The 57,671-nt window shown below is 37.9% G+C and carries 47 protein-coding genes and 1 pseudogene (2 of these 48 cut by a window edge); 30 read left to right on the forward strand and 18 right to left on the reverse strand.

Going from position 1 to position 57,671, the window contains the following annotated elements; translation table 11 throughout:
• The 5 genes from ilvC to rnhA form a co-directional block, all read left to right on the forward strand.
• On the forward strand, positions 1 to 683 hold the 3' portion of the coding sequence (ilvC, locus tag HEQ36_RS09410) for a ketol-acid reductoisomerase (RefSeq protein ID WP_053537531.1). 313 nt of this gene lie to the left of the window's left edge; only the last 683 of its 996 coding nucleotides appear in the window; its start codon lies beyond the left edge, outside the window; it ends in the stop codon at positions 681 to 683.
• 152 nt (positions 684 to 835) lie between these two features.
• Entirely contained in the window at positions 836 to 1,999 is a 1,164-nt protein-coding gene (locus HEQ36_RS09415) for an AAA family ATPase (protein WP_168635236.1), read from the forward strand.
• Positions 1,999 to 2,601 (forward strand): DUF4276 family protein, encoded by a 603-nt coding sequence (locus HEQ36_RS09420; protein WP_168635237.1) that lies wholly within the window; start codon positions 1,999 to 2,001, stop codon positions 2,599 to 2,601. Before HEQ36_RS09415 ends, HEQ36_RS09420 begins: the two co-directional genes overlap by 1 nt.
• A gap of 339 nt (positions 2,602 to 2,940) precedes the next feature.
• Positions 2,941 to 3,375 carry a GNAT family N-acetyltransferase gene (locus HEQ36_RS09425; RefSeq protein WP_168635238.1) on the forward strand — a complete coding sequence of 145 codons (435 nt, stop codon included), beginning with the start codon at positions 2,941 to 2,943 and terminating at the stop codon, positions 3,373 to 3,375.
• An 87-nt stretch (positions 3,376 to 3,462) separates the two neighbouring features.
• The gene (rnhA, locus tag HEQ36_RS09430) at positions 3,463 to 4,371 is read left to right on the forward strand and encodes a ribonuclease HI (RefSeq protein WP_053537524.1); all 909 of its coding nucleotides are present in this window, start codon (positions 3,463 to 3,465) and stop codon (positions 4,369 to 4,371) included.
• 356 nt (positions 4,372 to 4,727) lie between these two features.
• Here the strand turns inward: rnhA and HEQ36_RS09435 are convergent, their stop codons facing one another.
• The 4 genes from HEQ36_RS09435 to corA form a co-directional block, all read right to left on the reverse strand.
• A complete protein-coding gene (locus HEQ36_RS09435) occupies positions 4,728 to 6,608 on the reverse strand; it encodes an ABC transporter ATP-binding protein (protein ID WP_168635239.1) in 1,881 nt (626 codons plus the stop codon).
• A 47-nt stretch (positions 6,609 to 6,655) separates the two neighbouring features.
• On the reverse strand, positions 6,656 to 7,120 hold the full coding sequence (locus HEQ36_RS09440) for a hypothetical protein (protein ID WP_053537522.1): 465 nt from the start codon (positions 7,118 to 7,120) through the stop codon (positions 6,656 to 6,658).
• Positions 7,121 to 7,604: 484 nt separating this feature from the next.
• Positions 7,605 to 8,657 (reverse strand): uroporphyrinogen decarboxylase, encoded by a 1,053-nt coding sequence (hemE, locus tag HEQ36_RS09445; protein WP_027403426.1) that lies wholly within the window; start codon positions 8,655 to 8,657, stop codon positions 7,605 to 7,607.
• A gap of 518 nt (positions 8,658 to 9,175) precedes the next feature.
• Positions 9,176 to 10,327, reverse strand: coding sequence for a magnesium/cobalt transporter CorA (gene corA, locus HEQ36_RS09450; RefSeq protein ID WP_168635240.1), 1,152 nt, complete (start codon positions 10,325 to 10,327; stop codon positions 9,176 to 9,178).
• Positions 10,328 to 10,437: 110 nt separating this feature from the next.
• Here corA and HEQ36_RS09455 point away from each other — a divergent pair, with 110 nt between their 5' ends.
• From HEQ36_RS09455 to HEQ36_RS09465, 3 genes are all read left to right on the forward strand, one after another.
• Complete coding sequence (locus HEQ36_RS09455; protein WP_168635241.1) at positions 10,438 to 10,614, forward strand: hypothetical protein; 177 nt, start codon at positions 10,438 to 10,440, stop codon at positions 10,612 to 10,614.
• A gap of 484 nt (positions 10,615 to 11,098) precedes the next feature.
• Complete coding sequence (locus tag HEQ36_RS09460) at positions 11,099 to 11,905, forward strand: SDR family oxidoreductase (RefSeq protein WP_168635242.1); 807 nt, start codon at positions 11,099 to 11,101, stop codon at positions 11,903 to 11,905.
• A 17-nt stretch (positions 11,906 to 11,922) separates the two neighbouring features.
• Positions 11,923 to 13,191 carry a hypothetical protein gene (locus tag HEQ36_RS09465; protein WP_168635243.1) on the forward strand — a complete coding sequence of 423 codons (1,269 nt, stop codon included), beginning with the start codon at positions 11,923 to 11,925 and terminating at the stop codon, positions 13,189 to 13,191.
• A gap of 269 nt (positions 13,192 to 13,460) precedes the next feature.
• On the opposite strand, the gene HEQ36_RS09470 is transcribed toward HEQ36_RS09465, so the two are convergent.
• Both HEQ36_RS09470 and HEQ36_RS09475 read right to left on the reverse strand, forming a co-directional pair.
• Positions 13,461 to 13,916, reverse strand: coding sequence for a cupin domain-containing protein (locus HEQ36_RS09470; protein ID WP_053537516.1), 456 nt, complete (start codon positions 13,914 to 13,916; stop codon positions 13,461 to 13,463).
• A gap of 52 nt (positions 13,917 to 13,968) precedes the next feature.
• Positions 13,969 to 14,739, reverse strand: a complete 771-nt coding sequence (locus HEQ36_RS09475; protein WP_053537515.1) for a cysteine hydrolase family protein — start codon at positions 14,737 to 14,739, stop codon at positions 13,969 to 13,971.
• 82 nt (positions 14,740 to 14,821) lie between these two features.
• Here HEQ36_RS09475 and HEQ36_RS09480 point away from each other — a divergent pair, with 82 nt between their 5' ends.
• Positions 14,822 to 16,222, forward strand: a complete 1,401-nt coding sequence (locus HEQ36_RS09480; RefSeq protein WP_168635244.1) for an amidohydrolase — start codon at positions 14,822 to 14,824, stop codon at positions 16,220 to 16,222.
• Between the two features lie 575 nt (positions 16,223 to 16,797).
• Here HEQ36_RS09480 and HEQ36_RS09485 read toward each other — a convergent pair.
• Complete coding sequence (locus tag HEQ36_RS09485; RefSeq protein WP_168635245.1) at positions 16,798 to 17,205, reverse strand: BON domain-containing protein; 408 nt, start codon at positions 17,203 to 17,205, stop codon at positions 16,798 to 16,800.
• Positions 17,206 to 17,671: 466 nt separating this feature from the next.
• Between HEQ36_RS09485 and HEQ36_RS09490 the strand changes: the two genes are divergently transcribed.
• Positions 17,672 to 19,105 (forward strand): sensor histidine kinase KdpD, encoded by a 1,434-nt coding sequence (locus HEQ36_RS09490; RefSeq protein ID WP_168635246.1) that lies wholly within the window; start codon positions 17,672 to 17,674, stop codon positions 19,103 to 19,105.
• Between the two features lie 739 nt (positions 19,106 to 19,844).
• Here HEQ36_RS09490 and HEQ36_RS09495 read toward each other — a convergent pair.
• The 8 genes from HEQ36_RS09495 to cimA all read right to left on the reverse strand — a co-directional run bounded on the left by HEQ36_RS09495 (position 19,845) and on the right by cimA (position 31,719).
• Entirely contained in the window at positions 19,845 to 21,335 is a 1,491-nt protein-coding gene (locus tag HEQ36_RS09495; RefSeq protein ID WP_168635247.1) for a UDP-N-acetylmuramoyl-L-alanyl-D-glutamate--2,6-diaminopimelate ligase, read from the reverse strand.
• Between the two features lie 406 nt (positions 21,336 to 21,741).
• Positions 21,742 to 22,002, reverse strand: coding sequence for a hypothetical protein (locus HEQ36_RS09500; RefSeq protein ID WP_168635248.1), 261 nt, complete (start codon positions 22,000 to 22,002; stop codon positions 21,742 to 21,744).
• Between the two features lie 50 nt (positions 22,003 to 22,052).
• Positions 22,053 to 24,368, reverse strand: coding sequence for a GUN4 domain-containing protein (locus HEQ36_RS09505; protein WP_233455389.1), 2,316 nt, complete (start codon positions 24,366 to 24,368; stop codon positions 22,053 to 22,055).
• A gap of 144 nt (positions 24,369 to 24,512) precedes the next feature.
• Positions 24,513 to 24,776, reverse strand: a complete 264-nt coding sequence (locus HEQ36_RS09510) for a glutaredoxin family protein (RefSeq protein ID WP_168635249.1) — start codon at positions 24,774 to 24,776, stop codon at positions 24,513 to 24,515.
• Positions 24,777 to 25,014: 238 nt separating this feature from the next.
• Positions 25,015 to 26,565: a hydantoinase B/oxoprolinase family protein gene (locus HEQ36_RS09515; protein ID WP_168635250.1), complete on the reverse strand. Its 1,551-nt coding sequence runs from the start codon at positions 26,563 to 26,565 to the stop codon at positions 25,015 to 25,017.
• Positions 26,566 to 26,637: 72 nt separating this feature from the next.
• The gene (locus tag HEQ36_RS09520; RefSeq protein ID WP_053537507.1) at positions 26,638 to 27,318 is read right to left on the reverse strand and encodes a Uma2 family endonuclease; all 681 of its coding nucleotides are present in this window, start codon (positions 27,316 to 27,318) and stop codon (positions 26,638 to 26,640) included.
• Between the two features lie 164 nt (positions 27,319 to 27,482).
• Positions 27,483 to 29,582, reverse strand: coding sequence for a hydantoinase/oxoprolinase family protein (locus HEQ36_RS09525; RefSeq protein ID WP_168635251.1), 2,100 nt, complete (start codon positions 29,580 to 29,582; stop codon positions 27,483 to 27,485).
• Between the two features lie 457 nt (positions 29,583 to 30,039).
• A complete protein-coding gene (cimA, locus tag HEQ36_RS09530; protein ID WP_053537505.1) occupies positions 30,040 to 31,719 on the reverse strand; it encodes a citramalate synthase in 1,680 nt (559 codons plus the stop codon).
• A gap of 439 nt (positions 31,720 to 32,158) precedes the next feature.
• Here cimA and HEQ36_RS26000 point away from each other — a divergent pair.
• The 11 genes and pseudogenes from HEQ36_RS26000 to HEQ36_RS09580 all read left to right on the forward strand — a co-directional run.
• Positions 32,159 to 32,229 (forward strand): annotated as a pseudogene (locus HEQ36_RS26000) ((2Fe-2S)-binding protein); the annotation flags it as partial.
• Positions 32,230 to 32,498: 269 nt separating this feature from the next.
• Positions 32,499 to 32,930 (forward strand): hypothetical protein, encoded by a 432-nt coding sequence (locus HEQ36_RS09535; protein ID WP_168635628.1) that lies wholly within the window; start codon positions 32,499 to 32,501, stop codon positions 32,928 to 32,930.
• 292 nt (positions 32,931 to 33,222) lie between these two features.
• The gene (thiO, locus tag HEQ36_RS09540; RefSeq protein WP_168635629.1) at positions 33,223 to 35,181 is read left to right on the forward strand and encodes a glycine oxidase ThiO; all 1,959 of its coding nucleotides are present in this window, start codon (positions 33,223 to 33,225) and stop codon (positions 35,179 to 35,181) included.
• A gap of 617 nt (positions 35,182 to 35,798) precedes the next feature.
• A complete protein-coding gene (locus tag HEQ36_RS09545) occupies positions 35,799 to 35,978 on the forward strand; it encodes a ssl1498 family light-harvesting-like protein (RefSeq protein WP_015083315.1) in 180 nt (59 codons plus the stop codon).
• A 215-nt stretch (positions 35,979 to 36,193) separates the two neighbouring features.
• Positions 36,194 to 38,356, forward strand: coding sequence for a tetratricopeptide repeat protein (locus HEQ36_RS09550; RefSeq protein WP_053537502.1), 2,163 nt, complete (start codon positions 36,194 to 36,196; stop codon positions 38,354 to 38,356).
• A gap of 23 nt (positions 38,357 to 38,379) precedes the next feature.
• Positions 38,380 to 40,251, forward strand: coding sequence for an ABC transporter ATP-binding protein (locus HEQ36_RS09555; RefSeq protein WP_168635630.1), 1,872 nt, complete (start codon positions 38,380 to 38,382; stop codon positions 40,249 to 40,251).
• Positions 40,252 to 40,510: 259 nt separating this feature from the next.
• Positions 40,511 to 41,491 (forward strand): cysteine synthase A, encoded by a 981-nt coding sequence (locus HEQ36_RS09560; RefSeq protein ID WP_168635631.1) that lies wholly within the window; start codon positions 40,511 to 40,513, stop codon positions 41,489 to 41,491.
• Between the two features lie 646 nt (positions 41,492 to 42,137).
• A complete protein-coding gene (locus HEQ36_RS09565; protein ID WP_027403399.1) occupies positions 42,138 to 42,359 on the forward strand; it encodes a hypothetical protein in 222 nt (73 codons plus the stop codon).
• A 4-nt stretch (positions 42,360 to 42,363) separates the two neighbouring features.
• Complete coding sequence (locus tag HEQ36_RS09570; RefSeq protein ID WP_053537499.1) at positions 42,364 to 42,780, forward strand: type II toxin-antitoxin system VapC family toxin; 417 nt, start codon at positions 42,364 to 42,366, stop codon at positions 42,778 to 42,780.
• A gap of 145 nt (positions 42,781 to 42,925) precedes the next feature.
• Positions 42,926 to 43,249 (forward strand): (2Fe-2S) ferredoxin domain-containing protein, encoded by a 324-nt coding sequence (locus HEQ36_RS09575; protein WP_052149939.1) that lies wholly within the window; start codon positions 42,926 to 42,928, stop codon positions 43,247 to 43,249.
• A 57-nt stretch (positions 43,250 to 43,306) separates the two neighbouring features.
• A complete protein-coding gene (locus HEQ36_RS09580; protein ID WP_168635632.1) occupies positions 43,307 to 43,897 on the forward strand; it encodes a DUF5331 domain-containing protein in 591 nt (196 codons plus the stop codon).
• 149 nt (positions 43,898 to 44,046) lie between these two features.
• Here the strand turns inward: HEQ36_RS09580 and HEQ36_RS09585 are convergent, their stop codons facing one another.
• Both HEQ36_RS09585 and infC read right to left on the reverse strand, forming a co-directional pair.
• Entirely contained in the window at positions 44,047 to 45,027 is a 981-nt protein-coding gene (locus tag HEQ36_RS09585; RefSeq protein WP_053537497.1) for a folate-binding protein YgfZ, read from the reverse strand.
• Between the two features lie 580 nt (positions 45,028 to 45,607).
• Positions 45,608 to 46,141 carry a translation initiation factor IF-3 gene (gene infC, locus HEQ36_RS09590; RefSeq protein ID WP_015083285.1) on the reverse strand — a complete coding sequence of 178 codons (534 nt, stop codon included), beginning with the start codon at positions 46,139 to 46,141 and terminating at the stop codon, positions 45,608 to 45,610.
• A gap of 621 nt (positions 46,142 to 46,762) precedes the next feature.
• Between infC and HEQ36_RS09595 the strand changes: the two genes are divergently transcribed.
• Positions 46,763 to 47,665, forward strand: coding sequence for an alpha/beta fold hydrolase (locus tag HEQ36_RS09595; protein WP_168635633.1), 903 nt, complete (start codon positions 46,763 to 46,765; stop codon positions 47,663 to 47,665).
• 85 nt (positions 47,666 to 47,750) lie between these two features.
• On the opposite strand, the gene HEQ36_RS09600 is transcribed toward HEQ36_RS09595, so the two are convergent.
• Positions 47,751 to 48,089 carry a phospholipid-binding protein gene (locus tag HEQ36_RS09600; RefSeq protein WP_053537496.1) on the reverse strand — a complete coding sequence of 113 codons (339 nt, stop codon included), beginning with the start codon at positions 48,087 to 48,089 and terminating at the stop codon, positions 47,751 to 47,753.
• A gap of 362 nt (positions 48,090 to 48,451) precedes the next feature.
• On the opposite strand from HEQ36_RS09600, the gene ilvN reads away from it, so the two are divergent.
• The 8 genes from ilvN to asnB form a co-directional block, all read left to right on the forward strand.
• Complete coding sequence (gene ilvN / locus HEQ36_RS09605) at positions 48,452 to 48,970, forward strand: acetolactate synthase small subunit (RefSeq protein WP_027403392.1); 519 nt, start codon at positions 48,452 to 48,454, stop codon at positions 48,968 to 48,970.
• Between the two features lie 571 nt (positions 48,971 to 49,541).
• Entirely contained in the window at positions 49,542 to 51,587 is a 2,046-nt protein-coding gene (locus tag HEQ36_RS09610) for a nucleoside-diphosphate sugar epimerase/dehydratase (protein ID WP_053537495.1), read from the forward strand.
• Positions 51,588 to 51,684: 97 nt separating this feature from the next.
• Positions 51,685 to 52,629, forward strand: a complete 945-nt coding sequence (locus HEQ36_RS09615; protein WP_168635634.1) for a hypothetical protein — start codon at positions 51,685 to 51,687, stop codon at positions 52,627 to 52,629.
• Positions 52,565 to 53,992, forward strand: a complete 1,428-nt coding sequence (locus HEQ36_RS09620) for an oligosaccharide flippase family protein (RefSeq protein WP_325064594.1) — start codon at positions 52,565 to 52,567, stop codon at positions 53,990 to 53,992. Before HEQ36_RS09615 ends, HEQ36_RS09620 begins: the two co-directional genes overlap by 65 nt.
• A 55-nt stretch (positions 53,993 to 54,047) precedes the next feature.
• Complete coding sequence (locus HEQ36_RS09625; RefSeq protein WP_053537493.1) at positions 54,048 to 54,266, forward strand: hypothetical protein; 219 nt, start codon at positions 54,048 to 54,050, stop codon at positions 54,264 to 54,266.
• Positions 54,267 to 54,278: 12 nt separating this feature from the next.
• A complete protein-coding gene (locus HEQ36_RS09630) occupies positions 54,279 to 55,529 on the forward strand; it encodes an O-antigen ligase (RefSeq protein ID WP_053537492.1) in 1,251 nt (416 codons plus the stop codon).
• A 163-nt stretch (positions 55,530 to 55,692) separates the two neighbouring features.
• Entirely contained in the window at positions 55,693 to 57,054 is a 1,362-nt protein-coding gene (locus HEQ36_RS09635) for a glycosyl hydrolase family 28-related protein (protein ID WP_168635635.1), read from the forward strand.
• Positions 57,055 to 57,300: 246 nt separating this feature from the next.
• A protein-coding gene (gene asnB, locus HEQ36_RS09640; protein WP_168635636.1) for an asparagine synthase (glutamine-hydrolyzing) crosses the window boundary here: on the forward strand, positions 57,301 to 57,671 show its start. It continues 1,594 nt past the right edge of the window; 371 of the gene's 1,965 nt are visible here — the first part of the coding sequence; the start codon lies at positions 57,301 to 57,303; its stop codon lies beyond the right edge, outside the window.

The raw sequence follows: 57,671 nt of genomic DNA on the forward strand, positions 1-57,671 counted from the left end.
CTTTTGCACATGGTTTTAATATCCACTTTGCACAGGTTGTACCTCCTGCTGATGTTGATGTCGTCATGGTTGCACCTAAAGGACCTGGACATTTAGTGCGTCGTACCTACGAACAAGGACAAGGTGTACCTGCGTTATTTGCAGTTTATCAAGATGCCACTGGTCAGGCACGCGATCGCGCTATGGCTTATGCTAAAGGTGTTGGTGGTACACGCGCCGGTATTTTGGAAACTACTTTCCGTGAAGAAACCGAAACCGATTTGTTTGGGGAACAAGCAGTATTGTGTGGTGGTTTGAGTGCTTTAATCAAAGCCGGTTTTGAAACCTTAGTTGAAGCAGGTTATCAACCAGAACTCGCTTATTTTGAATGTCTGCACGAAGTCAAATTAATCGTTGATTTAGTCGTAGAAGGTGGTTTAGCTACCATGCGCGATAGTATTTCTAATACTGCCGAATATGGTGATTATACTCGCGGTCCTCGCGTTGTCACCGCCCAAACTAAAGCGGAAATGAAGAAAATCCTCAGCGAAATCCAATCTGGACAATTTGCGCGGGAATTTGTTCTAGAAAACCAAGCTGGTAAACCTGGTTTTACTGCTATGCGTCGTCAAGAAGCAGAACATCCTATTGAAGCAGTTGGTAAAGATTTACGTGCCATGTTTAGCTGGTTAAAGAAAGCGTAATTTTGGGTAATTGCAAAAGAGGTGATTGGTAATCATCAATCACTTCTTAACATCTATTTAGGGCTTATACCAGGAAAGTAGCTATAATAGGATAAAGAAATAGTCAATTTACTATTTTTAACTGGTCTATTGCAATCTTCTCTTTATTCCTAATGTTTATTTCTCATATCATCCTCAAGAATTGGCGTAATTTTCTGTCAGTAGATGTCGAATTAGGTGATAGAGTTTTTATAGTCGGTCCTAACGCCTGCGGTAAATCTAATTTTCTGGATGTATTTCGCTTTTTACGTGACATTGCTAAACCCGGAGGTGGTTTACAGACAGCGGTAAAAGATCGTGGAGGAGTATCTAAAATTCGCTGTTTGTCAGCGCGGCAAAATCCCAAGATTGAAATTGAAGTACATCTATCTGAATATTCTGGTAATGAACCTAAAAAACATAAACTTATATGGAAATATGCTATTGGCATAACCCAACAAACTAGAGGTTATCGTCAACCTATTTTAGACTACGAGCGTGTATGGAAGGGAAATGAAATAATAGTTAATAGACCAGATATAGACGATAAAAAAGATGAATTACGAAGAACACAGACCCACTTAGAGCAAATCAGTGCTAATGCCAATTTTCGAGAAATTGCTAAGTTTTTTGAATCAGTTCTATATCTACATCTTGTACCGCAGTTACTTCGTTATCCAGAGGCATTTTCTGGACAGGGAATTTCAGAAGATGCTTTTGGCAGAAGTTTTCTAGAACGCATTACCAAAACTCCTGAAAAGACTCGCAAATCTCGACTAACAAAAATTGAAAATGCTTTGCGTTCTGCTGTTCCCCAATTGAAACAGCTTACTGATATAAAAGATGAAATGGGTGTTCCTCATTTAGAAGCAGTATATGAGCATTGGCGACCTCAAGCTGGTAAACAAAGGGAAGATCAATTTTCAGATGGAACATTACGTCTAATCGGCTTGTTATGGTCATTGCTAGAAAGTGATTCACTACTACTTCTTGAAGAACCAGAGTTATCTTTAAATGCAGCTATAGTTAAAAAATTACCTTCTTTAATGTATCGAATACAGCGTCAGAAAAAAAGACAAATAATACTTACTACACATAGTGCAGATTTACTGGAAGATGAAGGAATTGGGGGTGAAGAAATCCTACTTTTAATACCAAGTCCAGAAGGAACTAAAGTTATTACAGCATCTTCAATTGATAATGTCCGTGATCTGTTAGAAGGAGGGTTAAGCATAGCTGAAGCAGTATTGCCATTAACTAAACCATCTGAGATTAATCAATTGGAGATTCATTTATAGTGGATTTGATACCTATTAATTTAGCTGTTGAAGACCCACTGAGTGAAGCTGTATTGCGGGCAATTTTACACCAATCAAACCGCCCTTATATAGTGGGTAATTGTTATTCTAAAAACGGTTTCGGCTATCTTAAAAAGAATATCAAAGGATTTAATAATGCTGCCAAAGGAACGCCTTATATAGTTTTAACAGACCTTGATAGAGCAGAATGTCCAAAGGAACTAATTCAAGAATGGCTACCATCTCCGAAACATCCTAATCTGTTGTTTCGTATCGCTGTCAGGGAAATAGAAGCATGGCTTTTAGCTGATAGAGAAAGCTTTGCCAAATTCTTGGTAGTTTCACAAACATTGATTCCTCAAAATGTAGACGAAATTAGTGATCCAAAACAAACATTGATTAATATTGCCAGAAAATCTAAAAAACGTGAATTGCATGAAGCTATAGTTCCACAGTCCAACAGCACGGCAAAGGTAGGTAGAGACTATAATGGACAGTTAATTTACTTTGTTAATAACTACTGGCAAATGGAAGTAGCTAAGTTATGTTCCCCAAGCCTACAAAGGGCTATTAATGCTATAGACAAATTTGAGCCAATATAAAGAATAGGTAAATTTTCATGAAGAAAAAACTTAATTCTAGATGAACTAAGCATTAAGAGTAATTTAATTATATTGACTCCACCGCTCCCTGTATGATATTTTTGGCAAAATATTACTAAAATCCTAACTCTAATTGAATTTAATGATTTAATAGTTTCAAAAATAGGCAATTTCTACGGAGTGCTTTACTATTGCCTATAGTATTTCCTAATCATATCGAGTATATCATAGCCCCCTCATCGCTTGCGGGGAGGGGGTTGGGTTCTTGCACCTCATAACATTGTCTATTAATTTAGATATTAATTTAGATCAAATCCATGCACAATAAACTTTAAAAAAATGAATTACCAAGTTGTTAACCAATTAAATGAAACTCAAATCGCTGAACTTGTAGAATTATACAAACATGAATTTTGGAGTAAAAACCGAACATATCAAGGTGTTACCAAAATGTTGGCTGCATCTGATGTTATTATCGCTTTAATAAATGAGGAAAAAGAACTAATTGCTTTCTGTCGTGTTTTGACTGATTTTGTTTATCGCGGAGTTCTTTATGATGTGATTGTTAAACCTAGTTATAGAAAAATGGGATTTGGTGCTAAATTATTAGATGAAGTCGTTAATCATACCCAATTAAAAGCAGTAGAAGATATCGCTCTTTTCTGTTTACCAGAAATGATTCCTTTTTATGAACGGTGGGGTTTTATATATGATGTAAATGCACTGAAAATAATGCACCAGTATGATTCAGTTATGGGAGGAATAGAACCATGATTATTAACTATGATAGTCTGAAGATTATTGACTAAAATTCGTCAGTAATGACTTTCTTGATGATATTTACAGTTTGATACTTGCACTATGTCTACTCAACGTCTAATTCAAAGTATATACACAGATGGTGCTTGCACAGGTAATCCTGGACCTGGTGGTTGGGGTACAGTTGTCTATTTTAGTGATGGTTCAGTTCACGAAATGGGTGATTCATCCCAGCACACCACTAATAATAAAATGGAAATGCAAGCTGCGATCGCCGCCTTGGAATTTTTCAAATCATCTCGACAAACTGAACCTATTACCCTGTACACAGATAGTAAATATCTAATTGATTGTGTGACAAAATGGGTAAAAGGCTGGAAAAAGAACGGCTGGAAAAAAGCAGATGGGAATCCCGTCCAAAACCAAGACCTCCTAGAAATTCTGGATCAACTCAATAGCCGACTGGTACAATGGGAACACGTTCGCGGACATTCTGGTAATGTTGGCAATGAACGCTGTGATGTCATTGCCCGTTCTTTCGCAAATCACAAAATCCCCCACCTCAAACAGTCATTAGCCGACTTTCTTCACGAAACTTTACCTAAAATTGGGGAAATAAGCGTAGTAAAAGTACCTAATGATCCAATAAACTCTACAATAACTAATAAAAACACACTAGAAAGCAGTCCGTCTGCATCAGATACAAGCACTATGGAACCATCTACAACACCAACTGCGACTACAACCAACGAACAACCCACTGAAATCAGGGTTTTACAACTTCGCAACTTGGTGGAAACCTTACGGATTGCAGACGAAATTGCCGAAAAAGGCTACCTAATTACCAGTTCAGAATTAGCAGACTTAATGGGTGTTCACTCCAGCGCCGTTACCAGCCGAGGTGATGAATGGCGTTGGCGAAATTGGATAGTTTCACGAGTAAGACGTGAAGGTAATCAAATTCTCTGGGAACTTGAACGTGGGGACAAAATAGCAACAGAAATAGATTAAAATAATTCAGGAATTTTTAATTAGGACTTGCTCTTTGGTGTCAACTTAACGTAAATTGATGTCTCTTCAAGCCAGGGAATAAATTCCCTGTCTAAAAGCTAAAGTCGGTTAAAACCGACTATCTTCGCGTCAATAGGATAATTTTTGATTTTGAGTTAACCAGAGTGCGTTTTAACGCACTTGAGCTTTTAGCCGGGAACTTAAGTTCCCGGCGGGTTTCTTTAGCCAAACAAATAAGCTACTTGTACTGAGATTGCCTAAGTATCCCTAGCCTAAGTTGACACTAATGAGCAATGCTAAACCCCTACCCGCAGAATCAAATAATTTAAGCCGTGTTGAGTATAGCACACCTTTGATTAAGCTCCTAACATTTGTAAATTGTGCAAAGTCGCATAAAATCCTTGTTGTTGTAATAATTCTTCATGACTTCCCTGTTCAATTAATTCCCCCCGTTTCAACACAAAAATCCGGTCTACATTCCGAATCGTCGAGAGACGGTGAGCAATAATAATTGAAGTTCGTTGGATTAACAACTGATTTAAAGCTGATTGAACTAAAGCCTCCGTTCCCACATCTAAACTCGCTGTAGCTTCATCTAAAACCAAAATTTGTGGATTACGAATAGCCGCCCTCGCAAAGGCTAAAAGTTGTTTTTGTCCACTAGAAAGATTAGTTGCTCGTTCTCGTAACTGAGTATCATAACCTTGAGGTAATTGGTTAATAAACGTCGCCACATTTGTTTTTTCTGCTGCTTGTTGAATTTCTGCAAAACTGTAATTGTCACCCAAAGTAATATTACTTTTGACATCACCAGCGAATAAAAACGCCTCTTGTAAAATCACCGTCATATAACGTCTTAGTTCCACCTGGGGAATCTCGCGGATATCCACACCATCAATCAGAATGCGCCCTTGGGTTGGTTCATAAAGACGACATAACAGGCGAATAATCGAACTTTTCCCGGCACCAGTTGGACCAACTAAAGCCACCTTTTCCCCTGGGTGAATGGTAAAGTCTAAATTCTTAATAACGTAATCATCATCTTTATAAGCAAAGGAAACATTTTCAAACTTAATTTCTCCCAAAGCCGGAACGGGTGTAAAATCTTGAGATTCTAACTTAGAAGCTATCTCATTAATATAGCCAAATTCAAAATCTACATTTAAACTTCGAGGCTGAGAGTAATCTTTAATTTCGATAGGTTCATCTAAAATATCAACTACCCGTTCAATAGCCGTAAAACCAGATTGAATCACCGTAAACTTTTCCGCAAAATTCCGCAATGGTTCAAAAAATTGTTGGGCATATAAAATAAATGCTGATAAAATCCCAAAAGAGATTTGTTGATTTAATAATAACCAACCACCTAAACATAGTACCCCAGCAACGGCAATTAAACCAATCCATTCTAAGGTTGCAGAAACTGCGGAATCATACCAAATGCTAATATCTACTTCCTTAATATAACGTTGGTTAGCAGATCGAAATAACTCAACATTAAATTTTTCGCGGCGAAATAATTGAACTATATTAATACCGACAATATTTTCTTGAAGTTGAGAATTGAGTGTAGAAAGTTCTTCCCTGGTTTTATAATTAGCCCTTCGATACTGCTGTTGAAAATAAATTATCAACCAAGTTACTGGCAAGAGGATGAATATCAACAAAGAAGCAAGTTGCCATTGAATTGAAAACATCAATCCCACAATTACTACCATAGATAGTAAATCAGAGACAATGCCTACAGCCCCAGTGGAAAAAACATCTCCTAAACTTTCGACATCACTCGTTAGTCTAGTAATCAATTTACCTACAGGTGTCTGATCAAAAAACCGCACAGCTAAAGATGTCACATGAGTAAATAAATCCTCACGAATAGCCGCCGTAATTTTTTGCCCTAGTTTCTGAACTAAATAACCTTGGACACCTGTTAATACTAAGCGCAAGGTAGTTGCAATAAGCAACATTCCAATCAGGATATTTAAGCCTTGCCATAAAGGCATATTTTGCAGAAATTGATATGTACTTGGTTCTTTGCGAATTAAAGAAATTGCCTGTCCTACTAATAGGGGTTTGATAGCACTAGCAACAGCAATAGGAACAAGCATGAACATGGATACTGCTAATAGTTTGCCATGACGACGACCATAGGGAACTAAGCGTAAAAATAACCGCCAGTCATTTTCTCGACGACGGTATTCGGGATTGGACTTAGTTGGAGATGGAGAGATGCCCATAAATAACAATTTAGGAGGAAAATAATGTGAAATTCTGCCCTGGGAGACTAATTTTTTTCAAAATTTAAGCCATTGATTTCTTGACATTTGGCCTGTGCTGCCTGATAAGCTGTCAAATATTCTAGACCACCCAACATAACATCACCATAATAATCATAGGGGGCTTCACCATAAATAGGTAAAGGATCATCCTCTGGATAATCTTCTTTGGATTCTTCAATAATGGCTTTGAGCTTTTTGGCACTCAGGCTTTGGGCGGGAAAATAATACAGTTCTTGGGGATTTTTTTGTAAATGGGGAAGTGTCGGATCTATAATTACATCATTAACTTCAATCCAACCATGTTCAACTGGTTTATAAGGCTGACCTGCAAATACTAAAAAGCCTTGAATATACTTTGCCCCTTCGGTGATTAAAACTGCTTTATAGGCATTATCAAAAGGTTTTTTGGCTTTACTTTTGATAGTTTTGGCAATTTCATTGGATAGGGTTTCATCTAATAATTTGTTCATGGAGTAAATTCTCCTTTAATTATTTTGTCAATTATTAATATACACTGTACTAGGCAATTTTTAATCACCTGGACTATATAGCGATCCTAAATTAGTTATGAAAAACAAGATCCCCGACTTCTCTAAGAGGTTGTTTGAAAAGTATTAGATGAAACCGATAAAAGGTTTTTTATACCACAGTGATGTTTCTTTTTATAATATAAAAAAAGCACCAGAAGGTCGCCTCCCTCACCTAGTGGCCGGTGGGTATCATTGTCCCCGTGGGTTGGTGTGTTCTCTCGCGTCGAGACTTGTGGACCGTAAAATCTAAAGATTACAGAAAAATATTTAGTCAGAATCAGGATTTAAGGATGTACAGGATGTTACCGTTAACCTATTCAAAAATAACAGAAATTTCTCTCTGTGTCCTCTGTGCCTCTGTGGTTCGTTATTTCCTCATCTGCGTTTAATAAAAATCAGGTGGGCAAAAAACCCACCCGAAAAACTAGACCAAAGCGTTGAGATTTTTGGCAGTTTCAAAGAAGAAAGCGACGTTTTCTTCTGGTGTTTCGGGGAGGACACCATGACCGAGATTGAGGATATGTCCCCAGTTACCAGCTTTGCGAACGGTGTCCAAAACGCGATCGCGGATAAATTCCTTAGAACCAAATAATACACCCGGATCAAGATTACCCTGTACTTTGACGTGCTTACCTAATCTAGCTCTAGCATCTGCCATATCTACTGCCCAGTCTACGGTAATGATATCTGCACCAGAAGCAGGCATTCTTTCCAAAAGTCCGGCACTACCTGTCACCAACAAAATTAATGGTGTGTCAGGATGAGTGGCTTTTACCTTCTGAAACACCATTTTTTGATAAGGTAGAGCAAAGGTATCATAATCTTGAGGGCTTAATTGTCCTGCCCAAGAATCGAACATTTGTACTACTTGAGCGCCACAATCAATTTGATAGCGGACATAATCAGCGATAGAATCAGCTAATTTAGTGAGTAGCTGATGGAGAATTGTCGGATCTGAGAAAGCCATGTTTTTGATGATGGAATAGGTTTTAGAACCCTTACCTTCCACCGCATAAGCTGCTAAAGTCCAAGGTGCGCCGACAAAGCCTAACACCGTTGATTGATTACCCACTTCCTGCCGTAATGCTTGCAAAATCGTTTTGATAAACGGCAGTGCTGTTTCTGGATCTAAGGAATGCAGTTGATCAACTTGTTGTTTAGTGCGTATGGGCGAATAAATAATCGGTCCCTTTCCTTCCGCAATATCCATATCAATCCCCATTCCTGGTAAGGGGGTGACAATATCGGAAAACAAAATTACTCCATCGGGTTGAAACGCTCTCCAGGGTTGGAGGGAAACTTCGATCGCCACTTCGGGAATTTCTGAGCGATCGCGGAATGAAGGATATTTATCCCGTAAATCCCGGTAAGCTTTCATGTAGCGTCCCGCTTGTCGCATCATCCATACAGGGGGACGATCTACTTGTTCACCACGAGCAGCCCGAAGGAGGAGAGGAGCCGTTAAGGAAACACCCATTTAACACTTCGTCCTAAGTCACTTTTATATTTCACCATTTAGCTTACCATCCTCAGATTCCTCTTGATCTACCTATCTATACAGGTCTTAAGGTTGCTTGACTTAACTTAATAAAACGTTATGGGTTTCTTTGCCCAGAAAAATATCTTGACATTTTAGCGTAAATGTGTAAATCAAAAATTTAAGAAAGATGTAGGGGCGCAGGGCCTGCGCCCTTTGTTAACGAAACTTTACGAAGCATCTTTTTCACCCATTTTTAAGCGATAATAGAAATATAAGAAAATGGAGTTGAGAAAAAAAGACTCCTTTTGTTAAATAACTAATTAACCGCTAGTAAGTAGAGGTAGAATATGACAACCCAAAATTTGCTCATCCCTCATGCTTATACGTATCTGCTCGTAAAAATTAGTGTCTTAGTTTTAGCATTGTTGCTGTGGTTTGTGTTTACAGCCGCACCCGTTATTTAATTACATTTAAAACTTAGAGATGTTGAAGAAAACGTCTCTATTTTATGGACATTAGCGATGAATATCTTTTTGGAAATTAACAGAATTAGTCAGCCAACCCCGTCGCCAGAAAAAGTATATTAGACTGGTAGCAATTAACGCCATTGCTCCTAAACATAGGGGGTAGCCCCAATACCAATTTAATTCTGGCATATTGTGGGGCGATTTTTCAGTATTGAAATTCATCCCATATACCCCAGCAATAAAAGTTAAGGGAATAAAAATAGAAGAAACCACCGTTAGCAACTTCATAATTTCATTCATTTTATTACTAATTGCCGACAAATACACATCCATTAAACCAGCCACTAATTCTCGATAAGTTTCCACTATATCCATCACTTGGACTGCATGATCATAACAATCTCGCAGATATATTCTTACATCATCACTAATTAATTCACTACCATCTCTAATTAAAGAATTAATTGCATCTCTTTGTGGCCAAATTGCGCGACGTAGTTGTAATAATTCTCGTCGAATTTGATATATTTTTTGTAATGTTTGTTGACTAGGATTAACGATTACTTCTTCTTCTAAATCATCAATTCTTTCCCCATAAAGTTCTAAAACCGGAAAAAATCCATCAATAATTGCATCTAATAAAGAATAAGCCAAATAATCACTATTTTGTCTGCGGATAATACCTTTATTTTTATTAATTCTCATTCTCACACCATCAAAACAATCATGTTCCGGTTCTTCCTGCACTGTCAAAACATAATATTTGCCTAAAACTAAACTTACTTGTTCACTATAAAAACTGCCATTATTATGATTAGGTACAACCATGTGGGCAATAATTACTAATTGTTCTTCATAATCCTCAATTTTTGGTCGTTCTACCATATTGACAATATCTTCCAAAATCAGAGGATGTAAATCAAAAGTTTGACCTAAACGCTGTAAAATATCTTTACTACCTAAACCTTGAACATCTACCCAAGAAACAGATTCTGTATCCAAATAATTAAGACATTCTTCAGGGTAACTTATTTGTTTATGAATGAGTTCAGTTTGATTATAGTCAATGAGAAAAATAATTGGTTGTTCAGCATTTTCATCAACAATGATTGTTCCTGGTTGAGTTCCTGGTTCGTGATAGAATTCCTTCCCCCATGACTTCTTAATAGCTTTGGTAGCGCGGCGAATTTTTCTAACCATGAATTTTTACTCTTTAGATATTACTGTCTAAAATTTTAACTCATATCATATAATTTTCTTAATTTTGCATTACGGAAATGGTAATTTCTATATACAAATAAAATAAAAATATGCTTATGCAACCAAATCAGCAAACATTTTGGTTAATTGAAACTGAAGCAAAACCATTGCAGCAGATTATAGGTGGTGGTTTTATTTTACCAGATGGACAAGTAGCGTACCTTTGGTCAGCGCAGCTATCGCTAGAATTTTACCACATTCCAGTCATGCCACCTTTCCATCTCTAGCATCCTTTCAACAACTGCAAAATCAAAGAGGGAGAACATTAGTATTTGGAGAAAACTCACGATATAATCATCATTTACAAAGCTTTAAACTAGTAAGAGATAAAGATGTAACAGGTATCAGCGGTACTGGTATAGTTGCTGATTGAAACCAGATTTTTGATTGGAACCTGGAAACCAACTCCCATTTCTGGGGTAATGTTAGCTTCGACCTGTTATAAGAGCTTGTTAGGCTTGCAACACTGTTCCAGTGACCTTAGAACTGTTTAATCACAAGCGACAGAGCAGGGAACTAGCTACGCATTCCGGGGTGTCGTGACTCAAATAACGGCTACCCTTCGACTATGCTCAGGGTGGTCTGGTCAGTACGGCTTGCTTGATTTCTCTTACAAGCCCAGTCCCTTTAGGGCTGGGTTACTGACGGACATAAAGGTAAAACCAAAATTATTGTAGATTAAATATACCCTATTCAAAAAATTTTCCATTTATGACTACTAGTGAAAATCTCATCTTAGTTGTCGGTTCTACCGGTGGAGTTGGACAACTTGTAGTTAGTAAACTATTAGAAAAAGGCTTACCAGTTCGTATTCTCACCAGGGATGCCGAAAAAGCCGCAAAAATGTTTAATAACAAAGTAGAAATTGCAATTGGTGATATCTGTAAACCCAGCACATTGACAGCAGCAATGGCAAACATTACCGCCATTATTTGTTGTACAGGAACTACCGCTTTCCCTTCTGCAAGATGGGAGTTTAATCAAATTCCCAACATAATCGAATTAGGGATTACCGTATTTAATCCCCAATTCCTAGAAGATAAAGCCAAAAATACCCCCACTAAAGTTGATACACAGGGTGTAATTAATCTTATATCAGCAGCACCAAAAAACCTCAACCGCTTCGTATTTGTTTCTTCCTGTGGAATTCTGCGTAAACATCAATTTCCGTTTAATATTCTGAATCTTTTTGGTGTACTTGACGCTAAAGAAAAAGGAGAACAAGCCATTATTAATTCGGGAATCCCTTATACTATTATTCGTCCCGGACGTTTAACTGATGGACCATATACATCCTATGATCTCAACACCTTACTCAAAGCCACAAGTGAAGGTAAACTAAACATCGTTTTCGGAACAGGAGACACAGTTTCCGGTGATACCAGCCGCATTGATGTAGCTGCAACCTGTGTAGAAAGTTTATTTTATCAAAGTTCTGTAAATAAAGTTTTTGAAATAGTCAATCAAGGAAATAGACCGACTATAATTGATTGGCAAAATCTTTTTTCACAATTATAAAAAAGAGAGCAAAAAACATGAAATTGAATAACTTTAAAATCCCACTTTTTTTAATATTTGCTAGTTTTGTTTTTTCACCAGCAGGTTATACTCAAACACCAGAATCACAAACATCTCAACTATCTGAAGAAGTTACTAAATTACGGACACAAGGACAAACAGGATTAGAAACATTTATCAAATCCCATATTAATAACCTAACATCTCCACCAGAACCACAAATTAAAACAGCCTTAGATCAATTGTGTCAACAACGAGATTGTTATGCTTCCAAATTATATTGGTATACCGATTTAGAACAAGCCAAAGCTGCTGCTAAACTTAGTGGTAAACCAATCCTTTCTTTAAGATTATTGGGGAGATTAGATACAGACCTTAGTTGTGCCAACAGCCGATTTTTTAGAGTAGCATTATATCCCAATACCGAAATTTCCCAAGAATTAAGAGACAAATTTATCTTGCATTGGCAAAGTGTTCGTCCTGTTCCCAAAGTCACAATTGATTTTGGTGACGGACGCAAATTAGAAAGAACAATTACCGGTAATAGTATTCATTACATTTTAGATAGTTCTGGTCGTCCCATTGATGCCATTCCCGGACTTTATGGACCAAAAGCTTTTCTTAAACAACTCCAGCAAGGGGAAGTAATCGCCAAAATTTTGAGTAACCAAAATGGTGAAAAATATAATTTATTATTACAACAATATCATCTGCGCCGTCTTGACGATATTCAAAACCAATGGAGAACAGATTTATCAAAATTGGGTATTCAATCTCCACCCCAGTTAGTTCGCACAAATAATCCTACATCACTTCCTAGTGCTAGATTAGCAAGTTCCTTAGCAGTTTCTAAAGCAGTAGTTGAAAGACCAATTCTGAATTCTATTCAACCAGAACCAGCAGAAGCTTCTTCAGAAATTCTTAACCAAGCAACTTGGAATGAATTATCTAGGCTATATCAAAACGATGCTAGACTGGATAAAAATAGTATAACTTTAATTGAAGATAAAAAGTTACCAAATACAACAGATAAAAATAATTTATCCAGAGTAATTCGTAATTTTGAAACCGTCATGGCTTTAGATACTGTCAAAAACGAATATCTGCTACACAGACAAATTCATCAATGGTTTTTAGCAGAAAATCAAACATCAAATATTAATCAGTTGAATGAAAAAGTTTATGCTGAATTATTTTTAACTCCCAGTTCTGATCCTTGGTTGGGTTTAGTCAACAATGATACTTATAGTGCCATAGATAACGGTGGTATTGTGGAAAAGAATTAGAGTTGAGGAGTGTAAATAACCTCAGCAAAAACTTTGATTTTCTGGCGTTGCTGAATGAAAGTATGAATTTTTCTCACGCAGAGACGCAGAGGCGCAAAGAGTAAGAGTTTGAGAAAGGGAATTTTTGATTTTCAGAGGATGTTTGAAAAAGGTAGGGAAGGGGGGTTAGGTTTCTGGAGATTATCAGTTTCATCTAATACTTTTCAAACAACCTCTCATACCGCCATTATCCAACGCCTATTTTCTTACCTGGTCCGGTTTTTTGTAATCTAAAAAAACTTCAAAGAATCTAATCTTCCCAGAATAGTCATATCTTCAGCATCTAATTCTACGGGAATACCACTGCGAATTAGTTCCGAAAAATCCTCATTGGGAACCATAATGGTTAAGGCATAAAGACGGTTTTCACCAGTATTTTTAATTAAATGCATCCCTGTTGGTGGTACTAATAAACTATCTCCAGCTTTGATATTTACCGTTTTCCCGTCACAAATTGCAATGCCTTCTCCTTTGAGAATAAAAAACATTTCTACAGCCCATTGATGCCGATTTGGTGGTGTTTGTCCACCGACATCAAAGATTTCTATACAACAAGTTAAAGAAGTATTTGCACTTGCAGAATCAAAGATAATTGCTAATCGGTTAGAGTCATGGGGACTAATCCGATATGCTTGATAATCTTTTGGAGATTTGATAATGGGAATTACACAACGAGTATCGTACATATTGGTAATGGGTAATTAGTAATTGGTAATTGGTGTTTTTACTCCAATTAAATTAATGATGAATTGCGGTTACAATTGCAGAAGAATCTGTTACAAAACCGAAACATTGTTGGACATTATATAAAGTTGCTAACCAACAATATTCCGGTGAAGTTGTCGCGGTACAATCTTTGACTAAAATACAGTCATATCCTAAAAAATTGGCATCACACAAAGTTGATAAAACACATTGATCAGCATTTACACCAGCAAAGAATAGTGTAGTTAAACCTAAATTTCGTAAAATACTGTCTAACGGTGTATCCCAAAATCCACTCATACGATACTTATCAACCTGGATGTCTTCTGGTAGCTGTTCTAGTTCTTCCACCACAGCAGCAGCCCAACTGCCCTGCATTAGTACCTGAGAACCGTTGCTGGGAAGGGGATCACCTAATCCGACTCCTGCCCCCGTGGGGTTGTATACGTGCAATAAACCGGCACTGATATTTAGTAAATCTGGACGATTTCCCCAATTTAGCCAAATTATAGGTATATCAGCAGCCCGCAGTTGTGGTAACAATTGTTGCAGGGGGGCAATCGGTTGACGGGCAGGGTTAACATCTACACCAATGTGTGCTAACCAACCATCAGGATGACAAAAATCATTTTGCATATCAATGACAATGATAGCAGCTTTGGATAAGTCGCAACGCAGAGTTTTAGTTTCTGTGGCTAAAATGGCTGGTCGTGGAGTCTTTTGAGGACGAGTAATATCTGCAAATGTCTGATTTACTTGCCAGTTATTGGGTGCAAATCCTAATTTCTGAGTGGGTAGATTCATAAATGCCAATTCTCGATATCGTTTTTTACGTTGTAGCTTAAACTTAGGTTAATGGATCAATTACTTAATTAAGGTTAAAATCATGAACTTTACAATTAAGAATACTTTAATTAGCGTTGCCGATAGTTACGTAACTACAGACGTACAGGTTATAGATGGTAAAATCACCGCTATTACCCCTAATTTAGAAATAATTGGCACAGAAATTAATGGAGAGAACAAACTGCTGCTTCCTGGTTTTTTTAATGCCCATACCCATTCTTCGGAAATGTGGCAACGAGGAGTAATTCCCCCCTTACCTCTTGAATTATGGTTAGCACATTTATATGATTTTACTCCTTTAAATACAGAACAAGTTTATCTTAGTGCTTTGGGAACGGCAGTAGAAACTTTACTTTCTGGGGGAACAAGTGTAGTAGATCATTTAGTATTAATTCCTGGAGAAGAATTAGAAACTATTGCTACAGCAGTTCGCGCTTATCAAGAGGTAGGTATCCGGGCTTTTATTGCCCCTCTAATTCAAGATGAATCTTTGAGTATGGGCATACCCAATGGAGAATCACAAGCAAATCATGAACCTTATTTTCGTTCTTCTGGGGAAACTTTAGCAATTATGGAAACAGCGGTAAAACAATTTCATCAACCAGAGGTAGGAATTAATATTTTAGTTGCCCCGACGGGGATTCAATTATGCAGCGATGATTTATTTACAGGATGTATTTCATTAAGTAATAAGTATGATCTTTGCCGTCATACCCATTTATTAGAAACCAAAGCCCAGGAAACCCTGGCTAAAGAAAAGTATGGTTGTACTGCGGTTGCCCATTTACAACGACTTGGTTTTTTGAACAGTTGCACAACTTTAGCACATTGTGTATGGTTGAAGGAATCTGATATTAATATTCTTGCCCAAACACAATCTACAGTCGTCCATAATCCTTTAAGTAACCTCCGTTTAGGCAGTGGTATTGCCCCAATTATCAAATATATTCAAGCGGGGGTTAATGTGACCTTTGGCTGTGATGGTGCTTCTAGTAATGACTCCCAAGACTTGTTAGAAGCTATTAAAATTGGTTCGATTCTACATAATCTTACAGAACCAGATTATCAATACTGGATTACACCCAGGCAAGCTGTAAAAATGGCATCTTTAGGGGGTGCAAAAGGTTTAAATGTAGAAGAGGAACTTGGTTCTCTTACTGTTGGTAAAAAAGCTGATTTAGTTTTATATGATCTCAATAATTTATCATTACTTCCCCGCACAGATCCTATTGGTTTATTAGTTTTAGGTCGTCCTGTCAATGTTGTTAATAGTGCTTGGGTAAATGGTAAGCAAATTATTAGTAATGGGAAAATTACTACAATTAATATTGATGAACTACGACAAGAATTATTTAACCGAAGTCACTGGGAAACACAGCCTAAATCAGCTAATGTAGATAAATTAACACCTCGTTATCGGCAAGTTATGGGATTAGATTAATGTTAAGCAATATACGGCACTTCCTTAGAGGATGTTTAAAAAGTGGTATCCCGTAATTTTCATCATATTGTTACCCCCCCTTTCCCCTTGTAAAGGGGAGAAACAATAAAAATCCAGTTCCCTCCCCTTTATAAGGGGAGGGTTAGGGAGGGGTAAAATATTTAATACAGCAATCATGACTTTTAAAACACCCTCTTGTGTTATGAGGTACACATAGCTGCCAAGATGCCCGCACCACAAGAGTCATTAAGGGCGAGGAAACCCCGCCCCTACAGATTTTACGATTTGCTGAATGTATCTCATTCAAGTGCATACCGCTATAGCAATCTCATAGCCTAACTTGCGGGTAAGTGAGAGTGGTATAAAATCAAGCAGCTAGTACATCATGGCGTAAATAAAGCAACCATTTTTAAGCCTTGTAATCAATAGACATCTCCAGAAATTAAAGATACGTGACCTGAAACCCTTGTAGAGACGTTACATGGGTAGGGATTCTCGGCTGTACAATCTTTTTTGGAGATGTCTAATCAAATTTTCAGAGCTTTTAATAGTCATGTTATTTACGCCAACCTGTACTAGGGTTTTTTCTCGGTCTTTACAATAGCTTCTAACTTGACACTTTTAACGCCAGGTATTGCTTTAATGAAAGTTTCAGCCTGTGTGATTTCTTTTTGAGAAGTTGCTGTTCCTTTGAGGATAATTTCACCGTCTTTGTTAGTTATTTCTAACTTGTTTCCGGGTAGAACTGTTTTCAGTTTTTTGCTAATTTCAGTTTTTAAGTCGGTTGTGGATTTAGAAGTTGTAGTAGGAGTTGCGGTAGAATTATCTATAATTCTTGTGGTATCAGAAGCAGGTTTGGCTGGAAGAACGGGGGTTGTGCTGCTAGTACCAGTAGTTTCTGAACCTGTTTTTGGTGCTTCTTGACAACCAACCATGCCAGCTACTAAAACGCCACTAACTAGAAAAGGAATGAGCTTTTTCATGTTGATTTCCAAAGTTGAATACTTGAAGTGATGGAGTTTACTGTGAGTGATACCCAGGAGCAAATCTTAAAAAAGAATTAAATTTCTACAACCAAAAGTCATGAACCAAACATCCAGATAACTGATAGAATGACAACTTTTCAATAACTAAATTAAAACGCTTTTATTGAAAAGAGCCAATTTAATTGTACTCATGGCTATCGAATATTAACGGTTTGATGCTCACAGGTAGCCACTATCTATATATTCTCTATCCTCAAGACTTAGCCGCATCTTTTTTGGGATTGGTTTACTGGTGATTGGTAATGGGTGACTGATTCGGTGACAAAGAGAGGATATTGCACCTTGAAGGTTCGGTTATACCACTTTCTATCTTTACCCCAATGACGATAATCTCGTGGATATAGAGTGCAAATGTCTAATATAACCACCATTAGCTGCTGAAGCAATCAAGAGGTTAAAAACTGTGTACGAATGGATTTTGCCGAGTCTCAAGGAAGTTTTATCTAAAAATCAATCTCCTGTCGCTGAGTGTTCTACGGCTAAGGCGGAGCAGCAATGGCGTGTGAGTCTGGCAGCTACGGAGAACTTGCTATTGAAAACTTTAGCCACAAGTTCATCTCATGATCCTCAAGGTTTGGTATTGGCCGCACCTGCACCTTTATTTAGTCACCCCGAACTAGCACAACGATTACAAACAATAACTTTTACAGCTAGACCTTTTAATCCTTTGGCGTTGATGCCATTTATGATGCCGTCAGAAGTGGCGCAGCATATAAATAATATAGAAACAAATACTTTCCATACTGCTACTTTTCAAGAATCTATTTTACCTTTATTGCCGGCTGATCCTCTAGGTGCGGAACAGTTTTGTTTGATATTTACAGATAAATTTAGATTAGTTTTGGTTTTGGCGGAAGATGAAAATGGCAAGAAGGAATTTTTGTTTTCTTTTGAATCAGCGGTTGTCCAAAAAGCTTGGGAATCTATAGGTGCTAGGGTGGTTTTGACTAATCCTGAATTGTTTACTGATTTAGATATTAAGGTACAAAATTATCCAGTTGTTGCCCCAGATTATCAAGTTGTAATTCAATTTAGTCAGTTATTACTGCAAGAGTTAACTATTCCCACAGAAGTTACGCATACTTCATTATCTTTTCATTCACCTACTCCACCGCCAAAATCTCCATCTCGTTCGGATGTGGAGTTGCTCCAAGCTTTTGCCCATGAGGTTCGCACTCCGTTAACGACTATTAGGATGATGACGCGATTACTATTAAAAAGGAAGGATTTGCCTGTTAATGTTATCGGTCGTTTGGAGGTTATTGATCATGAATGTACTGAGCAAATTGACCGGATGGAGTTATTATTTAAGGCGGCAGAGTTAGAGAATTTATCACAACCTTCAAAATTTGCTAATTCCCAATTATCGCCGATGTGTTTGGATGAGGTTTTACAACAGAGTATTCCCCGTTGGCAATTGGCGGCAACTCGGCGTAATTTAACTTTAAATGTGGTTTTACCGAAGCAGTTACCGACGGTGGTTAGTAATCCGGCGATGCTGGATAGGGTACTTACTGGTTTAATCGAGAATTTTACGCGCAGTTTACCTCCTGGTAGTTGTATTCAGGTGCAAGTAATTCCTGCTGGTGATCAGTTAAAGTTGCAATTGTCTCCTCAGTTTGATTGTCAAGATCAAGGCTACCGGATAACGCCACCAATTCGGAAGTCGTTGGGTCAATTATTGATGTTTCAGCCGGAAACAGGGGCAATTAGTTTAAATATGGCGGCAACTAAGCATTTATTTCAAGCAATTGGGGGGAAATTAATTGTGCGTCAACGTCCCCAAAATGGGGAAGTGTTGACTATTTTTTTACCTTTGGAAGTTAGAGGTATCTGAATGTGAATATGCTGCTGCCATATATTAATTGGGTTACTATTGTTAATTTTGGATCTTTCAGAAGATGTTAGTCTCAAACCCTTTATTGACAGTAGTTTCAGAAATTAATTTCCCAGGCTAATACAAAACTTTACAAAATTAATAGCTATTCCCTCAACAATTTTAGCCATGAATTCGCTCAGAAATGATCTAATTCGAGCGATCGCAAAAATTTCCTATTGACAAATTGACAAAAAAGTGATGTTCAACCTGGCAATGTTATTAATTTTAGTGATATTTAGGGTTGGCTGATAGCGCAGCGTGGCGTTAGCCATACTCCTGAATGGGCGCAGGCCCTGCGCCCCTACTCCCTGAACTTCGATATATCGTAGGGGTTTAGCTCATGCTTTACCCTCACATATCTCATCAATTACAGGATGGTTTAATGCTGATGTAGAGATTTTTCATGAACCGTCTCTACAACGTGGTTTGCCTAAAGGATACCAGAAGCTACACCAAGGTGGTTGTAAAGTTATTGAGTCCTAAAGTACCAGTTAAACCTGTCACCTCAATGATGGCAATAAGCACCTCTTTTTTCAACGTGGCTTTCAGGCTCTATCCCTTATGAAACAAGCTGTTTAGTCACCTTGTCACCCGTTAAGGGCTTCGCCTCCCGTTAGGGATACGCGGCTACACAAACGTTCGCGTAGCGTCCCGTAGGGATAGTCCGCCTACGCGGACTAACGAAAAATTAAGGAACCTAATTTTGGCTTTTTATTCTTTCCTGTAAAGCTTCTCGTGCTTGTTCTCTGTCGTCAAAGTGGATTTTTTCAGTACCGAGAATTTGATAATCTTCGTGACCTTTACCAGCCAATAATACACCGTCTCCAGGTTGAGCCTGTAAAATAGCTGTCCGAATGGCGGTAGAGCGATCGCTAATCACCATTGCCTGTACCAGATCAGGAATACCTGCCACCACATCCTCTAATATCTTTTCCGGGTTTTCCGTGCGAGGATTATCTGATGTCACCACAGCCATATCTGCGAGTTCCGCCGCAATTTTCCCCATTTTTGGGCGTTTAGTGCGATCGCGGTCTCCCCCACAGCCAAATACACATATCATTTTACCAGGAATAAACGGCCGAGCCGCCTTGAGCAAATTCTCCAAACTATCAGGAGTATGGGCATAATCCACAATCACACTAATATCCTGTTGTGAACTAATTTGCACCCGTTCCATCCGTCCAGGAACACCGGGAAACCCAGGAATAGCACCTGCTACCAATTGCAAATCTAACCCCAAATGGACAACCGCCCCCACAGCAGCCAAAAGATTTTCTAAATTATATTGACCAACCAAAGGCGAACTAAAAGCCACATTACCTTGAGGAGTATGTAAAATCCCACTCACCCCATGGGGTTGATAACTTAAATCACTCATCCAAAAATCAGCCGTACTATCATTAACGCTATAACTCCAAACCTGTTCCCCATGCAAAGATGCAATTATTCGTTGACCATAGGCATCATCAGCATTGATAATTGCTCGTCCGTGCAAATAATTAGGACTAAATAACAACGCCTTCGCCGCAAAATAATCCTCCATATTCAAATGATAGTCCAAATGATCCTGAGTCAGATTAGTAAACACCCCCACCTCAAAAGCACAACTCAAAACCCTACCCTGGTGCAAAGCATGAGAACTAACTTCCATCACCCCAGTATCACAACCGGCATTCATCGCCTTAGCCAATTGTTGCTGTAAATCCACCGCAAAAGGAGTAGTATTCACAGCGGTTTCCTCAAAACCAGGCCAGCGCGTATACAGCGTACCTATTAACGCCGTCGGTAAATTAGCCTGAGTTAAGAAATATTCAATCAAATGAGTCGTGGTAGTTTTCCCATTTGTCCCCGTCACACCCACCATTTTCAGCTTTTGTCCAGGATAACCATAAAAAGCCGCAGCTATTTGAGCGCAAGCCTGAGTCATATTCTCAGCACCAATCACCACAGAGTTTCCTGTCGGCGGATTTTTCTGAATTGCTTCCGAAGAAACAATCGCGGCTACAGCACCAGCAGCCAAAGCACCCGGCCAAAACTCCCCACCATCTACTCTAGTTCCTGGCATCCCAATAAACAAATCGCCCACACCACAGGTATGGGAATTAGTTTTCAGTCCTTGAATATCAATATCTGGTATATTTGCAGACTCAATCCCATCTACAGCCGCTAATAATTCCCGCAATTTCATCTAGTGAACCTCGCCACAAGCTTGTCTTGCGCCTATTTAAACATTATTTTTTGTTTATGGGGAGAGATATCCCCAAAATGGTTTCATCTTTTGATTCTATAGGTAAATGTTTAGCTTCAACCGGAGATTAAACCCACATTCCGCACCCCCCGGTGTCACAATCGGTAATTTCGGACTTTTTAATATATTAAAGGATGATTTTTATACAAAAAGGTCGAAATTTTATGTGGCGATAGCGAAGCGCTGCTGCAAGCAGTTCGCTAATCCCAAATCCCCCAACGACCATTTTTCGTTGTGTGACAGTTTAGGGTGCGGAAGATGGGATTAAACTAAGTAGCCATCATGAACTGCGTACACCAGAAGGAATGAAAAACTTCTTATTCCCCTCCTCGCTTGCGGGGAGGGGTTAGGGGTGGGGTCGTCTCCATGTTTCGCGTTCTTCCCACTCATTTCGCAACTGATTTACCCATTCTTGGGCATCCATTCCTTCTAGTAAATTGGGAGCTATGCCATCAAAATCAGTTACCTTATACTTAGGCTTTGGAGTTATCGCAACAGTTTCTACAGATTGCTTCATTTGCTTCACTAAATGCTCTAATACTTGCATTTGTTCTACTAGAGTCAATTGATCAATTTCACTGAAAACACGCTCAATTGAAAGGCTCATTTTTTCTCTCCTAGAACTCACTCACCTATATTTACAATTTTCTGAAAGCTTTAGATATTACAGTTTACAAGTCTCGATACGAGAGAAGAGAATATGTTTTCACTTTGTTCCCGCTGACAAAACCAAACAGGGTTTTCACCCAAAGGCAAGTGTCCCTCTGGTGAATTAATATCATAAGTCAATTTAAACCCCCATCCTACTTGAATACTTAATTTCTCAAAGGCAACGCTATCATATTTTCCGTCGAGCTTACCACCAACGCTACTATAAATTCTCTTTTGGACGCTGAAACCAAATCTTCCTCCACTGTATTTTACCCACAATTGGTCAATTGTGCTGAGGTCTTGACATGGGAAATTTAATAGTACATCACTTGTCAGCAAGTTACGTGACGTTTTCCCCACAGCTTTAATCATGACTTCAGAAGTTTCTTTATCTGCTTCCCTCCAATTACCATCTCTGAGAAAATCACGCAGTTTAGTATAGTCTATACCTCTTTCTGAACTGAGATCATCTCCTGTCTGTAGCAGTATCTCTACATCTAGATTAGCAAAGCTATATTCGTTTTTGATGAAGTATCGGTCTGATAATTTAGACTCAATAAATATAACTGCCGGATAGCGGAATAATTCAACTAGCTTGTGTTTACTTCCCCAATATTTTGTAGTTTCATTATATGTACTAAAATCAGCAGGGTGTTTAAGAGCGCCTTCCTGTAAATTTTTGAGTAGTTGGTGGTCTGTATTCAAATCAATAATCAGTCGTGGCCATTTGATACTAATAGCTGTAAATTTACCCAACTGTTCTAAAGTTAAATATCTCCTTGAATTGTTTTCCGAAACATCAGTAGTAATTAAACTTGTCGAAGCAGCAATATATGCCTTCAGTCGGAACAGATTAATAAATTGCTTCCAACGCCGGGGGTTATAATCTAAAGCAGGAGCAACCATTAAAGCGATATTGCGAATTACTTCTGAATCTTCACCAGTTGTTATTTTGATATATTCAATTCGCCTATTACGCTGTTCTTCAGATGTTGAAGTTTCAGTTTCTGTACTAAATATTTCCTCTTTATTTTTTTCTATTGGAGTTGTATTTTGTCTATTGTTTGGAATTATTTCTTTTCTAGTTTTACGAGGAGAAATATGGTTTAAATATCTTTGAAAATCATATTTTGTAGGTCGGGGAATTTGGAAACGAATCTGGACAAATTTTTCAAAAAAATTATAACCGTATTCTATCGCTCTTATAGATAAACTACGATTATTTCTAGAGTTAGCATCAAATCCTAGATAGGGAATTATTTCTTTATACTTCACTGCAATACCCGCAGCTACTTTATCCACATCCATACCTAAAATGAAAATTAACTGCGGATCATTTACTATCATCATATTGATAGCTTGCATTAGTTCAGCAGATTTGGTAATTTCACAACGGTCAAGATCATCAATAAAAACATATACTTTATTTTGACCAGAAAACGCCTCTACAATTTTTTTAAAGTCTCTGTGAAATTCTTCAAGAAACTCAATATGGTTTTCATATTTGGGTGATTTGAGATATTTCGTCAAATCATTTTTTTGATTGTTAGCTTTAATTAAAGCCTGTACTATACATATAATTCCAAATATTATAAATATAAAGTTTATAATGTCCAGAATATTTATATCTGAAATATTTATATTTTGTTGAATAGATTCAATTAAATCATATACCTTTAGTGAAAAGTTTTTGCTTATGTTTAAATATTTAATGATTGAAACAGCTAAATTAACTATTAAGTAAAAAAACGAAATAGCTAATTTTACTTTTTCAACGCGACTAAAAAACAGTCTTGAATATCCTATAGCAAAATGTGGGATATTCTTCCAAAAATTACGACTTCCAGATATTTGTGCTAAAAATTCTAATGCAAAAGCTGCCCAAAGTGATTCTGCTTTATCATGCCTCCAGGCATTAAACCATATTGTAGCTGGTGGATCAAATCTTTTAAAACGTAATTTAATTACTTTTAATAAATTACTTCTTAAAGTGAAAAAATTAGATATTTCCTTTAGGTTTTTTTGCTGTTTAAATTTTTCCCAATCTTCTTTTAATTCCTCTTTTTCCTTATTTATCTCATCATTAAACTTTTTTCTCTCAGCTTTATGAATAGCTTTTCCTAATTGCGTCATAAAAGAAGACTTACCGCTGCCCCATTCACCTTCTATAGAAATAGTCAGAGGTGGCTTAGTTTCAGGATTAGTTAAGAACTCAGCAATAGCTATAAAATAAGGTTCAAAACCAAGATAGTCATCTTCTGAGGGTTGATCACTTACACTAGCATTAAGAATAGATTGATTATTATTGGTATTATCTGCCATGAGGATCTTACAATAGGCTAAAAAATGGGAATATTGGCTCTATCGTAGTTAAATTTACCATAGATGGGATGAAAAATATATAGGGGATACTTACGTTCTTTTAGATCCCCGACTTTTTAGAAAAGTCGGGGATCTGATGGAGTTTCAGCTTTTCACATAATCACTTAACATTTTTTCCAACCGTTCCACACTCAGACGAGGAGAAGGACGAGGTATCAGTTTTTCTTTATTGTCACTAGTGAGTAAATGCAGTACCGGAATTTCATATTGATATGCTGCAAACCAATCATCACGGGTGGTAATATCGCGTACTTCTAACTCAAAACTGAGATTTTTGATTTGTGCTAATTTTTCCTGTAATCCTTCACAAAGATGACAACCGGGTTTGCTGTAGAGAATTAATTGCATGAGTTGAGATTAAACAATGAAAATGTGTTTTATAGTTATTTTAACTAAAAATACAATTTTATAGAAAAATATCTGATAGCGTAGCGTGGCGTAAGCCATATCAGGATACTCAGGATTACAAGATTAACAGGATAAAAGAATAGATGATAATTAATGGTGATAAATAAAAACCCCAGTTAAATCATCATCTGTTACAAAATTAATATCAAGGTCATGCACCCTAAAATAATACTGACATTCACAAAACCTTACCAAATCCTCCACCTCCAGGAGTTTCTATGATAAAAACATCCCCTGGTTGCATCTCTACTGTACCTGTATTCCCTAAATTTTCTTCAGTTCCATTTTCACGTTTTATCCAGTTTCTTCCTACTTTTCCGCTTTCTCCACCATACAAACCAAAGGGAGGAATTAACCGATGACTAGAAAGAATATTAGCTGTCATTGGTTCGAGAAATTTAAGACGACGAATTACGCCATTTCCACCTGTATATTTGCCTTTACCACCACTATCAGAACGCAAACTAAAGCTTTCTAATTGGACAGGATAACGAGTTTCTAAAACTTCTGGATCAGTTAAACGGGAGTTAGTCATGTGTGTATGAATTGCATCAGTACCATGAAAATTCATCCCCGCACCTGAACCACCACAAATGGTTTCATAATATTGATATTTTTCATTCCCAAAAGTAAAATTATTCATCGTTCCCTGGGAAGCAGCCATGACACCTAATGCACCATATAAAGCATCAACAATTGTTTGTGAAGTTTCTACATTTCCTGCTACCACTGCTGCGGGATAGATTGGGTTTAACATACAGCCTTCAGGAATTATAATTTCTAAAGGTTTAAGACATCCAGCATTGAGAGGAATATTATCATCAACTAAAGTACGGAACACATACAAAACTGCTGCTTGTGTTACGGATTTGGGGGCATTAAAATTACTATTTAGTTGTGCAGATGTTCCCGTAAAATCAATTTTAGCACTCCGATTTTCTCGGTTAATTGTCACTGCAACCTGAATTTTTGCACCACTATCCATTTCATAAATAAATGCACCATCTTTCAAAACATCAATTGCTCGTCTGACGGATTCTTCAGCATTATTTTGGACAAACTGCATATAAGTTTGTACTGTTGTTAGTCCATATTGATTGACCATTTTACCAAGTTCTTGGACTCCCCTTTCATTAGCAGCTATTTGAGCTTTAAAATCGGCAATGTTTTGGTCAGGATTTCGACTAGGATAGAGATGATTTAAGAGATAATTTCTCACGGCTGTTTCTTGAAAGTCTCCCTGTTCAACTAAGAGAAAATTATCAAATATAATTCCTTCTTCTGCTACTGTGGTACTGTGAGGAGGTATAGAACCAGGAGTAATACCACCTATATCTGCTTGATGTCCACGAGAAGCAACATAAAAGATAATTTGTGTTTTTTCTCCATCAAAAATTGGGGTAATGGCTGTGACATCAGGTAAATGTGTTCCCCCGTTATAGGGGTTATTGGATAAATAAACATTTCCCGGTTTGATAGTGTCACCTCGATCATTAATTAAACTGCGGACACTTTCACTCATTGAGCCTAAATGTACAGGAATATGAGGTGCATTTGCAACTAATAAACCGGAAGCATCAAAAATAGCACAGGAAAAATCTAGCCGTTCTTTAATATTAACTGATGTTGCGGTATTTTGCAGCACAATTCCCATTTGTTCGGCGATGAATTGATAGAGGTTTTTGAATATTTCTAAACGAATGGGATCTGGTTGAGATATGGTATACATTTTTTCACTTAATTAATTTCAAGATAAACAATATGTTGGGTTTCCTTGCGTCAACCCAACCTACATTTTTTATTAAATTGTATCTGGATCTATATTTAATTCCCGCAGTTTTGTGGCCAAACGTTCTGCTTTTCTTGCTTCCTGTTCTGCGGTTTCTTCAGGTGTGGGGACTAAATTGCCTTCTGATGTGAAATAACGCAATAAACCTTCATGAATTCCTAAATATAAACCTAATTGTTGACTCCATAAATGCCCTTTTTCGGTGGCTTTTATAGGTTGATATTTTCCGTCTGTGATATGAAATCCTGCAAATTCTAATGTATAAGGATCAAACCAAAAATAGTCAGGTGTGCGGAAAGTTTCTTGATAAAGTTCTTTTTTTGATTCTCTATCTATTTTGGCTGTTGTTGGTGAGAGAATTTCGACAATTACATGAGGATATTTACCGTTTTCTTCCCACACTACCCAACTTTTACGAGTTTTTCTGTCAGTTCCTAATACTACAAAAAAATCAGGCCCACGAAAATTTTCTGTTTTCTTCTGATGTGGACTATAATAAATACTCAGATTTCCCGCAGCATAGAAATCAGTTCTGTCTTTCCATAACCATTCCAAACATTTGAAAAGTAGGATTATTTGTCGTAGGTGTAGTTCTGTTTCCACGGGAGGTTCATCACTATATAGGTCACTGGGAGGAAAAATAACATCTGGAGAGATGATTTTTTCAGATGCTATTTCTTGAGTAATCATCATGATATGATACCAAGTAGTTATTTGTTTATTCTAACATTAATTACCAATTGATAATTAATCCATTCAAGGTCTTATCTGTGTTTATCTGCGTTTATCTGCGTTCAAATATTCTGAAAATCTTATTTTCTTTGGAAATGTTGGGTTTCGCAAAGGCTCAACCCAACCTACGAAAAATGGCGTTGTAAAATTAAGTGATTTTGTTTCGTTAATGTTGCTTCCCAGTGAGGTTCAACGACAATTGTGCTGATTTTTTCGACAATGATAGCAGGTCCGATAATAATATCTTCTGGTTGTAAATTATCCCGGTAATAAACAGGAGTATCATGCCATTTATCAGCCGTAAACATTTTTACTATTTCCACAGGTGTGGGATTTTGATCAAAAGGACGATTACGAGTAATTAATGGTTCTTCAGGAGTGTCCATTTTTTGAATTACTTCTACTGAGACTGATTCGACAATTAAGGTTTTCTCGGTTTGAATAAAACCATATCTATTTTTATGTTCAGTTTCAAATTCTTTTCTCATTAATGCCAGATCATCAGCAAAATTAATGTTTAATGTAGAGTTAGTCCCATCATATTTTAAGTTAATTTTTTGGACTATTTTTTCTCTACTTGTTTCATCGGAGTTAATAGTAGTTTTTGCTTGGGTTTCTAAGGATAACATCAATTGCTGTAATTGCGGAATTAATGTTTGATTCAAAGGTTTTTCTACGCCTGTTTCTTTAATTGAGCGAATGTCAGCTAATCCCATGCCATAAGCAGAAAGAACTCCTGCGTAGGGGTGAAGAAATATCTTTTTCATGCCTAAAGTATCGGCAATTAAACAAGCAACTTGTCCACCTGCACCACCAAAACAACAAAGGACATATTCGCTGACATCATAACCTTTTTGTAAACTGATTTTTTTAATGGCATTTGCCATATTTTCCACAGCGATCGCTATAAATCCGGCTGCTACTTGTTCGGGTGTAGAAGTGTTGCCTGTGGCGGCTACAATCGCCTGGGAGAGTTGGATAAATTGTTTTTTGACGATATCTTTATCTAAGGGTAAATTGCCTGCAATGCCAAATACAGAGGGGAAATATTGAGGGTGAATTTTTCCTAACATGACGTTAGCATCTGTGACGGTTAATTGTCCTCCACGTCGGTAACAAGCTGGTCCTGGATTTGCACCCGCAGATTGGGGTCCAACACGATAACTAGAACCATCAAAATATAAAATTGAACTGCCTCCAGCCGCAATAGTGTTAATTGCTAATACGGGAACTCGCATCCGCGCACCTGCAATTTCTGAGTCTAATTGGCGTTCATATTCTCCTTTAAAGTGGGCAACGTCTGTACTTGTTCCGCCCATATCAAAGGTAATTACTAATTCAAAACCTGCTCTTTTACTGGTTTGAACTGCACCGACAATACCACCAGCCGGTCCACTTAAAATACTATCTTTTCCTTGAAATTGTTGTGCGTCGGTTAAGCCGCCATCAGATTTCATAAACATTAATTTAACTCCAGGTAGTTGACTAGCTACTTGGTTAATGTAGTGCCGCAAAATCGGAGTTAAATAAGCATCTACAACAGTTGTATCTCCTCGACTAACTAATTTCATTAATGGACTAACTTGATGGGATATGGAGATTTGTGTAAAGCCGATTTCTTGAGCTATTTGTGCTACTTGTTGTTCGTGGTATGGATAGCGATCGCTGTGCATGAAAACAATGGCACAACTGCGAATTCCTGTGTCATAAGCTGCTTGTAAGCCATTTTTAGTTTGTTCAATATTTACGGCTATTAATTCCGTGCCATGAGCATCATAACGTTCTTCTATTTCAATTACCTGCTCATACAGCATGGTGGGTAAAATTATCTGTCTAGCAAAGATATTTGGACGATTTTGATAACCAATTCTCAACGCATCTTTAAAGCCTTTAGTAATAGCTAGAACTACCCGATTTCCTTTTCTTTCTAACAGGGCATTTGTGGCTACTGTTGTCCCCATTTTGACTATTTCTATGGCTTCACTAGGAATAGGTTTTTGGTTGGAAATACCCAAAATATCCCGAATACCTTGAATTACTGCATCTTGATATTGTTCGGGATTTTCTGAGAGTAATTTATAGACTATTATCCATTCTTGATTAGGGAGAGGAACGATTAAAAACCGTTCTTGATGTTTTGAAAGTCTGTTGATTATTGTTTGATTATTAGTGACAGCAACTATATCTGTAAACGTGCCACCCCGGTCTCCAAATACTTTGAACATTATTTAATTTCCTCAATATTATAAAAATATAGGAATCCGGTTTGATTCTGTGAATTTACTTGTGTGGTCAGGGAAGAGGAAAGACAGAATTGATACCTACTGTTAGGTTTCTGGAGATTATCGGTTTCATCTAATACTTTTCAAACAACCTCTTACAGCAAATTGTCATCAAACCCGGAACAAGAACCCCACCCCCAACCCCCTCCCCGCAAGCGATGAGGGGGCTAAGAGGATGTTTGAAAAGTATCAGAATTAATCGAGATCCCCCCAACCCCCCTTACAAAGGGGGGCTAAATTCCTCAAAGTCCCCCTTTTCAAGGGGGATTTAGGGGGATCTGCGGGTGTCAGATCCCACACGAAAAAGTTTTCAAACAACCTCTAAGATGTACCTCATAAGATTGGAAATCGCTGTAATTAGGTAGAGACATTAGACATCCCTACCAAAATTTATCAACTCCTAAACTTTCAACGTCTTTTCAGCTTGGAAATGCAGCAATAATCCATATTCTAAACCCTCAACCACAGCTTGATAAGAAGCCTCCAAAATATTACTAGAAACTCCTACAGTAGTCCACCGTTGTTGACCATTACCCGATTCTACTAAGGCACGAGTTTTGGCAGATGTTCCCGTATTTCCGTTAAGAATTCTCACCTTATAATCAGTCAACTCAAAATCGGCAATTTGAGGATAAAAATTCACTAAAGCCTTACGCAAAGCCGCATCTAAAGCCGCCACTGGTCCATTACCTTCTGCGGCTTCTAGAATATTTTTACCATTAACAGCTACTTTAACAGTCGCTAAAGAATTAGTAGTTTCTTTCACCTCTACTAAATCACAATGAACCTGAAAACCTTGAACTTCAAAAAACTGTTGACGACATGATAAAGCCTCATACATCAAAAGAATAAAACTAGCCTCTGCGGCTTCAAATTGATAGCCTTCACTCTCCAATTCCTTCATGCGTTGGAGAATTTGTCTAGCTTGAGGATGATCTTTATCTAATTCAATCCCACAAGTTTTAGCTTTAGCTAAGACATTACTTAAACCAGACTGTTCAGAAATGACAATACGGCGTTGATTTCCTACCAATTCTGGTTGAATATGTTCATAGGTTAAAGGATTACGTTCCACCGCAGAGACATGAATCCCACCCTTATGAGCAAAAGCTGAAAGTCCAACAAAAGGTGCGTGTTCGTCAGGTGCGAGATTAACAACCTCGCTCACAAACCGACTAGCTTCTGTAAGTTGATTTAGCTGGTGTTCACCGATACAACTATAACCCAATTTTAGTTGTAAATTGGGAATCACAGAACACAGATTTGCATTCCCGCAACGTTCCCCATAACCGTTAATTGTTCCTTGTACCATCTTAGCTCCAGCCATAACTGCTGCTAAGGCATTAGCAACCGCCATTTCTGAATCATTATGGGTATGTATGCCGATTTTGGGAAGTGGTAATTGGTGATTGGTGATTGGTGATTGGGTAAGAGTTTTTTCCTCATTCCCAGTCCCCAGTCCCCAGTCCCCAGTCCCCTTGACAACATCTTCCACAATTTGCGAAACTTCATGAGGTAAAGTCCCCCCATTGGTATCACATAAAACTAACCATTCTGCACCTGCTGTGACTGCTGCTTTGAGCGTCTGTAGAGCATAATCAGGATTTTGCTTATAACCATCAAACCAGTGTTCAGCATCGTAAATTACCCGTCGTCCTTGAGAACGGAGATACTCGATGGTATCACCAATCATTGCTAGATTTTCCTCTAGGCTGGTCTTGAGTCCGGTTGTAACGTGCAAATCCCAGGATTTACCGAAAATTGTCACCCAGCGCGTTCCTGCTGCCAAAATCCCTTGCAGCATGGGTTCATCTCCGGCTTTGGTATGAGGACGACGGGTGGAACAAAAGGGGACAACTTCTGCTTGTTTGAGGGGATTTTCTCGAAGTTGCCAGAAAAATTGGACATCTTTGGGATTTGCTCCCGGCCAACCACCTTCAATGAAAGGAATACCTAATTCATCAAGTTTGTGAGCAATGCGTAACTTATCTTCTATGGACACTGACAATCCTTCCCGTTGAGTCCCGTCGCGGAGAGTAGTGTCGTAGAGCCAAAGTTGATTTGAGGGAGTTTTGGTCATAAAAATTTGGTGAACCTTTGCTTCAACACTTACACCTAAGAGACAACTTTGCGGCGATATGCCAACATACTACAAAACGCTATTTCGGTAATTTCAATATGCCGATAAAAAAATGCTAACAATGGCTAACATTTTTTTCCTGTTTTCCTCTGAAAGTGTTGGCAGTACCAATCCATAAGCTAACACAGTCTACCTGACCACTATATGTATCGTAGAAGCTGCGAAAACTTCTATAGGGTGAGGATTTAATGACTATTGTTAATAACTCAATTCTAGTACAGCACTGCGTAAATAACCATTCTCAATCGCCAAAAAGCTTGCTCAATATTACCTTTGACTTTTGACTTTTGACTTTTGACTTCCGCTTTGCGGTACTAGGCTGTTTTAATGCAAAAGACAACCCAGGGGAATACAACCCAAAATCCTGTTAAATCTGAGTAGAGGCATTGGCACTTATGGTACTTATGCGGTTAAGGTAGAAGGTGAGTAGCCGCAGCAAATTGGCGTAAGTGAACACGACGTTCCCTTCTTGCCAACTTTCCTGCAAGTTGCTTGGGTTTAGCTTGTCACTTGATTTGGGATTGACGATTTTGGACTTCGACTTCGCTCAGTCGAACGATTTGGGATTGACTCCACCCTCAAGGACGGGGATTGTACCAAATTTTTGTAATCTAAAATCTAAAATCTAAAATCTAAAATCTAAAATTCTTTTCATGGGTTTTGGGATCAAGGTTCTCAATTAGTTTGGACACCAGAAGGTTTACAAGGAGAGAAACAAGATGGGTAGATGGACACCCTTGATTTTAATGGCTGGCGGCGTAGCAATTTTGCTAGGTACGTTACTGGGGATTAATTTTCCTATGGGCGGACAACAAACTGCTAATGTTCCTCAAGGACGGAAAGCATCTAGTGTTCTCCCGGCTAATATTAATGTTAATAGTGCTGCCAATGGGAAGGATTCAGAAAATATTAGTGGTAATGAGTCAGAAACTTCTAGCGGAAGTAATTCTGCCAGTGAAAGCCGCCGTACTAGTGTAGCTCAAGGTAATTTTTCTACGGAGACTACTAACAATTCTTCTAATACTACTCAAGAAACAAGTGGTAGTAATGACAGTTCCAGTTCTACCAATGAAACTGCCACTACACAGAGTAACTCAAGTGCTAGTGGTAATGAAGGTCAGAAGAAAGAACCAATTCGCGCTTTGTGGTAATTAGGGAAAAATTAAGTCAAAGGTCACTCGATTTGGGATTGACGATTTTGGACTTCGACTTCGCTCAGTCGAACGATTTGGGATTGACGTTAGCGAAGCGTACGCAACGCAGCGAGTATTTTTCCGTCCTCAAGGACGGGGAGTTATACCAAATTTTTGGCATCTAAAATCTAAAATCTAAAATTCCCGTGACCAATGACCAATTTTCGCGCCCCTTGTGAGCCATTTATGAGTTATTAGTTATTTACTGATGACTAATGATTGGGCGCAGGCCCTGCGCCCCTACTGACTAATGACTAATGATGTTTTAATTATTGGTGGTGGTATTATTGGGTTGGCTTGCGGTGTTGAACTGCGATTACGGGGTGCAAATGTAACTGTACTTTGCCGTGATTTTACTGCGGCAGCCAGCCATGCCGCAGCGGGAATGTTAGCTCCTGATGCGGAAAATATTCCTAATGAGGCAATGTTGGATTTATGTAGGCGATCGCGTAATTTATATTTAGACTGGACACAAAAACTAGCAGAATTAACTACGGGAAAAGATTTAAACAATACAGGCTATTGGTCTTGTGGTATCCTCGCACCAGTTTATCAACAACCTAAAGACACAGGAGACAAAACCGCTTACTGGTTAGATCAAGATGCTATTAACCAATATCAACCAGGTTTGGGTGCAGATGTGGTGGGGGGGTGGTGGTATCCTGAAGATGGGCAAGTTGATAACCGGGCGTTAATTAAAGTTCTGCGGACTGCGGCTGACTCTTTGGGTGTTGTCTTCCAAGATGGAATTACAGTGGCGGCGATTTCTCAACAACAGGGAAAAGTTATTGGTGTACAAACTAATACTGGTTTATTTCGCGCTGACCATTATCTTTTAACTGCCGGTGCTTGGGTAAATCAGTTGTTACCTTTACCAGTGCGTCCCCGCAAAGGACAAATGCTGAGTTTGCGAGTCCCAGATTTTCTGACTGAATTACCCTTAACTAGGGTGTTATTTGGTGAAAATATTTACATTGTTCCTCGAAGGAATCGCTCTATCATTATTGGTGCAACTAGTGAAGATGTAGGATTTACTGCCGATAATACCCCTGGGGGAATTCAAAATTTACTACAATCAGCCATTCGCCTATATCCGCAATTAGAAAATTATCCTATTCAAGAACTGTGGTGGGGATTTCGTCCCGCTACCCCCGATGAATTACCTATTTTGGGTCATAGTGATTGTGATAATTTAACTTTTGCGACTGGTCATCACCGCAATGGGATTTTACTTGCACCAATTACAGCCACATTAATTGCTGATTTGATTTGTGAACAAAAAGCAGATCCTCTTTTAGCTAATTTTCATTATTCTCGCTTTTCTACTGTGTCATCTACTACTACACCGATGTTAATTCACGCAACTCCTGCTACTAACGGACACCGTAACCCAGAAATATCAGATTTAATTGTTCCCGATTCACCATTAATTATTGCGGGAAAAAGCTTTAAATCTCGGTTAATGACGGGAACAGGTAAATATCGTAATATCCAAGAAATGCAGCAAAGTGTCACTGCAAGCGGTTGTCAAATTGTCACGGTGGCTGTGCGACGGGTACAAACTAACGCCCCAGGACATGAAGGTTTAGCCGAAGCCTTGGATTGGAGTAAAATCTGGATGTTACCCAATACTGCTGGCTGTCAAACTGCGGAGGAAGCTATTCGGGTGGCACGGTTGGGACGAGAAATGGCTAAGTTATTAGGACAGGAAGATAATAATTTTGTCAAGTTGGAAGTTATACCTGATGCCAAGTATTTACTACCTGATCCCATTGGCACTTTGCAAGCCGCGGAACAGTTGGTAAAAGAAGGTTTTGCTGTATTGCCTTATATTAATGCTGATCCTATGTTAGCCAAGCGGTTAGAAGAAGTAGGTTGTGCCACAGTCATGCCTTTAGCTGCCCCCATTGGTTCGGGACAAGGGCTAAAAACTACCGCCAATATTCAGATTATTATTGAAAATGCCAATATTCCGGTAGTGGTAGATGCTGGCATCGGTGCGCCCTCTGAGGCTGCTGAGGCGATGGAATTGGGGGCGGATGCGTTATTAATTAATAGTGCGATCGCCCTGGCTGAGAATGCTCCAGCAATGGCTTATGCGATGAATTTGGCAACAGTAGCCGGTCGCATGGCTTACTTAGCCGGCAGAATGCCCATGAAGAATTACGCTAGTGCTAGTTCTCCTTTGACGGGAACGATTACAGGTTAGTTTTGTTATCCTCTCAAGGGTGTTTGAAAAGTATTATATGAACCGATAATCTTCAGAAACCTAACCCCCCCTTCCCTAGCCCTCTCCTCAAAGGCTACGGTGTCACACAAGTTAAATTACCCCCCTTAATCCCCCCTTATCAAGGGGGGATTAAGGAAAAATTAGTTCCCTCCCCTTGCAAAGGGGAGGGTTAGGGAGGGGTAATTTGAGGAATAATGGTGATTAGATAACTTGTGTGTACACCGTGGCCGATGGAAGGGGAGGGAACTGGATTTTTCTTGTTTCCCTTCATAAGGGGAAAGGGGGGGTAACAATGTGATAAAAATTACGGGATACCACTTTTCAAACATCCTCTTAATTTTGTCTTTTTTATGTCTACCAAAAGTGAAAAGAGATAAATCAAAATACCAGGAATGTAGATTCATGTAAGAGACTTCCAAGAAATAAATTATCCTAAGAAACGAACCACAGAGGCACAGAGTACACAGAGAGAGAATTTCTGCATCAGTTTTGGGACATTTTTTTATTTGGAAGTCTCTAATTATTTTTTTATTTTTATGAGAGTGCTGTAAAATTTATTTAACATTAAGTAAAGAAAGATAATAAGGAATCACTTCATGCCTTACACAAACGAAGAGGGTGGTCTTCTCAATAACTTTGCTAAAGAACCCAAGCTTTATCAAGCTGAACCACCAACAAACTCCCAAAAGCGTACTTATATTATCTTAGGAATTGCAGCGGTGCTTTTAATTGGAGGGGTAATTTTTGTCGCTTTCACTGTCTCTAATGTTAGCTAATTGAAAAACTGCCCTTTAATCGCCTTTTCTGATTTCAGGTTCTTATTTTGATCAAGAGCCTGATTTTTTGCTAGAATGGCAAAATACAAGTATAATTATAGTCTTTTTTTTTGATATTCTAGCCCGTAAAACTTGATTCATCCTGACAAAGAGAGCATCTCCGTGAAAATCCAAATTATGAGATGTGACATTAATATTTAATTTATTCAGTCGGGATGTATACAGAAACAAGGGGTAAAACCCAACTAAATACAAGCGTGAATGAAACTGTCCACACAGAAAACACTGGTTTGAATCGGCAAGTATATCAACGCCTAAAACTTGCTCTGAGTCTGGGTTTACGTAGACAAATTTTATTTGCTATATGTGATGATTTACACTTAAGAAACCGGATAGCAGCACGTTTACACTCGACCCTTGCTTATCCAGTGGGCAAGGTTTTATATCAACGAGATAATGTGGGAGACTTTAGCACACCAGCCTATCCACGATTGGTGACAATACGATTAAATCTCAGTGATCCTAATCCCATCGCGCAAATTAACCAATGGTTAGCTAATTACCCACCTCCACTGGTTGGAGGTTCAACAGAGAATCCTGGTCGTCCTTTACCAATTCCAGGATTTCAGATTGTGGGGGTGGAAATGCTGACTAAAGAACCAGTTGCAGTCCAACGTTTATTTTTGAATTATCTCCATTTAAGTGAACAACATTTATCTGGTTATAAATCTAGTCGCTTTTTAGAATCTAGTTTGTTATTTTGGGTTTCTCGTCCTTGGTTGTCGGCAATTCAGCAATCAGCACCCAAATTTTGGCATTGTCGCACGGGTGTATTTGTATTTGAGGGAGAACCGACACCAACTATAGATAATAGGGGTTATTCAGAGGTTGTGGCTGACTCCCGTAGTTTAGAACGAGAAAATTTAGATAATTTAATTGTGAATGAGGAAAAAATTTCTCCAGACATTAAAGCCACAAATAAACCTGATTTACCTTTAACAACAACTACATATTTAAGCACAGAAATACCAGAAAAATCTCCTGTTCCATCTCCTCAAATTACGAATAATCAGCGCGAACTTGCCTTATCTCATATTAATCAGGAGTTGCAAGGATTAATTAAGGAAACAATAACTGCTGATAATAGTGATCAAATTCAACAAATACTTGGAGAAATTGAACAGTTACATATTCAAAAGGCTAAGGAGGAAGAGTTAGGGATAGCTTATCAGAATCTTGGTAATTTCTATCGGTTGCAGATTGAGGAAGGAAAAGCAACGGCGGAAAATCTAATGATAGCAATTCTAGCTTATCAGGAGGCTGTTAGTTATGATGAAAGTTCTCCACAACTTCCAGATGTTTTGAATGATTTGGGGACTCTTTACTGGATGTTGCACCGTATCCCCGATAATTCTGAAGAAGCAAAGATTTATATTCAGCAAGGGATAGATTTTTATAAGTTAGCACTCAAGTTGATTACAGGTGATACTCAGCCGGAAACTTATACTCGTATTCAAAATAACCTTGGTACTGCCTATGGTGATTTAGCTAGGTTTGCTGACGCGGTGGAAAACTGGAGTTTTGCGGTTGTGGCTTATGATGAGGCGTTGCGTTACCGACAGGAGGATATAGAACCTTTAAAATATGCTGCTTGTCAGAATAATTTAGGTACAGCTTACTGGCATCTAGGACAGTATAATCAGCCTGTGGAACATTTGACAAGGGCGATCGCTGCTTATAAATTAGCAGTTATTCACTATCAACCGACAGATGAACCCCTAAAATATGGCATGATTCAAAATAATATTGGTACTGCTTATTGGAATCTTTCCCAGTATGAACAACCAGTAGAAAATCTCCAGTTAGCAATTCAGGTTTATAATGAAGCACTAAAATATCGGACATCTGCTGATGTTCCCCAAGCCTATGCTGCTACTCAAAATAATCTGGGTATCGCTTACTGGCATTTAGCAAATCAGCCGCAAACAACAAAGGAAGATCAACAAAAGCTCATAAAATTATGTATTAATGCCTATGAAGAAACTGTGAATATAGCTCACTCATTTAGTAATCTGCCTTTAAATTTTGATTTATATGTGACACACAATAATTTAGCATTAGCTCATCATGATTTAGTGACAAATTTATCTTTTAATGGTGACAAAAAAACACTGTCTCAACATTTAGAAGCTGCTTTAGAAAATCATTTACACGCGCTCAGTGGATTTGATAGAAAAACAGAAAACTATCAAACAACAATCGGTTATATTGTTAACACAATTCGTACTTTTCACAATGAGTTAGGAATTCAAGGACAAAATTTAGCTTTGTCTAAACTTCCAGGACAATTGCTACCAGATGTTTTGCGGAAGTTGTAAATTGGTAATTGGTAATTGGTGTTATGAAAGAAATAGTTTTAGGGGTTCGCAATCTACAAGTTGAATTTATCAGTGATAGCAGTAAAGTAAAAGCTATTGATGATATTAGCTTTCAGCTACATCAGGGTGAGACTTTAGGAATAGTGGGAGAGTCGGGAAGTGGAAAGTCAGTTACGGCTTTAGCAATTATGGGTTTGTTGCAATATCCGGGAAAAGTGAGTGGAGGGGAAATTTTATTTTCTCGGACAAGTGGACAACCGTTGGATTTATTAGCATTATCACCTGACGAAATGCAGCTTTATCGAGGTGGTGATATTGCGATGATTTTTCAAGAACCAATGAGTTCTTTAAATCCGGTTTATAGTATCGGGTTTCAGCTGCAAGAAGCTATTATACGCCATCAAAATGTGAATGCAACTGAAGCAAAAAGAATTGCGATCGCCGGGTTGCAAGAAGTTAAACTTTTACCTAGTGATGAACAAATTGAGGAACAGTATCTTGATCATGATTTGTCAGCACCCGGTAGTTTTAAATTGGCACAGTTGGTGAAAGAACACAAAGAAGCTATGTTGGAAAGATATCCTCATCAGCTATCTGGAGGACAATTGCAACGAATCATGATTGCAATGGCTATTTCCTGTAATCCATCTGTATTAATTGCTGATGAACCAACCACAGCTTTAGATGTAACTGTGCAAGCGACAATTCTAGCATTGTTATATGAACTGCAACAAAGTCGCAATATGGCAATGATTTTTATTAGCCATGACTTGGGTTTAATTTCGGAAATTACTGACCAAGTAGCGGTAATGTATAAAGGTAAAATTGTTGAATATGGTGCAGCAACACAAATTTTTAATAACCCCCAACATCCTTATACTAAAGGACTTGTAGCTTGTCGTCCTAGTCTGAATCGTCGTCCCCACAAACTACTGACTGTTTCTGACTACATGAATGTGACAGAAGATGAATTTGGAAAAGTGACAATTCAGACTAAAGAACCTGCACAACCAGCGGAAATTACTGGGGAAGAGATGAACGCCAGATTAGCAAATATTCGTTCACAACTACCGCTGTTGACCGTTAGTAACTTGGAAGTCGGTTTTCCAGTCCGGGGAGTATTCGGCAGTACAAAACGTTACCATAAGGCTGTAAATGGGGTTTCCTTTGATGTTTTTCCGGGAGAAACTTTGGGATTGGTGGGAGAATCTGGTTGCGGTAAAACTACTTTAGGAAGAACCTTGCTGCGATTAGTCGAACCGATGAGCGGTAAAATATTATTTAATGGACAGGATATTACGCACTTGACTGGGAAAACTTTGCAGCATTTACGACGAGAAATGCAGATTATTTTCCAAAATCCTTTTAGTTCCCTCAATCCCCGGATGAAAATTGGGGAAGCGATTGTAGAACCTCTGTTGATTCATGGGGTAGGGAAGTCGAAACAACAGCGACAAGCTAGGGTGGTGGAATTGTTGGAACGGGTGGGTTTAAGTGCGGGTGATATGAAAAAATATCCTCATCAATTTTCTGGTGGTCAGCGTCAACGGGTTTGTATTGCTCGCGCTTTGGCTTTAAATCCTAAGTTTATTATTTGTGATGAATCTGTTTCAGCTTTGGATGTGTCTGTGCAAGCGCAAGTTTTGAATTTATTGAAAGAATTACAAGCGGATTTTCAACTAACTTACATTTTTATTTCCCATGATTTAAGTGTAGTCAAATTTTTGAGCGATCGCATTTTGGTGATGAATCAAGGGAAAATAGTGGAGTCAGGGACATCTGAAAGTATTTATCTCCACCCCAAAGAAGAATACACCCAAAAACTAATTGCTGCAATTCCTACAGGTAGTCCAGAAAGGATCAGAAATCGGCACAATGAAATTATGCGGTCGTGAAGCTTAAATTCCTGGATGAAAAAAGGCTGAAACCTCTGCCAGGATTACTTGTGTGTACACCGTAGCCTTTATAAGGGGAGGGTTAGGGAGGGGTAAAATATTTGATACAGCAATCATGACTTTTCAAACACCCTCTTAGCGACTTTGCGGGAAACAAAATCAAGATTTGGTTCATTCACATAAAAATGGCTAGAAATGTCAAAATTTGATAGCGAAGCGCTGCTGCAAGCAGATCGGGAAAAACTCAGGTAGATGCAAAATGGATATCAAAAATGGATTTGTTGGTACAATTGGTAACACCCCATTAATTCGTTTAAACAGTTTTAGTGAAGAAACAGGTTGTGAAATATTGGCTAAAGCCGAATTTTTGAACCCTGGTGGTTCTGTCAAAGATCGGGCTGCGCTGTATATTATCGAAGATGCAGAAAAAAAAGGACTCCTCAAACCCGGTGGTACAGTAGTAGAAGGAACAGCGGGAAATACGGGAATTGGGCTGGCACATATCTGCAATGTCAAAGGCTATAAATGCTTGATTTTTATTCCCAATACCCAATCCCAAGAAAAAATAGATGCTTTAACTACCCTGGGTGCGGAAGTTCGTCCTGTTCCTGCTGTACCTTACAAAGATCCGAATAATTACGTCAAACTATCTGGTAGAATTGCGGCAGAAATGGAAAACGCCATTTGGGCTAATCAATTTGATAATTTAGCCAATCGTATTGCCCATTATGAAACCACAGGTAGAGAGATTTGGCAACAGACTCATGGTAAAATAGATGGCTGGGTAGCGGCAACTGGTACGGGTGGTACTTATGCTGGTGTGGCAATGTACCTGAAAGAACAAAATCCGGGCGTTAAATGTGTGGTGGCTGACCCTTTAGGTAGTGGACTATATAGCTATATCAAAACTGGGGAAATCAAAATCGAAGGTAATTCTATTACTGAAGGTATTGGGAATAGTCGGATTACTGCTAATATGGAAGGCGCACCCATTGATGATGCCATCCAAATTGATGATTCTGAAGCCTTGCGTGTTGTTTATCAACTATTAAGAAAAGATGGTTTATTAATGGGTGGTTCAACAGGAATTAATGTCGGTGCGGCTGTGGCTTTAGCTAAACAATTGGGTCCAGGACATACTATTGTGACTATTTTGTGTGACAGTGGTTCTCGCTATCAGTCACGAATATTTAATAGTGCATGGTTAGCCAGTAAAGGATTAGAGACTTCCAAGAAATAAATTATCCTAAGAAACGAACCACAGAGGCACAGAGTACACAGAGAGAGAATTTCTGCATCAGTTTTGGGACATTTTTTTATTTGGAAGTCTCTTAGTGATCAGTTAGGATTTTTTAGCGATCGCCACATATACAACATATAGTATGATAGTGGCGATTTAGCCTATTTTTAAGGCAAGGAAGGACGAGGAGGTAATTCCGGTTTTGGTGGCTGTTTTTGCTTAGTTGATGATGGTGGTGACGGTTTTCCTGGTAATGAACAAAAACGAATTAATATTGATTTCCCAATTTGGATGATTGCAGCTTTAGAACATGAAGCTAAGAGGATGTTTGAAAAGTATCAGAATTAATCGAGATCCCCCCAACCCCCCTTACAAAGGGGGGCTAAATTCCTCAAAGTCCCCCTTGGAAAGGGGGATTTAGGGGGATCTGCGGGTGTCAGATCCCACACGAAAAAGTTTTCAAACAACCTCTAAGGGTTTGGGTGTTACTTCTGATTCTATTATTAAATTATGGCTGGCTGAACGTCTGGATAAAAAAGTTACTAGCGGGTAAAAACAGGGAACGGTCAACAGTTATTACTGATCGAAATGATATAATCAGAATTATTACCGTTGTCCGTTTTCCTAACTAAGGGGTAAATCCATCATGGAAAAAATAGAACTTGAATTAGATAGACTGACTTTTGAACGGGCAAAAACTATTGCAATAGTCAATCAGTCAACGTTATCAGAATTGATTACTCAAGTAATTGAACGTTTAGCAGAAATTCAGGAAAAGAAAGATCCCTTAATGGGATTATATGCGGATGTTCCAGAAATCGTTGATGAAATTGTCGTTGAGGCAATGGAAAAAAGAGGATATAGTTGATAAAATGAATAAAGTAGAGAAATCCCTACTTGATACTGATATTCTTTCAGAAATTATTAAACGGGCAAATCCTCAGATTATTGCCAAAGCCGATATTTACTTAAGCCAGTTTGAGAAATATACAATTTCTGCAATTACAGTTATGGAAATTGTCGAAGGATGGCAGAAACGTCAGCAAAAAGAACGTCTTCAGCAATTTTTAAACATCCTAATTTCACAGGAAATATTATCTTTTAATTTAACAGCTTCTGTATTAGCCGGAAAAATTTATGCTGATTTAGAAATAACAGGAAAGAGGATTGGTTATCCTGATTGCATGATTGCTGCTATTGCTATTAGTCATAATCTTACCTTAGTTACAGGTAATTTATCTCATTATCAAAGAATTCAAGATTTGGGTTATTCACTAATAAGTAGGTGAACACAATAAAACCAATTTGTGTAAAGCAAAGTAAAATCGCCCAAACCCTCTTCACTCTTGCATGAGTGCCTCTTGCCTTGCCATAACGACGATTTTCAATGCTAACCTACTTACTAAATAACTGGCGTTTATAGTCAAAAAGGCGATGAATGAATTAATATCAAATATCCAAACCCAGGAACAGCCTCTTCTGATTTCTGTAAAAGTATGTCAACATCGTACTTGTAGAAAACAAGGTGCAAAGGAAGTTTTAGCAGCTTTACACGATTTACCTATACCTAATGTGACAGTTACATCTAGTGGCTGCTTAGGTCAATGCGGTAATGGTCCAATGGTGCTAGTTTTACCCGAAATGGTTTGGTATTGTCGGGTGTTACCCGAAGAAGTACCCAGATTGGTGGAACAACATTTATTAGGTGGTAAAAGAGTGAAGAAAATGCTTTATTATCGGTTTCATCCCCAGGGATAAAGATCACTGAAAATATATAAATGCTGTAATTTGGTACAGTAAGAAGTGAGGGAATGAATGGATATTCAGCATTTACGTCAATCATTAAAAAAGAAGTGGCTAATTTATTACGAACAAAATCGTTCTTGGCTAGTGAAAATGCGGATATGGAAAGATTATTATGGTATTCGCCGACCTTCTTCTGGTTACATCTTAGCGACTTTATCTACTTTAGAACCAGAGTTAAAAAAAATTCTCCCTTTCATTTTGGATTTAAACAATGATCCTGATCAGATAATTGTAGCTTTGTGTTTACACTTCAATCCTGAACAGGAGCTAAACTTATTAAAATCCCAGCATTCTACCGCCAAAAATGAGATTGTTAGTACCTCTCCGGCTCATATAGTCCTGACAGATTCACCTGTACCCAAAGAACATAAACAGGTGTTATTAAAAATGACTACAGGCATTTCTGTGATTGCAGTTGCTACACCAATTCATGACCATTCTTCAGTTAAGCTGCCTCTAGGATTGGGAAGGGAACAAATAGATAAACGATTGATAACCACGGGATTTCCCAGCCCAAATATTACCCGGATTTCATCTACTCATAGCAATATTTTGCCTTCTTGGATAGATGAATTGTGTCCAGGTAGGGGAAATGGGTAATGGACAATTATACTCAAAACGGCTAGAAGCTGGACTTTTTTCTCATACAAAGAACAAGGTTCAAAGCCTCTCCCCGTTGCGGGGAGAGGTTTACCAGAGGGGTTTCATATTTGGTTAAACTATGAACCGTTTGCAGTATAGACATGAATTTATGGATATTCGTGGGAGACAAAGGGAATAGCAATTATTTCTCCTGCTGCTTCTCCAACTTGCACTTTTAAGCCAACTCCACCAGCTTTACTCCTGATGTAACCTAGTCCAAAATGACCATCAGGAGTGGTTGTATGGCTAGTGAGTTTACCTACTTTTTCTTCGCCAATGGTGATTACTGTTCCTGGTTCAGCCCCAGCACTAAGACGAATTCCCCAAAGGTATTGTTTTACACCTTTGTATGTATTAAGTCTGGCAATGGTTTCTTGACCGATATAACAACCTTTATTAAAGGAAACTGCCTGCCATAAGCCCACTTCCAAGGGGTTATAATCATCCGTGAGTTCCGAGTCGGGAGCGGGACGACCTTGTAATATTCGTAACATTTCCCAATTGCGATCGCCCAATTCCACAGCCCCCAATGACCGTATTTTCTCCCACCATGTTTGTTTTTCAGCGCGGGGTAAAATCAGTGTATATCCGGGTGCAGCCAAGCCGCTACCCACCGCAACTATCACCCCACCAACCAAAATGTGATTACCATTTGGTTGACCAATTAAATCACCAGCCCCCAATTTTTCGATAACAGCATGACTTTGGGGTCCAATGAGGCTTAATATTGCTGTTTCTTCTGTCACATCAGTTAATTTAACCTGATCAGCAGGGAAGATATACCGATCTAACCATTTCATAAGTTCCTGACGACGGTTCGGGGAAACCAATAATAAAACAGCATCATTTAAGACATAAGCTGTGACTAAATCTATCGTGCGGGCTGTAGATGTCACCATCACAGTATCGCAGCCCTGACCAGGTTTGCGAGATTGAAAATCATTAGTGCTTTGATTGTGTAAGAAGCGAAGACGATCATCGCCAGAAATACGGATAAGTCCCCAGGGAGAGCGATCGCACACTACCACCCCTTCCTGTACCGATTGCATAGCATTTACATCTTTAGTATCAATTGCGGATGTTAACATAGTGGTACAAATTTACCTTAATTTTAATATTATCTTTTGAAAAATATTAGCAAATAATTTGGTAATTAGCAAAAACTCTTGGCAATACCCTATTCTGCCATACAATAGCGATCGCGTCCCTGTTCTTTAGCATGATATAACCGTGAAGGCAGGAAACTCTTAACAGAGAACAGAGAAAATTTTAATAGTCATATTATTTCCGCCAAGCTGTACTAGTAGATTCTGACCATGAAAAATTCAGAAAGTAGGGGCGCAGGGTCTGCGCCCAGAAACGATTCATCAATAACAGCATGAAATTTATTTACCCCAACCCATAACGCCATGCTGTACTAGATTTACCCATAAACTTTCCTGTGCTTTAATAGTACCCGGTGACTCTTGTTTCATAACATAGGAAAAGTCCTGAACAACTGAGGATTATTTTTCCCACTCAGCCGTCAGGACTATCATTTTAGAATAAATTGACATAAATCTAATTATGGATGAATGCTGAGGGAATGGGAAGAATTTCCCTGGGGTCAATTTTAGATCCTATTATTCACTAATTTATACAGCACTCATTACTAGGTTGTTGACAAGATTATTTTTTTGGTGAAATCAGCATCATCATATTCCGCCCTTCTTTCTTCGGTGCTTGCTGAAGTTCACCAAAAGGTTCTAAATCCGTAGCCATTCGTTTAAGCAACGTTTCTGCCAAGTCACTGTGTTGAATTTCCCGCCCTCGGAACATCACAGTAGCCTTAACTTTATCGCCATCTTTGAGGAAGCGCTCGGCTTGTTTAACGCGCACATTATAGTCATGTTCTTCTATCTTGTAGCGCATCTTCACTTCTTTTACATCAGCTGTGTGCTGCTTCTTCCGGGCTTCCCGCGCCTTCTTCTCCTGCTCAAACTTATATTTCCCATAGTCCATTATTCGACATACTGGCGGATCAGCCTTGTCACTAATTAGCACTAGGTCTAATTCCTTTTCCTCTGCTAATTGTATCGCTTCCTGCGGAGTTATAATTCCCAGTTGTGCGCCATCAGTGTCAATCACCCGAATTTTCGGGAAGCGAATCCGTTCGTTAATTTGGGGCAGATCGCGAGTTCTTTTTTTCTCAATCACAGGCATTATGATTAGTGGCAGCTCTTTAGTTAAGATTTTGGACTGGTCTTGATTTAGTTAGTTTAGTCTGATATGCCATTGAAGGCAAAATACAACAGTAACTCAGAATTGGAAAATGAATATCCCTCTCTAGTGTAGCAAATTTATAAGAGAAGTTCGATCAAGTCGTTGACTGTATAGTCTGACTCTGAGTTGATTCCACTGCATTATTTAATGTAAATTACATGATACTTGACACTAATAACTATTGTTACAATTTTCTTCTGACATACATAGAGGTATGATATCTAGAAGATGTTTCCATGATAGCAAAATTAGGTATACATTGAAGCTAACCAAATATAATGTAACATATTAAGAAAGAACGCACAAAATTAATAGTTTCCAACTAAGTAGGTTGGCGTTGAAGATTGTCGTCATAGCAAGGCAAGAGGCAAGAGGCAAGAGGCAAGAGGCAAGAGGCAAGAGGCAAGAGGCAAGGGGCAAGAGGCAAGAGGCAAGAGGCAAGAGGTAAGAGGCAAGAGGCAAGAGGCAAGAGGCAAGAGTAAAGAAGTTTTCAGCAATTTTACGTTTCTTTACACAGCTTGGTTTTATTGTGTTCACCGACTTAATCACTAAGAGATAACTGTGACTACCGCAAGAGATTGGCAGCAAAGAGTTGGTAATCAAAGGGATTGGGTGTGGCGTGGTTGGCAAACCCGTTATACTTATATTCGTCCTCCCCATGATTATGCAAGAACAACACCCTTAATTTTACTTCATGGTTTCGGCGCTTCCATTGGTCATTGGCGACATAATTTAGAGGTTTTGGGTAAGTCTCACACGGTTTACGCTTTGGACATGATTGGTTTTGGGGCTTCGGAAAAAGCTGCAACTAACTACAATGTGGAACTGTGGGTAGAGCAGGTTTACGATTTTTGGAAAACTTTTATCCGTCAACCAGTGGTTTTGGTAGGTAATTCCATCGGTTCACTGATTTCTCTCGTCGCAGCCGCTAACCATCCTGACATGATACAGGGGATAGTGATGATCAGTTTACCTGATCCTAATTTGGAACAAGAAATGATTCCGACTGCTTTGCAACCTCTTGTCAGCGGGATTAAAAGTATATTTACTTCCAGATTAATATTGAAACCGATATTTTATTTTGTGCGTCGTCCTAGTGTGCTGCGCCCTTGGGCTAGTTTAGCTTATGCCAATCCCGAAGCTATTACTGATGAACTTATAGATATTTTAGCAGGACCACCCCAGGATAGGGGATCTGCTCGTGCCTTTAGAGCCTTGTTCAAAGCCACAACAGGGATTAACTTTAGTCCTAGTGTCAAGAAAATTTTACCAAACTTAACAATTCCTATGCTGTTAATTTGGGGAACAAAAGACCGATTTGTGCCGCCAAAACTAGCAAATCAATTTGTGGGCTACAATGAAAGATTGCAATTGCTATATCTGGAAGATGTCGGTCATTGTCCCCATGACGAATCACCAGAACAAGTTAACCAGGCGATTTTAGGTTGGATTGGTAATGGGTAATGGGTAATGGGTAATGGGTAATTGGTAAACATCTACCCCTACTTCCTGTCCTCATCAACAACTTATTCAGCAAACCCTAATTAATCTAATTTAAATTAACTTGTGTAGTATCAACATTTGTAGTGCCATCAACAGTGTGAGCTACGGCAACTAGTTGATTAAGAATATCCTGAGTGGGAACTTGACCTTTTAGTACCACAATGCTACCTGTTTGAGCAACCCAGAGAGTATCAATATCATTAAGGTCAGGATCTTGATCAAATGCTAATGCTACTCGCTTGGCTAAACCACTTTGATCATATTCTCCATTTAGTCCTATACGTTCTGGCTCTATGGTTTGTGTATTAGCATCATAGCTAGAATTTGGATTAACTTGGGTGCTTTCCGATTTTTCTAAGCCAAACATTCTTTGTAACCAACCCATAAATACTTTGTTCCTGTCAATTTTCACTGCTGATGACAATATATGGCGTTAATTTAAAGGCTGCATCTACCTTTGAAAATAGATATATCTAAATTAGTAATATTCCTGCTAAGAGTTAGATATTTATGATCATGGTGTATTACTCTGTCGCCAACACATCTTACGGATATTTATGGCTGATACCTCCCGTAAGGGATACAAAAATTAAATATTATTCTTATAGATAAGTTTTCCACAGGAACGGAATGATTGCAATTATTAAGTATAAAATAAAAATTCAGACCGACAATGCAGCGTAGTAGAAACTCGCTTTGCAGTCATGAGTGCCGGTCTGCGTTCATGTCATGCTCCTTTAGTCGCCGATGAAACATACGCTGTCAGTTATTGTGGAAGATGAAGCGGGGGTTCTATCCCGCATTGCTAGTTTATTTGCTCGTCGGGGTTTTAATATTGAAAGCCTGGCTGTGGGACCTGCGGAACAGAATGGAGTATCCCGAATTACGATGGTTGTCCCTGGCGATGATCGCATTATTGAGCAACTTACTAAACAACTATATAAGTTGGTTAATGTTCTCAAAGTGCAGGATATTACAGAAATTCCTTGTGTAGAAAGAGAATTGATGCTTCTCAAGGTTAATGCTACTAGCATTAATCGTTCGGAGATTATTGAATTGTCTCAGATTTTCCGAGCGCGAATTGTAGATGTGGCTGAAGATTCTTTGACCTTGGAAGTTGTTGGTGATCCTGGTAAAATGGTAGCGATTGTGCAAGTGCTACAGAAATTTGGATTGAGAGAAATTGCTCGCACAGGTAAAATTTCTCTGACTCGTGAATCGGGTGTGAATACTGAATTACTGAAGTCGTTACAAGCAAAAGTCTAGTAACGCAAAACAGAATTAAACATTAGTAATTAAAAATTCACACAGCAAATTCAACAGGCTGTTTATGAATTTTTAATAGTTGGATTAAAAGTCAACAATCGGAGTTTTCGCTCCAATTAAGCAGCAGATATGGTGTAAACACTATACTTGCTGCTATTATTTTTATTTAATAGGGAATTTGTGTCAAACTGGCATGACTTAAGCAGTGGAAATTTGATAAAACCTCTATAAGTTCAAGATAAAAAATAATAACCCATACATTAATGTTTATGTTTAGTTGATATTTATCAACGCTATGACATTTTCATTTAATTGGTGAAGATTTATTTTTGTAAATCACCACATAATTAATTATTTAAGAGGGTGATTGGAAGGGAGCAGATTGCAGATTAATGAGGTACAGAATCTAAATTTTAAGCCGGACAGTAAGCCAGTTTTACTTCTGAATCCTGAATCCTGACTTCTGCTGCAAGACGGTGATTTGAATATGTCATGTCTTTGAGATTAACAATTAAAATCTCAGGTGTTTATCTAGTGAAAAGATTTCATATATTTTCCTGGAGATGTTGATGTGAATATCCTGTTTTTCGTCTCTCATTTTACTGTTCAGAAAACAATTAAAACCTTATCCCATCAATTAAGTAAAGTTAGAAATAGACATTGGTTTATTTTTGATATTACTATTTTTGCGATGACACCATTGTTAGCATTATTCTTGCGTTTAGATGGTGATCTGAATTTGCAAGAATATATTTCACAGTTAGAAGTTGCTACAATTTTATTTTTAGTAGTTAAACTAATTGTTTTTTGGGGCTGTGGTTTTTATAAACGCTATTGGCGATATGCAAGTATTGAGGAAGTAATCTATATAGTCATGTTGATGATGGGTGTGATAGTCATCCAAACAACGCTATTTAATATATTGGATAAAACATTCAATATGCTATTAGGTAATCTTCCGCAATCACTACCGATTTTGGAGGGAATACTTTCTGGTATTTGTGTGATTGCGCTACGGTTTAGTGTGCGGGTTGTAGAAAGGGTAAATCATAGACAGAAAATATCTAAGCATAGGGAGAGAGTGCTGATTATTGGTGCGGGTAATGCGGGGGTTTCTCTTGTGGAAGATATGCAAAGAAATCCCCAGTCTGGGGTTTATCCTGTAGGCTTTATTGATGACGATATCAAAAAACAGCATATACATTTACGGGGAATTCCGGTATTGGGCGATCGCTATAAAATTTCTGAGGTAATCAAAACATTAAAAATTCAGAAAATTATTATTGCCATGCCTACAGTTTCTGGACAAATTATTCGAGAAATTGTTGATATTTGTCAAGCCAATGGAGTCCAACCTAGCACTTTACCAGGAATACATGAAATCCTCAATGGTCGTGTCCGATTGGATAGTATTAGAGATATCAAAATTGAAGACTTACTCAGACGAGAACCTATTCATATAGACATTAAAAGGGTGTCTAAATTTATTAAAGATAAAACAGTTTTAATTACAGGTTCAGGAGGATCAATTGGGAGTGAACTATGCCGGCAAATTTTCCGTTGTCATCCAGCTAAAATCATCCTGATTGGACATGGAGAAAATTCTGTTTTCAATATCCAACAAGAACTAGAACAACTAATCCAAATTCTCAAAAATAATGGTCAATCAGTCATCAATATACCGCAGATTTATACATTCATTGCTGATATTCGAGTGCGGTCGAGATTGGAATACGCTTTTGAGAGATTTAAACCAGATGTAATTTTTCATGCTGCTGCTCATAAACACGTCCCTCTGATGGAATTAAATCCCGCAGAAGCAATTACTAATAATGTGATTGGTACACGGAATTTAATACAGGTAGCACTGCAATATAATGTTGAACATTTTGTGATGATTTCCACAGATAAAGCAGTTAATCCTACTAATGTCATGGGTGCTAGTAAGAGAGTAGCCGAAATGTTAGTTTTACAAGCTGCAAAACAAAGTGGTAAATCTTATGTAGCTGTGCGTTTTGGGAATGTTTTAGGGAGTCGAGGTAGCGTAGTTCCTACTTTCCAAAAACAAATCTTAGCAGGTGGACCAATTACAGTTACTCATCCCGATATTTGCCGTTACTTTATGACCATACCAGAGGCAGTGCAACTGGTTTTACAAGCATCTGTCCTGGGTCGTAGTGGTGAAGTCTTAATGCTAAATATGGGTGAACCGGTGAAAATTGTAGATTTAGCAAAAGAACTAATTCATCTTTCAGGATATGAGGTTAACAAAGATATTGACATAGTATTTACAGGTTTAAGACCAGGGGAAAAGTTATTTGAAGAATTGTTTATTGAGGGAGAAGAATATGAAAAGACGGAGCATGAAAAACTGTTAATTGTGAAAAATGCGAGCCAGATTATTCCTAGTTATTTGGATATTACGGTAGAAACTTTACTGGGAGTAGCAGCTAAAAATGATGCTGATTCGATTATGCTATTGCTGTCACAATTAGTGGCAGGTTATAAACCAAAATTGCCAGAAGAAATAAGTTTGTTAGAGCCTGGTCAATTTACTAATCACACATCAAATAGTTGGATAAATATTCCGAAAAGTACCAAACCCAAAATTGCCTAAATAGATTAAGATTTTTGCTGCTTTTATCTTCGTAGTGTTAATAAATCTGTAGAAAAATATGAAATCAAGCAATAAAGTTCAGACAGAAAATTTGTCAATGTCAACATATTTATCTTCTCTTAAAAAGATTGCAAAAATTTTTGTCCGGAGGAAATGTGATTGGTCAATAGGAATTTATACAGGGGAATCACCTTTTAAGTTAAGTTCTCAAGAGAATATCAAAAATCCAGTTTTAACAGCTAAAGATGTTATAGATGTTTCAGCAGAGTTTGTTGCTGATCCATTTATGGTTTATGAAAATGGGACTTGGTATATGTTTTTTGAGGTTATGAACATTGAAACAAATAGAGGAGAAATTGGCTTGGCAACAAGCACTGATGGCATAGAATGGAACTATCAAAAAATTATTCTGCGCGAATCTTTCCATTTGTCTTATCCCTATGTATTTAAATGGGATAATAGTTATTATATGGTTCCAGAAAGCAACGCATCAAATTCTATTCGCCTTTATCAAGCAACTGATTTTCCTGAACAGTGGTCATACTTAAACACCTTAATTGAAGGGCAGAATTTTAAAGATTCATCCGTTGTTTATTTTCAAGATAAATGGTGGCTATTTACAACTACTGGAAACAATGATTTTTTGCGGCTATACTATGCTGAGTCCTTAACGGGAAAATGGATTGAGCATCCTAAAAGCCCTATTATTCAAAGAGATTTCCATATCGCTAGACCTGGTGGAAGGATGACAATATTTGATAATAAGCTTTTTAGATATAGCCAAGATTGTCAGCCATTCCGCTATGGAAACAAAGTTCGGGCTTTTGAAATAACAGAATTGAGTACAACAAATTATTCAGAAAAATCAGTAAATGAAAATCCAATCATAGGTGCAAGTGGATATGGTTGGAATGCTGATGGAATGCATAATATTGATCCTCATATAGTTAATAAAGGTGACTGGATAGCTTGTGTAGATGGCTATCATTCTTCCTTCAATTTTGGCTTCAATAGCAGTGATTTCGAGAAGATATTTTCATGATATTATTTCGGAGTATTCCACTGATGCAGGGATTTTTGATCTTTCACTCGTCAAATCTCAAGATGGTATCCCTCATACTATTTCCTCTGACGAAAGACTCAATCTCATGACTAAAGCCAATGCAAAAAAAAATAATTCCATGAGTCTACGTCGTAATTTCTCTTGGACTTTTGTTGGTAATTTTGTTTATTCAGCTTGCCAATGGGGAATGTTAGTAGTTTTGGCTAAACTTGGCGGCCCAAAAATGGTAGGGCAGTTTACCTTGGGGTTGGCTGTAACAGCACCTATAATCATGTTTACAGATCTCCAACTAAGGGCTGTCCAAGCAACAGATGCTCAAAAACAGTTTTTGTTTAGTGATTACTTTGGGTTAAGGCTAATATCAACAACACTGGCACTTCTAACTATTACAGTTATTAGCTTTTTAGGTGGATATCAAAGGGAAACATCTTTAGTAATCTTCCTCATAGGAACAGCCAAGGTATTCGAGTCTATTAGTGATATATTTCAGGGGCTAATTCAGCAGCATGAACGAATGGATCGGATTGCCATTTCGATGATGATTAAAGGACTTCTGTCATTGCTGTTTTTAGGCGGAGGAATATATATATCCGGTAATATTTTGTGGGGTGTATTTGGGTTAGTCTGCGTTTGGGCTGTGGTTCTACTCGGCTATGACCTTCCTAGTGGTCTTTTGATGCTAAAAGATATCTCAGAATTGCAACCTCGTTGGCACCTGAAAACTCTAAAACATCTAGTATGGCTTTGTTTCCCATTGGGGTTTGCGATGATGCTAGTTTCGCTCAATACCAACATTCCTCAATACTTGATTGAGTATTACTTGAATGAAAGGAAACTGGGTATTTTTACGGCTTTGGCTTATATGATGATGGCTGGAAACATAGTAGTGAATGCCTTGGGGCAGTCAGCCAGTCCCCGTCTAGCAAAATATTATGCTAGTGGAAATCTTATAGGTTTTCGTAACCTCCTGCTGAAACTAGTGGGAATAGCTGCTTTACAAGGCGGAATAGGTGTTTTAGTAGCGGTGACGAGTGGACGACAAATTCTAATGCTGCTGTATAGCTCTGAATATGCCGAGCAGACAACTTTATTTATTTGGCTGATGGTTATTGCTGGGTTTAATTACATATCATCTTTCCTAGACTGTGGAATGACGGCAGCTCGATATTTTCGTATCCAAATACCTTTGTTTGTTACTGTGACAAGTATTTCAACTGTAGGTTGTCTATGGCTGCTGCCGAAGCTGGGTTTGGTAGGGGCAGCGATCGCTTTATTGATTGCCGCAGTTATTCGCATAGGTTTTACGTTTACAGTTATTCTTCATTTACTACACAAGCGATGATGGGAATTTCTAAACGATTAAACTAAGCAATCGCTATGAGTATTTTCATTTTTCATTGGCTCTAATTCATAGAGGACTTGCTGATAAAAATTATTTTTTATTTTGGGGAGTAATAGAACAAACTGCTAAATCTTTAGTAGATATTTTTGCTATTACTACAGGTCTAAAGTTTAAGATACTAAAGCATCGTGTTGGTTCTCCATTAAGTGAAGAAAATTTAAATGAATCGCAGAGATTTTGGGCTAATTGCGTTGAAAAACATTATTTAATTTAATGCTCCAATTTGATGAAAAATACAAACTTAGAATTAATTTGGTTAGTAACTGGAATCATACTTACAACTGCAACTCAACTCAGATTCCCTGGAATTCCGATTGGCATTGGCGAAATTATTTTATTTATTTGGATAATATTCGTTCTTGTTAAACTTTTAACTAATAAATGTCTATTGATTACACCAATTGTAAAATTAATTTACTCGTTTTGGGGAGTTGGATTTATTTCTCTTACCTTGGGTTTGTCAATTGCAGACTCACTAAATTTAAAAAGTAGCGCATGGCATCATGATTATTTTGCTTTTGGCTTTTCATTTATTTTTTCACTATGTTTAGCTAATTCTTATTTTTTTTATTTGGAAATAAAGAAAATGATTGATTATGTGATTTCTTTCTCATTATTAGCTTTGTTGACTTTATTTTTATTTCCTTCTTTTATACCTTTTTTAACTTCTTGGTATGGAGGAGTCAGATTTCTAGGTTGGTCTCAAAACCCCAACCAATTAGCTTTATTTTTAACGGTAATACCATTTTTTACTTTCTATCTTTTCAGAAGTAGTAGTCAATTTTTTTCAAAATCAAAATTTATATTTTTAATAGTTATTTGCTTTATTTTAGGTACAGCTACACAGTCTGATGCCCTATTCTTTGGATGGATAATTGGATTTACTTTAATTATATTTCTAGAATTATATTTATTAATTGACAAAAATCTTGTGCTTAAAAAAAATATTAAATTAGAAATGCAAGGACTTATTCGAGCTATTATGGGTATATCAGCAGCTATTATTATATTAATATTGGCGGAATTTAGCTATCAACAACTATATAGTAATACTGCCAATGTATATGATCAGGGTAATCAAGGAAGCGTCAGAGTGACATTATGGAAAAATGGCATCACTGCAATCTCTTCTTCCCCTTTATTTGGTCTTGGTCCTGGCGCCCATTCAGGTGAGACTAGACCTTTTTTAGATGAGGAAGCACACAATACGTTTATAGATTGGGGTAGTAGTTCTGGAATTGTGGGAATAATAGCCTATATTTCATTACTAGGATGGATAGGTTGGCAAGCATGGAAAAAGCAATCATTTATCATGTTCGCAGCCGTTATATGCTTAACGATATTTAGTTGCTTTCACTATGTATTACGACAGCCAATTTTTTGGTTTTATTTACTATCTATAAACTCTTTAACTAACCAGACTTCCAAAACTAAATCTCAAATTTATAAAAATCAGAGGAAAATAATAAATGTGTGATACAACTGATTTCAATAGTAATCAGAGACATACAACATATTGTAAGTAAATGAGATACAAATTTTAATCACAAAACCTTTTATATAAAAGGTTTTACGGTTGATAGCTGTTGTCAAGCTTTTTTCCCCTCCTATAAAAATAAGTTACCATTGTTAGGTGATATATGTTGATTTATCAAAAATTAGCTAAGATGTTTTTCCGCAAATTTCGTTTTTGGTTATTTTGGAGTTTATTAAGCTTACTGATTATACAATCTCTCCACTTTAGCCAATCAGTTACCATATCGAAACCTCAAGTTTATTTCCTAAAGAGTCAATCTATAACCTCTAAAAATACATCTAATGCCAATGTGTCCGGCAATAAATTACATACCATGCAAATATTAGATAATGACATAAAAAACATTGTATCTGTTAAAAGATTTGGTGCTAAAGGTAATGGTGTTAATGACGATACTAAGGCAATTCAAACAGCAATAGATACAGTGTATCAGCAAGGAGGAGGAGTAATATTATTCCCTGAAGGCGTTTATATAGTAACGTCTGTAATTCTCAAAGATAACATTACTTATCAAGGATATGGAGCAACTATTAAACGACCAGATAAACAAGGAAAGTGGACTCGAACTTTCACTACTAATTATAGTAGTCAGAAGAATTCTCAACCTTTAATTATTCAAGGGTTTACCTTTGATGGTAATAGCCAAAATCAAGGTCATTACAAAAAATATGAATTAGAACAAGCGCATCTGATATTCTTGACTGCTGACCCTGAACTTCCTGGTAAATTGCAAGTATTTATTGAAGATTGCAATTTTAAAAATGGGGTTGCTGATGGAATCTCTGTATATACAAATGTTGATGTTAAAATGAATAATTGTCAAGCTATTGATGTATTTCGAGGTGGGTTTGTCTTAACTGGTGGAAATTCTTCGGCTGAAGTTTATAATCTGACTACACAAGGCAAAATTGATCCGACCGGAATTGATATTGAAGTTGATGGACGAGGTTATGGAGAAACATTAAAGGTAGATGTTAAACTTGAAAACCTAAACCTAATTGATGGGGATTTTGATATTGCTGTTGATGAAGGTTCTACAGTCATTGGGAATAATATCATTTCTGGCAATGCACCTTTTTATATTTTTAGCTTGAATTCAACAATGAAATTTACGAATTCTCAATTTAAAATTGGTGCAGCGGATACTTACATGAACAGGATTTTATTTCCTCATAATGTTACATTTGAAAATTGTCAATTCACTATCACGAGAAAATTAACAGGCGAACAATACGATTTTTTTGCTAGTGCTGATATTTGGTGGCAACACCCTAGCTTTTCTAATCAAACTAACCAGCGACTGGTATTTGATAATTGTGACTTCAACATAGATAAAAATATTCAGAAAACTGATCAAGTTTATGCAATATATCTCCGCGAAGATCAAGAAGTAAACAACAATCGTTTAATTGTCCGTGGGGGCAATATTTCCAAAGATTTTTTAGTTCCTATTCTTAGGGAATAGCTAATTTTCAACAGCTTAGATCGGCGAAAATTTACATAAAGGTACATCTTAGCCCCCTTCATCGCTTGCGGGGAGGGGGTTGGGGGTGGGGTTCTTGTTCCGGGTTTGATGACAATTTGCTGTAATTCAAAAAATCCAGAATTTATTTATTCTCACTTAGTGAAATTTTGATCTTTTTCTGCATATATCACGCCAAAGAAATAACCTCTAAAAATTTATATATTTCTTGAAGGAGTAATTCAATAAATGTGTGGAATAACTGGTTTTTTTACCAATGAAAAACAACTATCTAGTGAAGAAATTGGCAATATAGTCGAAAATATGTGCCAATCTCTGATTCATCGTGGTCCTGATGATGGTGGAATTTGGATTGATGAAGAGGTGGGGATAGCTCTAGGACACAGACGATTATCTATAGTAGATTTATCACCAGAAGGACATCAACCGATGATCTCTGCTAATGGTCGCTATGTAATTGTGTTCAATGGTGAAGTTTATAATTTTCCGGAATTAAGAAAGCAGTTACAAAGCCTTGGATATAACTTTAGAGGTCATTCTGATACGGAAGTAATGTTAGCTAGTTTTTGCGAATGGGGGGTTATAGAAGCAACCAAACG

The organism is Anabaena sp. 54 (assembly GCF_017355725.1).
Lineage (GTDB): Bacteria > Cyanobacteriota > Cyanobacteriia > Cyanobacteriales > Nostocaceae > Dolichospermum > Dolichospermum heterosporum.

What these genes read in the sequence shown, in the direction of transcription:
- HEQ36_RS09415 (WP_168635236.1), top strand. Translation starts at nt 836, where the DNA reads ATGTTTATTTCTCATATCATCCTCAAGAATTGGCGTAATTTTCTGTCA.
- HEQ36_RS09425 (WP_168635238.1), top strand. Translation starts at nt 2,941, where the DNA reads ATGAATTACCAAGTTGTTAACCAATTAAATGAAACTCAAATCGCTGAA.
- rnhA (WP_053537524.1), top strand. Translation starts at nt 3,463, where the DNA reads ATGTCTACTCAACGTCTAATTCAAAGTATATACACAGATGGTGCTTGC.
- HEQ36_RS09435 (WP_168635239.1), bottom strand. Translation starts at nt 6,608, where the DNA reads ATGGGCATCTCTCCATCTCCAACTAAGTCCAATCCCGAATACCGTCGT.
- HEQ36_RS09440 (WP_053537522.1), bottom strand. Translation starts at nt 7,120, where the DNA reads ATGAACAAATTATTAGATGAAACCCTATCCAATGAAATTGCCAAAACT.
- hemE (WP_027403426.1), bottom strand. Translation starts at nt 8,657, where the DNA reads ATGGGTGTTTCCTTAACGGCTCCTCTCCTCCTTCGGGCTGCTCGTGGT.
- corA (WP_168635240.1), bottom strand. Translation starts at nt 10,327, where the DNA reads ATGGTTAGAAAAATTCGCCGCGCTACCAAAGCTATTAAGAAGTCATGG.
- HEQ36_RS09455 (WP_168635241.1), top strand. Translation starts at nt 10,438, where the DNA reads ATGCTTATGCAACCAAATCAGCAAACATTTTGGTTAATTGAAACTGAA.
- HEQ36_RS09460 (WP_168635242.1), top strand. Translation starts at nt 11,099, where the DNA reads ATGACTACTAGTGAAAATCTCATCTTAGTTGTCGGTTCTACCGGTGGA.
- HEQ36_RS09465 (WP_168635243.1), top strand. Translation starts at nt 11,923, where the DNA reads ATGAAATTGAATAACTTTAAAATCCCACTTTTTTTAATATTTGCTAGT.
- HEQ36_RS09470 (WP_053537516.1), bottom strand. Translation starts at nt 13,916, where the DNA reads ATGTACGATACTCGTTGTGTAATTCCCATTATCAAATCTCCAAAAGAT.
- HEQ36_RS09475 (WP_053537515.1), bottom strand. Translation starts at nt 14,739, where the DNA reads ATGAATCTACCCACTCAGAAATTAGGATTTGCACCCAATAACTGGCAA.
- HEQ36_RS09480 (WP_168635244.1), top strand. Translation starts at nt 14,822, where the DNA reads ATGAACTTTACAATTAAGAATACTTTAATTAGCGTTGCCGATAGTTAC.
- HEQ36_RS09485 (WP_168635245.1), bottom strand. Translation starts at nt 17,205, where the DNA reads ATGAAAAAGCTCATTCCTTTTCTAGTTAGTGGCGTTTTAGTAGCTGGC.
- HEQ36_RS09495 (WP_168635247.1), bottom strand. Translation starts at nt 21,335, where the DNA reads ATGAAATTGCGGGAATTATTAGCGGCTGTAGATGGGATTGAGTCTGCA.
- HEQ36_RS09500 (WP_168635248.1), bottom strand. Translation starts at nt 22,002, where the DNA reads ATGAGCCTTTCAATTGAGCGTGTTTTCAGTGAAATTGATCAATTGACT.
- HEQ36_RS09505 (WP_233455389.1), bottom strand. Translation starts at nt 24,368, where the DNA reads ATGGCAGATAATACCAATAATAATCAATCTATTCTTAATGCTAGTGTA.
- HEQ36_RS09510 (WP_168635249.1), bottom strand. Translation starts at nt 24,776, where the DNA reads ATGCAATTAATTCTCTACAGCAAACCCGGTTGTCATCTTTGTGAAGGA.
- HEQ36_RS09515 (WP_168635250.1), bottom strand. Translation starts at nt 26,565, where the DNA reads ATGTATACCATATCTCAACCAGATCCCATTCGTTTAGAAATATTCAAA.
- HEQ36_RS09520 (WP_053537507.1), bottom strand. Translation starts at nt 27,318, where the DNA reads ATGATGATTACTCAAGAAATAGCATCTGAAAAAATCATCTCTCCAGAT.
- HEQ36_RS09525 (WP_168635251.1), bottom strand. Translation starts at nt 29,582, where the DNA reads ATGTTCAAAGTATTTGGAGACCGGGGTGGCACGTTTACAGATATAGTT.
- cimA (WP_053537505.1), bottom strand. Translation starts at nt 31,719, where the DNA reads ATGACCAAAACTCCCTCAAATCAACTTTGGCTCTACGACACTACTCTC.
- HEQ36_RS09535 (WP_168635628.1), top strand. Translation starts at nt 32,499, where the DNA reads ATGGGTAGATGGACACCCTTGATTTTAATGGCTGGCGGCGTAGCAATT.
- thiO (WP_168635629.1), top strand. Translation starts at nt 33,223, where the DNA reads ATGACTAATGATGTTTTAATTATTGGTGGTGGTATTATTGGGTTGGCT.
- HEQ36_RS09545 (WP_015083315.1), top strand. Translation starts at nt 35,799, where the DNA reads ATGCCTTACACAAACGAAGAGGGTGGTCTTCTCAATAACTTTGCTAAA.
- HEQ36_RS09550 (WP_053537502.1), top strand. Translation starts at nt 36,194, where the DNA reads ATGTATACAGAAACAAGGGGTAAAACCCAACTAAATACAAGCGTGAAT.
- HEQ36_RS09555 (WP_168635630.1), top strand. Translation starts at nt 38,380, where the DNA reads ATGAAAGAAATAGTTTTAGGGGTTCGCAATCTACAAGTTGAATTTATC.
- HEQ36_RS09560 (WP_168635631.1), top strand. Translation starts at nt 40,511, where the DNA reads ATGGATATCAAAAATGGATTTGTTGGTACAATTGGTAACACCCCATTA.
- HEQ36_RS09565 (WP_027403399.1), top strand. Translation starts at nt 42,138, where the DNA reads ATGGAAAAAATAGAACTTGAATTAGATAGACTGACTTTTGAACGGGCA.
- HEQ36_RS09570 (WP_053537499.1), top strand. Translation starts at nt 42,364, where the DNA reads ATGAATAAAGTAGAGAAATCCCTACTTGATACTGATATTCTTTCAGAA.
- HEQ36_RS09575 (WP_052149939.1), top strand. Translation starts at nt 42,926, where the DNA reads ATGAATGAATTAATATCAAATATCCAAACCCAGGAACAGCCTCTTCTG.
- HEQ36_RS09580 (WP_168635632.1), top strand. Translation starts at nt 43,307, where the DNA reads ATGGATATTCAGCATTTACGTCAATCATTAAAAAAGAAGTGGCTAATT.
- HEQ36_RS09585 (WP_053537497.1), bottom strand. Translation starts at nt 45,027, where the DNA reads ATGTTAACATCCGCAATTGATACTAAAGATGTAAATGCTATGCAATCG.
- infC (WP_015083285.1), bottom strand. Translation starts at nt 46,141, where the DNA reads ATGCCTGTGATTGAGAAAAAAAGAACTCGCGATCTGCCCCAAATTAAC.
- HEQ36_RS09600 (WP_053537496.1), bottom strand. Translation starts at nt 48,089, where the DNA reads ATGGGTTGGTTACAAAGAATGTTTGGCTTAGAAAAATCGGAAAGCACC.
- ilvN (WP_027403392.1), top strand. Translation starts at nt 48,452, where the DNA reads ATGAAACATACGCTGTCAGTTATTGTGGAAGATGAAGCGGGGGTTCTA.
- HEQ36_RS09615 (WP_168635634.1), top strand. Translation starts at nt 51,685, where the DNA reads ATGTCAACATATTTATCTTCTCTTAAAAAGATTGCAAAAATTTTTGTC.
- HEQ36_RS09620 (WP_325064594.1), top strand. Translation starts at nt 52,565, where the DNA reads ATGGCTATCATTCTTCCTTCAATTTTGGCTTCAATAGCAGTGATTTCG.
- HEQ36_RS09630 (WP_053537492.1), top strand. Translation starts at nt 54,279, where the DNA reads ATGAAAAATACAAACTTAGAATTAATTTGGTTAGTAACTGGAATCATA.
- HEQ36_RS09635 (WP_168635635.1), top strand. Translation starts at nt 55,693, where the DNA reads ATGTTGATTTATCAAAAATTAGCTAAGATGTTTTTCCGCAAATTTCGT.